General features: G+C 59.8%; 54 protein-coding genes (2 of these 54 cut by a window edge). 43 read left to right on the top strand and 11 right to left on the bottom strand.

Annotated elements, in window-relative coordinates; translation table 11 throughout:
* Window positions 1-3077, bottom strand: partial view of a methionine synthase gene (gene metH / locus LKE65_RS02325; protein WP_278740308.1) — the 5' portion only. Its footprint begins 430 nt before the window's first position; 3077 of the gene's 3507 nt are visible here — the first part of the coding sequence; its start codon is at window positions 3075-3077; its stop codon lies beyond the left edge, outside the window.
* Between metH and LKE65_RS02320 the strand changes: the two genes are divergently transcribed.
* Window positions 3076-3561 (top strand): hypothetical protein, encoded by a 486-nt coding sequence (locus LKE65_RS02320; RefSeq protein ID WP_278740307.1) that lies wholly within the window; start codon window positions 3076-3078, stop codon window positions 3559-3561. The genes metH and LKE65_RS02320 overlap by 2 nt on opposite strands.
* A gap of 62 nt (window positions 3562-3623) precedes the next feature.
* On the opposite strand, the gene LKE65_RS02315 is transcribed toward LKE65_RS02320, so the two are convergent.
* The 3 genes from LKE65_RS02315 to flgF all read right to left on the bottom strand — a co-directional run bounded on the left by LKE65_RS02315 (window position 3624) and on the right by flgF (window position 7205).
* Complete coding sequence (locus LKE65_RS02315; protein WP_086646098.1) at window positions 3624-4721, bottom strand: flagellin; 1098 nt, start codon at window positions 4719-4721, stop codon at window positions 3624-3626.
* A gap of 26 nt (window positions 4722-4747) precedes the next feature.
* The gene (flgK, locus tag LKE65_RS02310; protein WP_095349709.1) at window positions 4748-6319 is read right to left on the bottom strand and encodes a flagellar hook-associated protein FlgK; all 1572 of its coding nucleotides are present in this window, start codon (window positions 6317-6319) and stop codon (window positions 4748-4750) included.
* 142 nt (window positions 6320-6461) lie between these two features.
* Entirely contained in the window at window positions 6462-7205 is a 744-nt protein-coding gene (gene flgF, locus LKE65_RS02305; protein WP_086646177.1) for a flagellar basal-body rod protein FlgF, read from the bottom strand.
* Window positions 7206-7563: 358 nt separating this feature from the next.
* Here flgF and flgG point away from each other — a divergent pair, with 358 nt between their 5' ends.
* From flgG to LKE65_RS02195, 22 genes are all read left to right on the top strand, one after another.
* Window positions 7564-8352: a flagellar basal-body rod protein FlgG gene (gene flgG, locus LKE65_RS02300; protein ID WP_086646096.1), complete on the top strand. Its 789-nt coding sequence runs from the start codon at window positions 7564-7566 to the stop codon at window positions 8350-8352.
* A gap of 1 nt (window position 8353) precedes the next feature.
* Window positions 8354-9376, top strand: a complete 1023-nt coding sequence (gene flgA, locus LKE65_RS02295; protein WP_278740305.1) for a flagellar basal body P-ring formation chaperone FlgA — start codon at window positions 8354-8356, stop codon at window positions 9374-9376.
* A 55-nt stretch (window positions 9377-9431) separates the two neighbouring features.
* Entirely contained in the window at window positions 9432-10136 is a 705-nt protein-coding gene (gene flgH / locus LKE65_RS02290; RefSeq protein WP_233129099.1) for a flagellar basal body L-ring protein FlgH, read from the top strand.
* A 251-nt stretch (window positions 10137-10387) separates the two neighbouring features.
* Entirely contained in the window at window positions 10388-11053 is a 666-nt protein-coding gene (locus LKE65_RS02285) for a hypothetical protein (protein ID WP_278740303.1), read from the top strand.
* Window positions 11054-11236: 183 nt separating this feature from the next.
* Window positions 11237-12124: a MotE family protein gene (locus tag LKE65_RS02280; protein WP_278740302.1), complete on the top strand. Its 888-nt coding sequence runs from the start codon at window positions 11237-11239 to the stop codon at window positions 12122-12124.
* 210 nt (window positions 12125-12334) lie between these two features.
* On the top strand, window positions 12335-12649 hold the full coding sequence (locus LKE65_RS02275) for a hypothetical protein (RefSeq protein WP_233129092.1): 315 nt from the start codon (window positions 12335-12337) through the stop codon (window positions 12647-12649).
* Window positions 12650-12907: 258 nt separating this feature from the next.
* On the top strand, window positions 12908-14560 hold the full coding sequence (gene fliF, locus LKE65_RS02270; RefSeq protein WP_095349710.1) for a flagellar basal-body MS-ring/collar protein FliF: 1653 nt from the start codon (window positions 12908-12910) through the stop codon (window positions 14558-14560).
* Window positions 14561-14563: 3 nt separating this feature from the next.
* A complete protein-coding gene (gene fliG / locus LKE65_RS02265) occupies window positions 14564-15631 on the top strand; it encodes a flagellar motor switch protein FliG (protein ID WP_086646089.1) in 1068 nt (355 codons plus the stop codon).
* Window positions 15631-16386 carry a FliH/SctL family protein gene (locus LKE65_RS02260; protein ID WP_086646088.1) on the top strand — a complete coding sequence of 252 codons (756 nt, stop codon included), beginning with the start codon at window positions 15631-15633 and terminating at the stop codon, window positions 16384-16386. The genes fliG and LKE65_RS02260 overlap by 1 nt, the downstream gene beginning before the upstream one ends.
* 16 nt (window positions 16387-16402) lie before the next feature.
* Window positions 16403-16777, top strand: a complete 375-nt coding sequence (gene fliN, locus LKE65_RS02255) for a flagellar motor switch protein FliN (RefSeq protein ID WP_086646087.1) — start codon at window positions 16403-16405, stop codon at window positions 16775-16777.
* A 5-nt stretch (window positions 16778-16782) separates the two neighbouring features.
* A complete protein-coding gene (locus LKE65_RS02250) occupies window positions 16783-17172 on the top strand; it encodes a flagellar biosynthetic protein FliO (protein WP_278740298.1) in 390 nt (129 codons plus the stop codon).
* 106 nt (window positions 17173-17278) lie between these two features.
* A complete protein-coding gene (gene fliP, locus LKE65_RS02245; protein WP_086646176.1) occupies window positions 17279-17971 on the top strand; it encodes a flagellar type III secretion system pore protein FliP in 693 nt (230 codons plus the stop codon).
* A 544-nt stretch (window positions 17972-18515) separates the two neighbouring features.
* The gene (locus LKE65_RS02240; protein ID WP_086646085.1) at window positions 18516-20045 is read left to right on the top strand and encodes a methyl-accepting chemotaxis protein; all 1530 of its coding nucleotides are present in this window, start codon (window positions 18516-18518) and stop codon (window positions 20043-20045) included.
* Window positions 20046-20122: 77 nt separating this feature from the next.
* Window positions 20123-20380, top strand: a complete 258-nt coding sequence (locus tag LKE65_RS02235; protein ID WP_233129091.1) for an STAS domain-containing protein — start codon at window positions 20123-20125, stop codon at window positions 20378-20380.
* Between the two features lie 8 nt (window positions 20381-20388).
* Window positions 20389-20772 carry a response regulator gene (locus LKE65_RS02230; protein WP_086646083.1) on the top strand — a complete coding sequence of 128 codons (384 nt, stop codon included), beginning with the start codon at window positions 20389-20391 and terminating at the stop codon, window positions 20770-20772.
* Window positions 20773-20787: 15 nt separating this feature from the next.
* Window positions 20788-23046, top strand: a complete 2259-nt coding sequence (locus tag LKE65_RS02225) for a chemotaxis protein CheA (RefSeq protein ID WP_278740297.1) — start codon at window positions 20788-20790, stop codon at window positions 23044-23046.
* A gap of 47 nt (window positions 23047-23093) precedes the next feature.
* Window positions 23094-23549 (top strand): chemotaxis protein CheW, encoded by a 456-nt coding sequence (locus LKE65_RS02220; protein ID WP_086646175.1) that lies wholly within the window; start codon window positions 23094-23096, stop codon window positions 23547-23549.
* Window positions 23549-24391 carry a CheR family methyltransferase gene (locus LKE65_RS02215; RefSeq protein ID WP_086646081.1) on the top strand — a complete coding sequence of 281 codons (843 nt, stop codon included), beginning with the start codon at window positions 23549-23551 and terminating at the stop codon, window positions 24389-24391. Before LKE65_RS02220 ends, LKE65_RS02215 begins: the two co-directional genes overlap by 1 nt.
* 3 nt (window positions 24392-24394) lie before the next feature.
* A complete protein-coding gene (locus LKE65_RS02210; protein WP_086646080.1) occupies window positions 24395-25435 on the top strand; it encodes a protein-glutamate methylesterase/protein-glutamine glutaminase in 1041 nt (346 codons plus the stop codon).
* Window positions 25436-25523: 88 nt separating this feature from the next.
* Window positions 25524-25913 (top strand): response regulator, encoded by a 390-nt coding sequence (locus LKE65_RS02205; protein WP_025828767.1) that lies wholly within the window; start codon window positions 25524-25526, stop codon window positions 25911-25913.
* The gene (locus LKE65_RS02200) at window positions 25910-26470 is read left to right on the top strand and encodes a chemotaxis protein CheD (RefSeq protein ID WP_233129090.1); all 561 of its coding nucleotides are present in this window, start codon (window positions 25910-25912) and stop codon (window positions 26468-26470) included. The genes LKE65_RS02205 and LKE65_RS02200 overlap by 4 nt, the downstream gene beginning before the upstream one ends.
* A 26-nt stretch (window positions 26471-26496) precedes the next feature.
* Complete coding sequence (locus LKE65_RS02195) at window positions 26497-26883, top strand: hypothetical protein (RefSeq protein WP_278740294.1); 387 nt, start codon at window positions 26497-26499, stop codon at window positions 26881-26883.
* A gap of 59 nt (window positions 26884-26942) precedes the next feature.
* Here LKE65_RS02195 and LKE65_RS02190 read toward each other — a convergent pair whose 3' ends face one another.
* The 3 genes from LKE65_RS02190 to flhA all read right to left on the bottom strand — a co-directional run bounded on the left by LKE65_RS02190 (window position 26943) and on the right by flhA (window position 31721).
* Window positions 26943-28172: an O-antigen ligase family protein gene (locus LKE65_RS02190; protein WP_278740293.1), complete on the bottom strand. Its 1230-nt coding sequence runs from the start codon at window positions 28170-28172 to the stop codon at window positions 26943-26945.
* Window positions 28173-28629: 457 nt separating this feature from the next.
* Complete coding sequence (locus LKE65_RS02185; protein ID WP_086646077.1) at window positions 28630-29490, bottom strand: hypothetical protein; 861 nt, start codon at window positions 29488-29490, stop codon at window positions 28630-28632.
* A 35-nt stretch (window positions 29491-29525) separates the two neighbouring features.
* Window positions 29526-31721: a flagellar biosynthesis protein FlhA gene (gene flhA / locus LKE65_RS02180; protein ID WP_086646173.1), complete on the bottom strand. Its 2196-nt coding sequence runs from the start codon at window positions 31719-31721 to the stop codon at window positions 29526-29528.
* A gap of 270 nt (window positions 31722-31991) precedes the next feature.
* Between flhA and LKE65_RS02175 the strand changes: the two genes are divergently transcribed.
* From LKE65_RS02175 to LKE65_RS02155, 5 genes are all read left to right on the top strand, one after another.
* Window positions 31992-33566: a tetratricopeptide repeat protein gene (locus LKE65_RS02175; protein ID WP_143296456.1), complete on the top strand. Its 1575-nt coding sequence runs from the start codon at window positions 31992-31994 to the stop codon at window positions 33564-33566.
* 41 nt (window positions 33567-33607) lie between these two features.
* Window positions 33608-35206, top strand: a complete 1599-nt coding sequence (locus tag LKE65_RS02170) for a tetratricopeptide repeat-containing glycosyltransferase family protein (protein ID WP_278740290.1) — start codon at window positions 33608-33610, stop codon at window positions 35204-35206.
* Between the two features lie 26 nt (window positions 35207-35232).
* On the top strand, window positions 35233-35355 hold the full coding sequence (locus LKE65_RS02165) for a hypothetical protein (RefSeq protein WP_278740289.1): 123 nt from the start codon (window positions 35233-35235) through the stop codon (window positions 35353-35355).
* 113 nt (window positions 35356-35468) lie between these two features.
* On the top strand, window positions 35469-35990 hold the full coding sequence (locus tag LKE65_RS02160; protein ID WP_143221949.1) for a hypothetical protein: 522 nt from the start codon (window positions 35469-35471) through the stop codon (window positions 35988-35990).
* Window positions 35991-36336: 346 nt separating this feature from the next.
* Entirely contained in the window at window positions 36337-37455 is a 1119-nt protein-coding gene (locus LKE65_RS02155; RefSeq protein WP_165925674.1) for a hypothetical protein, read from the top strand.
* A 100-nt stretch (window positions 37456-37555) separates the two neighbouring features.
* On the opposite strand, the gene LKE65_RS02150 is transcribed toward LKE65_RS02155, so the two are convergent.
* A complete protein-coding gene (locus LKE65_RS02150; RefSeq protein ID WP_086646983.1) occupies window positions 37556-38446 on the bottom strand; it encodes a transglycosylase SLT domain-containing protein in 891 nt (296 codons plus the stop codon).
* Window positions 38447-38713: 267 nt separating this feature from the next.
* Between LKE65_RS02150 and LKE65_RS02145 the strand changes: the two genes are divergently transcribed.
* The 4 genes from LKE65_RS02145 (at window position 38714) to LKE65_RS02130 (ending at window position 40928) form a co-directional block, all read left to right on the top strand.
* Window positions 38714-38908: a hypothetical protein gene (locus LKE65_RS02145; protein WP_278740287.1), complete on the top strand. Its 195-nt coding sequence runs from the start codon at window positions 38714-38716 to the stop codon at window positions 38906-38908.
* Window positions 38909-39056: 148 nt separating this feature from the next.
* Entirely contained in the window at window positions 39057-40151 is a 1095-nt protein-coding gene (locus tag LKE65_RS02140; RefSeq protein WP_233129182.1) for a flagellar basal body P-ring protein FlgI, read from the top strand.
* 7 nt (window positions 40152-40158) lie between these two features.
* Window positions 40159-40503 carry a rod-binding protein gene (locus LKE65_RS02135; protein ID WP_086646984.1) on the top strand — a complete coding sequence of 115 codons (345 nt, stop codon included), beginning with the start codon at window positions 40159-40161 and terminating at the stop codon, window positions 40501-40503.
* Window positions 40500-40928, top strand: coding sequence for a hypothetical protein (locus LKE65_RS02130; protein WP_086646985.1), 429 nt, complete (start codon window positions 40500-40502; stop codon window positions 40926-40928). Before LKE65_RS02135 ends, LKE65_RS02130 begins: the two co-directional genes overlap by 4 nt.
* Window positions 40929-40952: 24 nt before the next feature.
* Here LKE65_RS02130 and LKE65_RS02125 read toward each other — a convergent pair whose 3' ends face one another.
* Window positions 40953-41459: a hypothetical protein gene (locus LKE65_RS02125; RefSeq protein WP_179290183.1), complete on the bottom strand. Its 507-nt coding sequence runs from the start codon at window positions 41457-41459 to the stop codon at window positions 40953-40955.
* Window positions 41460-41492: 33 nt separating this feature from the next.
* On the bottom strand, window positions 41493-42206 hold the full coding sequence (locus LKE65_RS02120) for a hypothetical protein (RefSeq protein ID WP_086646986.1): 714 nt from the start codon (window positions 42204-42206) through the stop codon (window positions 41493-41495).
* A gap of 292 nt (window positions 42207-42498) precedes the next feature.
* On the opposite strand from LKE65_RS02120, the gene LKE65_RS02115 reads away from it, so the two are divergent.
* The 11 genes from LKE65_RS02115 to LKE65_RS02065 all read left to right on the top strand — a co-directional run bounded on the left by LKE65_RS02115 (window position 42499) and on the right by LKE65_RS02065 (window position 56825).
* Window positions 42499-44646, top strand: a complete 2148-nt coding sequence (locus tag LKE65_RS02115) for a DUF1217 domain-containing protein (protein WP_086646987.1) — start codon at window positions 42499-42501, stop codon at window positions 44644-44646.
* Window positions 44647-44776: 130 nt separating this feature from the next.
* Entirely contained in the window at window positions 44777-46138 is a 1362-nt protein-coding gene (fliI, locus tag LKE65_RS02110) for a flagellar protein export ATPase FliI (protein WP_086646988.1), read from the top strand.
* Window positions 46139-46148: 10 nt separating this feature from the next.
* Entirely contained in the window at window positions 46149-46574 is a 426-nt protein-coding gene (locus LKE65_RS02105; protein WP_086646989.1) for a flagellar FliJ family protein, read from the top strand.
* Window positions 46575-46771: 197 nt separating this feature from the next.
* Window positions 46772-47536, top strand: a complete 765-nt coding sequence (locus LKE65_RS02100; protein WP_086646990.1) for a hypothetical protein — start codon at window positions 46772-46774, stop codon at window positions 47534-47536.
* Window positions 47537-47553: 17 nt separating this feature from the next.
* A complete protein-coding gene (locus LKE65_RS02095) occupies window positions 47554-48906 on the top strand; it encodes a flagellar motor protein MotB (protein WP_278740283.1) in 1353 nt (450 codons plus the stop codon).
* An 81-nt stretch (window positions 48907-48987) separates the two neighbouring features.
* The gene (motA, locus tag LKE65_RS02090; RefSeq protein ID WP_086646991.1) at window positions 48988-49875 is read left to right on the top strand and encodes a flagellar motor stator protein MotA; all 888 of its coding nucleotides are present in this window, start codon (window positions 48988-48990) and stop codon (window positions 49873-49875) included.
* 48 nt (window positions 49876-49923) lie between these two features.
* Window positions 49924-51969 carry a hypothetical protein gene (locus tag LKE65_RS02085; protein WP_278740282.1) on the top strand — a complete coding sequence of 682 codons (2046 nt, stop codon included), beginning with the start codon at window positions 49924-49926 and terminating at the stop codon, window positions 51967-51969.
* A 39-nt stretch (window positions 51970-52008) separates the two neighbouring features.
* Complete coding sequence (locus tag LKE65_RS02080) at window positions 52009-52815, top strand: flagellar hook assembly protein FlgD (RefSeq protein WP_278740280.1); 807 nt, start codon at window positions 52009-52011, stop codon at window positions 52813-52815.
* A gap of 316 nt (window positions 52816-53131) precedes the next feature.
* A complete protein-coding gene (locus tag LKE65_RS02075; RefSeq protein ID WP_278740278.1) occupies window positions 53132-54565 on the top strand; it encodes a methyl-accepting chemotaxis protein in 1434 nt (477 codons plus the stop codon).
* Window positions 54566-54873: 308 nt separating this feature from the next.
* On the top strand, window positions 54874-55269 hold the full coding sequence (locus LKE65_RS02070) for a flagellar biosynthesis regulator FlaF (RefSeq protein ID WP_095350002.1): 396 nt from the start codon (window positions 54874-54876) through the stop codon (window positions 55267-55269).
* Window positions 55270-55301: 32 nt separating this feature from the next.
* Complete coding sequence (locus LKE65_RS02065) at window positions 55302-56825, top strand: protoglobin domain-containing protein (RefSeq protein WP_165925678.1); 1524 nt, start codon at window positions 55302-55304, stop codon at window positions 56823-56825.
* Between the two features lie 68 nt (window positions 56826-56893).
* Here LKE65_RS02065 and LKE65_RS02060 read toward each other — a convergent pair whose 3' ends face one another.
* Window positions 56894-57541, bottom strand: the 3' end of a protein-coding gene (locus LKE65_RS02060; RefSeq protein ID WP_086646997.1) for a flagellar hook protein FlgE. The gene runs 672 nt beyond the window's last position; only the last 648 of its 1320 coding nucleotides appear in the window; its start codon lies off the right edge, out of view; its stop codon occupies window positions 56894-56896.

Genomic DNA, 57541 nt, shown 5'->3' with positions numbered 1-57541 from the left:
CGCACGAAGTCGGCAATGCACTCCCCATCCGCGCGGGGCTGGCGGGGCAGGGCAAAGCGGGCGGCCTCGGTTGTGCCATCGGGTTCAAACAGAACAAGGTCGTTCCCATCGCCCGCGGCTTTCCAGTAGCCGTAGCAGGCCTGTGGTTTGAGAATCTGCTCATCCGCTGCCAGCTTGAGCATGCGTTGCAGAATGGGGCGCAGCTCCTGCCGTGCCCAGACCAGAAACTCGTCTAAAGAACGCCCCTGTTTACGGAAGCCCCACTGGAACTGGTAAAGGGCGCGCTCGTTCAGGAAGGGCAGAACGGCCTCGGGGGTGGCCTGCAGCACCTTGGCACCCCAGAAGGGGGGCGTCAGGCGGGGTTCATCCGCCGTCAGGCGTGCACGGCGGGTGGCAACCTCGGCCTTGTCCACCGGGCCGTAGCCGCGTGTTTCCGCCACTTCTGGCGAACGGGCGTTTTTGCGGGTGGCCTTGCCTTCACGCCGTTTCTGAATGGCGGCCAGATACCCGTCAAACCCGCTCTGGGCGATCTGGTCCATCAGGGTCAGGCCATCAAACGCATCACGCGCATAGGCTACGCGGCCGGTGGCGCCGTAAGCGGCTACGCAGTCCTCTTCCACGTAGTTGCGGGTCAGGGCCGCCCCGCCGAGCAGCACGGGGGTATCCAGCCCCGCGCGGGCGATTTCTTCCAGATTTTCGCGCATGATCACGGTGGACTTCACCAGCAGGCCGGACATGCCAATAGCGTCCGCTTTTTCCTTGCGGGCAGCGTCGATCATGTCGGCCACAGGCACCTTGATGCCAAGGTTGACCACACGGTAGCCGTTGTTGGTCAGGATGATGTCCACAAGGTTTTTGCCAATGTCGTGCACATCGCCTTTGACGGTGGCCAGAACAATGGTGCCACGCTGCTGGCCTTCGGCACGTTCCATGTGCGGTTCAAGCCATGCCACGGCGGCCTTCATGGTTTCAGCGGACTGAAGCACGAAGGGGAGCTGCATTTTGCCCGCGCCAAACAGTTCGCCCACCACCTTCATGCCATCGAGCAGCACGGTGTTGATGATGTCCAGCGGGGCCATGGTCTGCATGGCTTCGGCAAGGTCGGCTTCCAGCCCCTTGCGGTCGCCATCCACAATGCGGTCCTTCAGGCGTTCTTCGGCGGTTTCGGCCTGCTTGCGCTTGACGGCTTCGGAGGCCTTACGGTCCGCGAACATGGCCAGCAGGGCCTGCAGGGGGTCGTAGTCCTCGGTCCGGCGGTCAAAGATCAGGTCTTCGGCAACCTTGACTTCCTCCGGGGCGATCAGGTGCAGCGGGCGGATTTTGGAGACATGCACAATAGCCGCCGTCATGCCCGCCTTGACCGCGAGATCAAGGTAAACCGAGTTCAGCACCGCGCGGGCCGCAGGGTTGAGCCCGAAGGAGATGTTGGACAGGCCCAGCACGATCTGGATATCGGGGAAGGCCTCGCGGATCATGCGAATACCCTCCAGCGTCCACTGGCCGAGCTTACGGTCGTCCTCCGCCCCGGTGGCGATGGTAAAGGTGAGCGGGTCGATCATCAGATCGGACTGGGGCAGGCCGTATTTGTTGCAGGCAAACTCCACCAGACGGCTGGCAATGCGCAGCTTGTCCTCGGGTTTGCGGGCCATGCCCACTTCATCAATGGTCAGGGCGACAACGGCGGCGCCAAACTTGCGCGCCAGCGCCATGCGGTCGGCGGCCGGGCCTTCCCCATCTTCGAAGTTGATGGAGTTGATGATCGGCTTGCCACCATGCAGCTTGAGGGCTGCCTCGATCACCGGGGTTTCGGTCGAGTCAATGACCAGTGGCGCGTTGACCGAGGAGGTGAAGCGCTTGATCACCTCATCCATTTCCTCGCGTTCGTTGCGGCCGACAAAGGCGGTGCAGACATCCAGCGCGTTGGAGCCTTCGCGCAGCTGTTCGCGGCCTACGGTTACGCAGCCATCCCAGTCATGCGCTTCCTGGAGTTCGCGCCATTTTTTGGAACCGTTGGCGTTGCAGCGCTCCCCGATGGAAAAATAGGCGTTTTCCTGCCGCAGGGGCACCTGCGAGTACAGGCTGGCAACGGAGGGCACCCACACGGCCGTACGGGCAACAGGGGCCGGGCGGTGGCGGCCCGTGGCTTCTGCCCGGCGGCGCAGCATGGCGTCCAGCGCTGCAATGTGTGGGGTGGAGGTGCCACAGCACCCGCCGGTCATGTTAATGCCGTCTTCGTGCACAAAGCGCTCGACCCATGTGGCCATGTCTTCGGGGCTGAGTGGGTAGTGTGTTTTGCCGTCCACCAGTTCGGGCAGGCCCGCATTGGGCAGGACGGAAACCAGACGGGGCCAGTTTTCGGCCAGCCAGCGCACATGTTCGGCCATTTCCTGCGGGCCGGTGGCGCAGTTCAGGCCGATCAGGTCCACATCCAGCGCGTTAATGACCGTGGCGGCGGCGGCAATGTCTGGCCCAACCAGCAAGGTGCCTGTGGTTTCTACCGTAACCTGCACAAAAATGGGGAGTGTGACGCCCGCTTCGGCCCGCGCAATCTTGACGCCATTGACGGCCGCCTTGATCTGGAGCGTGTCCTGACAGGTTTCAATCAGCACCGCATCGACCCCGCCTTCAATCAGGCCACGGGTCTGTTCGGTAAGGGCGGCTTCAAGGGTATCGTAATCAATATTGCCAAGAGAGGGCAGCTTGGTGCCCGGACCCATGGAGCCAAGCACGTAACGGTGGCGGCCATCGGCAAAGCTGTCCGCTGCTTCACGCGCCAGAATGGCGGAGGCGCGGTTAATCTCACGCGTGCGGTCTGTCAGCCCGAACTCGCCCAGTGTAATAGGGGAGGCACCAAACGTGTTGGTCTCCACCATGTCGGCTCCGGCCTCAAAATACCCACGGTGGATTTCGCGGATCAGTTCAGGGCGTGACAGGGTCAGGACTTCGGTGCAGTTTTCCTGTCCCCAGTAATCACGTTGCACATCAAGGTCGAGCATCTGGATGCGGGACCCCATCCCTCCATCACAGAGCAGAACCTGTTCACGCAGGGCATCAAGAAGCGGCAGACGAGAAGACATGACAGCACAAGACCGGAATAGTGGGGAGGGTACGCCTCAGCCGCAGGAACGGGCCAAAGCCACATCCTTATTCCAGACAGAGGCTACCCTGTCCACCGCCATGCGTGCTCCACCGCACATGCGCGGCGGGCGCATGCCGCTTTTTGTGCTGGAGGATGCTCCACAAGGGCAGGCATGGCGGGGCAAAGGGGGGGTGGTGTTTGCCGGTATGGCCCCTGAACCTGCGCAAACTCAGGGGTGGCGGTGCGTACTGGAATGGTCCGGGGCCGAAGGCGGCGCAACCCATGGCGGGCATTGCCTGTGCTGTGTGGGGCGGGGTGGGCTGGACCAGTTTTTGCTGGTGCAGGCGCAAAGCCGGGTGCGTGGTGTGGGGGAACCGCTGGAGGTTATGGTGGTGGTGTGCGCCCCCCAACTGGTGGCCGCGTATAAGACCCAGCTTGAAACCTCGGCTTTCCTGTCCGCTTTTTATGTGCTGCAGGCATAAAAAAACAGCCTGATGGTGCGCATCAGGCTGTTGCAGATATGTGTAAAAGCTGCGCTGGCGGTTTAGAGGTAGTTGGCCAGCGACATGTCCTTCATGTCCGCGATCAGCATGAACGACGCCTTCAGGCTGGTCTGCACGTTGGCGGACTGGATGGCCACCTGCCCGATATCGGTTGTGCGGGCGTTGTCGAGCTGGGTTTGCAGCGCTGTTGTCGTGTTGGTCAGCAGGGTGGAGCGTGCGGTCAGGGCGTTCTGCTGTGCCCCTACGGCTGTTTCCATGCTGATCAGCTGGTTGGTCGTGTTCACCAGCGAGGTATGGAGCTGGGTGATCATGTCGGAATAGCCAGCACTGGTGGAGGACATGCCCTGCATGCCCGAAACCAGCATCATGTCCCGCATCAGGTCCTTGATGGGCGACCCGGTGGAGGTGCTGCTTACATCGCTTGTATTGCCCTGTGTGGCCACAACCCCGTAGCTGCTGGAGGTGCTGTCCCCCGTAACAATGCTGGTCTGCTGGCTTTTGGCCTGGCTGAGCGAATCCGTGGCACTGGTGGCGCTGGAAATGGTGCTCGAAAAAATGGAGCTGTCCGCATTGATCAGCGAGGTGGCCTGTTGCAGGACAGAGTCCATGCTCGACCCCGATGCCAGAAGGCTGAGCGTATCTGCAACCTGAGTGCTGGTGGTGCCGCTGGCAACGCTGGACGGGTCCTTGACCGGCGCTTCAGTCGCGGACTGCCCGGCAAAAACATAGCCCGTACCGTTGGAGGTGTTCAGGATGGTTGCCAGCTGGCTAAGGCTGCTTGTTGCCTCGGTCGAGACAGAGTTGACCGTGGAGGTGGAGCTGGACCCGCCAATGCTCAGCAGGTTTGTGGCCATGCTCTGGGCGAGCGAGACAATCTGCTTGAGTGCGCTGGCCGTAACGGTCAGGCTGTTCTGGGCATTGGTAATGTTGGTCTGCCAGGCTTTAACCTGCGTGATCTTTGGCGTCAGCTCAAAAACATTGGAGCGCGAAGAGCCCAGACCGGCAAAGGTTTCTGCCGTAATGCCGTTGCTGGAGGTCTGCCACGCCAGAGTGGTCTGGGCGTTGGTGAGTTCCTGCACAGCGGAAGAAAGAACAAGGTTTGCAGCGCTCGCGCCATACTGCCCGATAGAAGTGCTCATAATAAAGTATCTCCCTCTCTCAAGGCTTAGTTGATGGCGTTAAGAAGAGCGCTGAACATGGTCTGGACGGAAGAAATGATCTTGGCATTGGCCGTATAGGCATTTTGCAGCGCCACGATCTTGGACATTTCGTTATTCACGTTCACGCCCGATACGTTGGTCACCTTGGTATTGATGGTGGTCTGCACGGCGGTTGCGTAGGTCAGGTTGGTGCTGGCCGTGCCAATAACCGCACCCTGGGCGGAGGTCAGGGAGGTGGCAAGGGCAACCAGCCCCTGCGTGCCGCTATATCCGGTCTGGAGTGTCCCGCTTGGCCCCAGGCCCGTGGTGGGGGCAGAGAGCGTACCGCCATCGTCCACATCATCGCTGGAGGTGCCGAAGGTGGTGCTCAGTACTTTGGTAATGGTGCTGATGCTGCCATCCGGGGCAAGCTGGGATGGGGTGGTGGCGTAGCTGTCGCTCACGCTGATGGCGGAGGACAGGCCAACAATACCGTCAGGCGTGGTTTTGGTCGTGTCGTAGGACTGCGCGGTATTCGTACCGTTGGTGAACAGGGACATACCCGCGTTGTTGAAGCGGTTGATCAGCGTTGCGGAGAACGAATCAAGCTGCGCCTGCATGGTGGGGTAGGTCGTGTCGCGCAGGGTAATGTTGGCACCCAGCGTGCCACTGGTCAGGTGGGACGTAATATCCGTGGTGGAGGTGTTGGTCGTGCCATCCGCAACCGTAATGCCCGCAATGGGGGAATTGGCCGGGTCACCTGCCTTGTAATACATGGAATCGGTAATGGTGGTGCTGGCTGTGCCACCGTTGGTTGCCGAGAGCGGCCAGGTATTGCTGGGCAGGGTCTGGGTGTTGTTGCTCAGGCCGATCTGGTCCGGGCGGGTTGGCAGCTGGGTGCCATCCTCGGTCGTGACGATCATATCGCCCTTGGACGTTTCGGTGAACTTTACCCCCAGTTCGGAGGAGAGGTCGTTCATGACCTCAAGACGGCTGTTTTCCAGGCTGGACGTGTCGGACCCAACGGCCTGCAAACCCATGATCTGCTTGGAAAGCTGACCGATCTGGGTGAGGTTCTGGTTAATGGTGGACACGGTGGAAACAATGGTGTTTTCCGCCGTCTGCCGCTGCTGGGTGTAGGTGGATGCCAGCGTGTGGATCGTGTCGGTCAGGGATGTGGCGGCCGTAATGACCGCAGTCTGTGCCGAGCTGTCCAGCGGGGTGGAGGTCAGGGAGGTGAGGGCGCTCTGCACATTGCCCAGCTCGTCCGACAGGGTCTGGGTATCGCCCGATGTGGCGGAGGTGGAGCCCTGAACGGATTCTACCGCTGCCAGCGAATTGGAGGAGGATGTCAGGGCCGAAACCTTGGCATTCTGCGTGTACAGCGAAGATTGCAAGAAGGGGCTGACATTGACCACCGTTTTGCCAATGCGCACGCCCGTACCCTGATTGCCCGCAACGGCCGAGGTCACGCTGGCCGATTCGGAGGCATAGCCGGTGGTGCTGGAGTTGGCGACGTTCTGGGAAACGACGGAGTACTGGTATTCAATCCCGTTCAGCCCGCTGGAGGCTATTGATAGAGCTGATCCTAGATCCATTGTGTTCCTCGTCCGTCCATCACGGCGTTTTTAAAAATCTGGTCACGAATAGCAGCCATTTGGCAGCAGTTAAAGAAGTCTTACGGCGCAATGGTTTTTAGAAGGTTAACGCGCTGCGCAAAACACCCCGTCAGGCAGCTGCCTAGCTGCTGGAATCCTGCGTAATCTTGTCGATCGCGTTGGTCCGGCGGGTGGATTCGGTCTGCACAAGCTGGAAGTTCAGGTCGTAATCGCGCTGGATTTCCACCATGCGGGTGGTTTCCGTAATGGCGTTGACATTGCTGCTTTCCAGCATGCCCTGCCGGATTTCCTTGTGGGGCAGAACCCGCGTGCGGGTGGTGGGCTTGAGCAGGTAGCTGCCCTCGGGCTGGAGGGTGTTCAGGTTGTCCACCGTCATCAGGTCCAGCGTGCCAATGGCTCCATCCTGCGTGGAGATTGTCCCGTCGGAGGCAACGGAGAGAACATCGTCCTCACGCGGGATAACAATGGGGCGCTGGAAACGGTTGAGGATCGGGTTGCCGTTAATATCCACAATTGTCCCGTCAGAGCGGCGCTGGAACTGGCCGTTGCGCGTCAGCCGCACGCCCTGCGTGGTCTGCACGGCAAAAAACCCTTCCCCGTTAATGGCAAAATCGGTGGGGTTGCCGGTCTGGCGCAACTGGCCCTGCCCGTGGTCCTGATAGGTGGCGCGGTCCTGCGTGTAAGCTTCCGTGCGTTCACCGGGGATGCCGTGAATGTCTTTTTGCTTGACGATATAATCCGAAAACAGCTCGCGGGAGGACTTGAAGCCCGTTGTATTGGCGTTGGCCAGATTGTTGGACGTGACTTCAAGGTCATGCGTTAGCGCATTGATGCGGGACAAGGCGATGTAGGTCGTGTTGTCCATGGCTTCTGACTCCGGCGGGTGATTTGGGTGGTTTGGGCAGCTTACGCACGGCAGGCCCCGAATCATGCGGGGCATAATATGGTTTTCCGTGCAGGAAATCTATTGGATTGACCATAATACAGCAACAGAGGATGTGTGGCATATACAACAAAACGTGGCTTAATGTATAAGTGGTAAGGAATTGGCCAGACAAAACCTCTTGCAATGGCCATGCTGTCGTCTTACCTCTTGCTGGCAATACATGGTGTGGCAGCTAGCGGCTGTGCGTATGGCCATGTAAGTTCCCGCCCATGCTCCCATCATCGTGCTGTTGCTGGGGTGAGCGTGGTGCAAGGCACACCCGGAGGCTTGTCATCCTATGATGCGTTCCCTTGATATCGCCGGTACGGGCATGCAGGCCCAGACGACGAACGTCGAGACAATTTCCCACAACATCGCCAACATGACGACCACTGGCTACAAGCGGCGTCGGGCGGAGTTCCAGGATCTTATCTATCAGGATCTGCGCCGCGCGGGGACCATGAGCTCGGATACGGGTGACCTTGTGCCATCCGGCGCGCAGGTTGGTCTGGGCGTGCGTACCGCAGGCATTTACCGCATTAACGAGCAGGGTACTCTGGAACAGACCGGCAATGCGCTGGATATGGCCATTGAAGGGCGCGGCTACTTCCGCGTTACCCTGCCATCGGGCGAATACGCCTATACGCGAGACGGCACGTTCTCCCTCTCCAACGACGGGACGATCGTAACGGCAGACGGTTACCCGCTCAGCCCCGATATTTCGCTGCCAAACAACGCTGAAAACATTACCGTCGATCAGAGCGGGCAGGTGCAGTACACCCTGTCCGGGCAGACCACGGCGCAGGTTGCCGGGCAGATCCAGCTCGTCACCTTCCAGAACGAAAACGGCCTGGCCGCCATGGGGCAGAACCTGTTTACCTCCACCACCTCTTCGGGTGACCCCATTACGGGCACACCGCAGAGCACGGGCTTTGGGGACATCCGGCAGGGCTTTGTGGAAGAATCGGCCGTGAACGTCGTGACCGAAATTACCGACCTCATTACTGCGCAGCGTGCGTATGAAATGAACAGTAAGGTCATCACCGCTTCTGATGAAATGCTTCAGACACTTACGAATCTGAAATAACATGTCCCTGCGGGCAGCCATACTGCCGCTGCTGGCTGCGGTTTTTGCGGTTCTGCCGCCCGTAGCCTGCCTTGCCGCAACCCTGCGCACGGCAACCACGGTTACATCGGATACGGTGCGGCTGTCGGACCTGTTCATGGACCTCGAACCCGGGCAGGACCGCGTTCTTGGGCCAGCCCCTCTGCCGGGCAGCAGTTTTGTTGTGGGCGGGCGGCAGCTTCTGGCCATAGCCGACCAGTATGGCGTGGACTGGATGGACCAGTCCGCAACGGCGCAGACCACCGTTACACGCGCTGGCCGCGTGCTGGACCGTGATTTTTTTATCCATATGATCAAGCAGAACCTGCCTGATCTGGGCGAAGGCCCTGTAACGGTTGAGCTGGGGGATTTTCACCCCATGACCGTTGCGGCGGATGACCCCAAACCTGTTGTCATGTCCGATCTGGACTGGGACCAGAAGAGTGGTCGTTTTTCCGCCACCGTGTACCGCACTCACCCGCTGGGCGATATTACGCAGGATTCGTTTTTGCTGACCGGGGTGGTCCATGCGGCCCAGCGTGTGCTGGTTTACACCCATGCGCTCTCGGCTGGTACGGTGCTGGCCGCAGCCGACGTGCGGGTGGACGACTCCTACACGGGGCGGAGTGGCTCCAAGGCCTATACGGCGGATGCGGATGTTGCGGGCATGACCCTCCTGCACAGCGTTATGGTGGACGAACCGGTGCTGGAGCGGGACCTGCGGCGGACGATTGTCATGCACAAGGGGGACCCCATCATGCTCTCCTATATTGCGCCGGGCCTGCGGCTGTCGGCCACGGGGCGCGCGCTGGAAGATGGGGGCGTGGGCCAGTATGTGCATGCGCTCAACCTCGCCAGCAAAATGATTCTGACAGGGCGGGTGATCAACGGGTCAGAAATGGAGGTGGACACCACATCGGGCGCCGTGCCATCGGATGGGAACGCCCTGCGTCGCCTCAGTTCGTCCTCCCGCTCCGGTGGGCAGGGCGGCATATACCCCCGGTAGTAGCTGAATGACTTGGAGAGACTTATTGACCCAACACCGTCTGTCTGGCGCCATTATGGTCGGATTGCTGGGCCTTGCCTCCTGCTCCGGGCTGGCGGATACGAGCGAGCTGGGGCACCCCCCGCGCATGACCCGTACATCGGACCCCACGCAAACGCCTGATTACCGGCCGGTCACCATGCCCATGCCGCCCTTGCAGGCACCGCCAACCGAGGTGGGTAGCCTGTGGCGGCCGGGTAGCCGTGCCTTCTTCAAGGATCAGCGTGCTTCTCAGGTAGGGGACCTGTTGACCATTAAGGTCGAGATTGCGGATAACGCGGATGTCACGAATGACACGTCCGCCTCGTCCAGCGGGTCGGAAGATTTTGGTATTCCCAGCCTGTTCGGGCTCAAGGGCAAGGCCCTGTCGCACCTGACCCAGTCCGATGCGCTGAACACGAGCAGCGCAAGTGCTAACGCCGGTACCGGCACCATCCGCCGGACAGAAGCGGTCACCCTTACACTGGCCGGCACCATTACGCAGGTGCTGCCTAACGGTAACTTTGTGGTGGTGGCCCGCCAGGAAGTGCGCATTAACGGGGAGTTGCGCCAGCTTATGGTCAGCGGTGTTGTGCGCCCGCAGGACATTCTGGAAGACAACACCGTAACCCACGACCGCATTGCGGAAGCCCGTATTTCCTACGGTGGGCGTGGCCAGCTGACCAAGCAGCAGACGCCGCGTTACGGCCAGCAGATTCTGGACAATGTCCTGCCGTTCTAATCGGGCGGACACCGCGTTTATGTTGCGTTGGGATGAAGGTTCCAAAAAGGTGGGGCATTCCCCAACGCATAACTTGACATAAGGGTTCAATTCACCCCATTCAACAAGTTGTGCAATGCCTGTTTTCTGTGTGTTGCATGGCCATCAATGCCGGGGCGGGGTGCTGCGGCCAGAAGGAACCTGGCGGTAGCCGGATCGCGCATGGATGGCGATGCTGGCACTATCGGCAGGTAACACCACGGGAGATAAGCATGAATAACGGTGACAACGCATTCGGCACCCTGGCCGAGCCTAACCAGACCATACTTGTACAGGGGCTGAATGTTGCCAGCCTGAAGTGTGAAACCGACGCCCCCATTGCTATTGGTGGCACGGTACGCAGCGCGCATCTGCAGGCCCCGATTGTGGATGTTCTGGAAAGCGGTGTGGTCTCGGGCGAACTGGTGGCCGAGGAAGTGGTTATTCGTGGCACGGCGGAAAACGTGGTTGTCCGCGCCAAGCGCTTTTTTGCAACCGGCACCGCCAAGATTCAGAACTGCACGCTGTTCCTTGAAGGCGTGAGCGGGTGCAGCATCCAGCAGGGTGCGGAACTGACGGGTGACTTCAAGATCACCACGGCAGCCCTTGGCGCAGCCCCGGCTGCTCCGGCAGCGCCTGTAACACCTGCTGCCGCCCCTGCAAGCTTTACCCCGGCCGCTGCTGCTCCCGCATCTGCCAAGCCTGTCAAGGTTGAGGTCAAACCCTCCCTGGCTGCTGCCGTGTCTTCCAAGTCCACCACCACGGAATCCTCCAAGTCTGCACCGGCCAGCACGGATAACGGTTCGGTCTGGGGGGATGTGGATCAGGTCATCCGCTCCACGGCGGAAACGGAAGATGGCCATGCGTCCCTGATGGGTATGTCCGATACGCAGCCGTAAGTCTGTGTCTGGTCTGGGGTCAGGCTTGTGGGTGGGGTGTGTGGCTGGCTGCACTCCCCTTTATGTGGCCGGTTCTGCCGCCATGCCCGACCGCCAGAGTGTTTTTATGAAGAGATGTCGTAGGTTGTGATGCTGATACCCCGTTTGTCGTTCGGGAAACTTGTGCATATTTCATCAAGCCTGATGACTCTTCTTCTGGCGATGAATATCCACACCATCGCCGGACACATGAAGGATGATAGTGCGGAGACGGCTGCGCAGCCTCTGGTTTCTGTCGCGCAGGCGGCAGCGGCCGAGAACATGCCTTCCGTCAACGATTCCAGCAGCAAGACCAAAAGCGACAAGGACGCGCTGGAGGGCTGGGTTTCCGTGCTGGACGCCAACGAGGCGGCGGAAATGTCCCCCGATGTGGGGGATGCGGCAGGTGGCGGCAAAAAAAAGGTGTCTGTTGCGGCAGATGACTGCGCCAAGGGTATTTCCTGCGCACAGGTCAAAACCGGAACGGCGGGGCTTGGCCCCGACCCCGATCCGGAGGTCAGCAAGGCTGAGGCCGATCTGGTCAAGGATATTCTGGCCCGCCAGTCCACCATTGAGGGTGAGCAGCAGCAGCTTGACCAGCAGAAGCATGTGCTGAACGCCGCCCGCGCCGTGCTGGACCAGAAAATGAACACGCTGGATGCCTCCATGGCCACGCTGGAGCAGAAGCAGGCCGCCCACCGTGAGGTGATGGACGCCGAGACAGACCGGCTGGTCAAGATTTACGAGGACATGCCCCCCAAGGAGGCAGCGGCGGTCTTCAATATCATGGACATCCACGTGCTTATTGCCGTGGCCAGCAAAATGAACACCCGCAAGGTGTCAGCCATTATGGGCAACATGTCGCCCGAACGTGTGAACCTTATCTCCCAGTTCATGGCAGGGGTCCGGAGCTTCCGGGCACCGTCCGATGGGGGAGATGGCGGGGACCGGGTCGCGCAGAACGTAGGCACGGCAACATGGTGGGCCAAGCCCAGTGTTAGTGCCACCCCTGCGGTAGGTAACCGTGCGGGAGGGGCGCAGTCTTCCCAGTAGCCACTGGCCTATTCGGGTTTTTTGGCGCAAGGGCGGCTCTTATCTCGCATTTGCATGGGAAATGGCTTAAAATAACACGTCATCTGGCAGCCATGGCCCGCTTGCCGGGCTTGGCGGCATCAGGCACCCAGATCGACCAGGTCGGACGCAGGGTGCGCGTGTGGGCTTGAAGGACGGGAACAAAAAGGCATGATGATCAGGCGCGGAATAATGGTGGCCCTGGTTCTGGCGGTTGCGGGGTGTTCACCCGACCATATTGCCAGCAAAATAACGGGACGTGAGTGCAGCGCCGGTTATATTCAGGAAGGGGAGGACTGGTGTGCTCCCCCCGAGCGTCCGCCTGCGCCGCAGCCGTACTGCACACAAAGCTGGAATGGTGTGGACTGCTGGGCCCGCCCGGACCTGATGCCCAATGTGGCGCGTGAGGTGGCAGAAGGCCCAACAGGGCTGACGCAGGACCAGAACGCACAGCGGTTGAACATGTCGATCAAAAAAATTCCGCCGACAAACGCGTATTATCCATAAAACGGGGTTCGTTTGGTGCACCGGACCGGGTTACAATACAAGCTGGAGTGGGTCTGGTGTTGCAAGGCTGTTCTTTTACTGTGGCACAACGTGCCCATGATGTGTTTATGGCTATACAGCAGCCAGTTTGCCTTGACGGGCATGATAAGGCGATGGCAAGGCCATGGTTTGGCGGAGCGCGGAGTGTTTGGATGCTGAAACGTCTGGAGAGTTGTGTGGTTCCCCATTTTTCCATCGTGACAGCGTAGCCATTCCCGCATGAAAAATTTTCTTACAAGTCTCAAGGCTCTGGGCCGCACGCAGCAGATCGCACTTGGTGTTGCGGGGGCTGCCCTGCTGGGTGCTCTGGCCTATTTTTCTTTTTATGCCGGAGCCGGGGCCAGCGCCCTGCTGTATGGTGAACTGGACCTGACCGAAGCGGCCGAAATGGCCGATGACCTCGCCAAGGCCCATATCTCCTTTACCACCAGCCAGGATGGCACCCGCATTTTTGTGGCCAAGGACAAGGTCGCCAGTGCGCGCCTGCTGCTGGCCAAGGATGGCCTGCCCAGCGGTGGTGCCGTCGGGTATGAGCTGTTTGACAAAAGCGGCACCCTGACCAGCACCCAGTTCGAGCAGTCGATCAACGAGACCCGCGCCATGGAAGGCGAGCTGGAACGCTCCATCCGCCTGCTGCATGGGGTGCGGAATGTGCGTGTGCATCTGGTTCTGCCGCACCGGGACCTGTTCTCGACCGAGACAAATCCCTCGCAGGCCAGTGTGGTGCTGGATATTGGCCGTGCTGGCCGTATGGCGCCCGATGGTATTCAGGCAATCCAGAACCTTGTTGCCGCCGCCGTGCCGGGCCTGCGCCCGCAGAATATTTCCATCGTGGATACGCGCGGTGATGTGCTGGTCAAACCGGGTGACCCGGACAGCCTGGCCGGGCAGGAATCGCAGATGGAAAAAATCCGTCATGCGGAAGAGCAGCGCCTTGCTCAGGCGGTGGAGGACATGCTGGTGCCCACACTGGGTGCAGGCCATGTGCGCGCCCGTGCCGCCGTGACCATGTCCACCGAGGAAGTGCACGAAACGGAGGAAAGCTACGACCCCAACCAGCAGGTTTTGCGGTCGCAGCAGACAAGCTCGGACAAGAGCGTTAACACCGAATCCAGCCCCAGCACCACGGTGGGCAACAACCTGCCCAACGCCAATGCCAATCAGGACAACAAAACCGGCTCGACCAACGACCGCGAGGAAGAAACCAATAACTACGAAATTGGTAAGCGCGTGCGGGTTGTTAGCCAGTCGCGCCCCCGCATTGCACGGGTGAGCATGGCGGTGCTGGTCGATGGCACCATGACCAAGGACAAAAGCGGCAAGGAAGTCTGGACCCCGCTGGACGACTCCGAGCTGGAGCGGATTACCACCCTCGCCCAGACCGCCGTAGGCTTTGACAAGGCCCGTGGGGACGAAGTGCGCGTTGTGTCCATGCGGTTCATGCCCGATGGCGGGTTTGATTTTGCTGGCGGCAGCATCGACTACTTCAGCCGCGAAATGCTCATTTACATGGCGGAGTGGGTTATTCCCATCCTGCTGGTACTGGGTGCCCTGTTTATTGGCCTGCGCCCCATGCTGCGCCGCACCGGGCTGGTTACCCTTATTTCCAAGGAACTGCACGGGCAGGAAAAACTGCTCGAAGGTGTGGAGGGTGGCTCCATTGTTATGGGTGCTAACGGCCAGATGCTCCATGCCAGCAGTGGCCTGCCTGTGGGCGAAGATGGCCATGGGGTCGATCTGGATGGTGTTCAGGGCAAGCTGCGGCAGGAAGCACTGGATAGGGTGGCCGATCGCTTTGAAAACAACCTTGATGAAACCATACTGATTATCCGGAGCTGGCTGTCCGCCCCGGATCCGAAGAAGGGAGCCTAGGCCATGTCCGAGACCGCAGCAGCCCCCGAGGCACGGCCGCCGGAAGCCCCTTCTCCCGTTGTGCATGATGAAACCAGACACCTGACCGGCAAGCAGCGTGTTGCCATTCTTCTGCTTGCTGCGGGGCGTGAGCGCGCGGTTAAGGTGCTCAAGCAGTTGCAGGAAGATGAAGTCCGCGATGTATCGGTCGCCATGGCCGGGCTGGGGCTGATCAGCGCTTCCGTGGTGGAGGAAGTGTGCGCGCAGTTCACCAAGAACTTCGAATCTTCCGAAGGGCTGGTGGGCACGTACGAAACCACAGAGGAACTGCTGCGCAAGGCGCTGTCGGGCGAACAGGTCGACAAGATCATGGAAGAAATCCGTGGTCCGGCCGGGCGCACCATGTGGGACAAGCTGGGCAATGTGCAGGAGATGGTTCTGGCCAACTACCTGCGCAACGAATACCCGCAGACCGCCGCTGTTATTCTCAGCCGCCTGCAACCCGCTCACGCGGCGCGTGTGCTGACCCTGCTGCCAGAAGACTACGCAACCGAAGTGATGATGCGTGTGCTGCACATGGAAACGGTGCAGCGCGAGGTGCTGGACAGCGTGGAGGCCACCTTGCGGTCCGAGTTTATTTCCTCCCTTGGGCGTTCGTCCAAGCGCGACAGTTACGAACTGCTGGCCGAAGTGTTCAACAACTTCGACCGCAAGACCGAAACGCGCCTTATGGCGTCCATGGACAAGCGCAACCACGCCGATATGGAAAAGGTCAAGGCGCTTATGTTCACCTTCGAGGACATCAAGCGTCTGCCGCACGAAGCCCTCATGCGTATTGTGGCGCAGGTGGACCGCGAAAAACTGCCGCTCGCCCTCAAAGGCGCGTCCGAAACCGTGCGCAAGATGTTCCTGCAATGCATGTCCAAGCGTGCAGGCAGCATTCTGCTCGAAGAAATTTCCGCCCTTGGCCCTGTGCGCGTGAAGGATGCTGATGCGGCACAGGTTGATATTGTGACCATCATCAAGAACATGGCCAATGCGGGTGAAATCGACCTGACCGAAAACGGCGGTAACGACGAGATCATTCCATAATGCTGGAGCGGGCACTCTTCCGGTCTGGTCTGTGCCGTATGGCGGATGGTGCCTCCTCTGGTGGGGTGCCGGATGCGCCTGTGCGCACATACCCACGGGTGATGGATCTGGAGGATTTTGGCCTCCCGGAAGTGGAACCCACCCCCGAAAAAGACCCGGAGGAGGAAGCTCCTCCCGAGCCACCTCCACCCGACCCCAACCTGCTCAGCATCACGCGTGACGAGCTGGCTGCCGTGCAGCAGCAGGCGCGGGATGAGGGCTACGCAGCCGGCGCTGCCGAAAAAGATGCGGAGCTACAGGCCTTTTACACCGGGTGCCTGGCCGAGCTGACCAATGCCTTCAAGGCGGAAAACGCCCGGCGGGATCAGGCATTGGCCAAGGCATCGCAGGTTTTTGTGGCAACGGTAATAGACATTGTACGGAGCCTGACGGCGCTGGACGGCACCGTACTGCAAGGCATGCAGCGCGACCTGCTGGCCGATGCCGCGAGCTTTGCCCGCGAGTGCGAGGGCGACGTAACCGTGCAGTGCAGCCCGGCCGATATACAGCGCCTGCAAGCTGCCTTACAGAATGAGGGCGGTGTGCAGGTCGAATCCATGTCCGACCTTACGCCGGGCATCATACGGATTTCCACGGCAGCCAATACCATTGTCATTGACCCAGTGCAGTGGCGCAAAAACATGGCTGAAAAAATAGTTGCCAGTGTAACGGCCCTTGCGCGCCAGCGCATGCAGCACAACACTGGGCAGGCATAAGCAGGCGGAGACAACCATGACAACAGAGAACACCGATATCGGGCTTGAGGATTTCGCCACCAGCGCGCCAGCGCCGGATGCCTCCGCCACGGCTGCCCCCGGTGCAGCCCCTGCTGCTGATGGCAAGGATGTGGACGACGTCCAGAAGGAAGCCGTTTACGATATTCCGGTCAAGATAACGGCCGTTATTGGTACGGCCACCATGCCGGTCAACCAGTTGCTGCGCCTTGGGCGTGGGGCCGTGGTCGAGCTGGACCGCAAGCTGGGCGAGGCTGTGGACATTTACGCCAACAACCGCCTGATCGCCCGTGGCGAAGTGGTGGTGGTGGACGATAACCATATTGGCGTGACCATGACGGAAATCCTGTCCTCCTCCGCGACCAACGGTTAAAATCCTTGCCTGCACCCGGTACAGCCGCCGCAAGCATTGCCCAGCCCGCTGCCGGGTTGGGGGCAGGGGCGTTTGTTGTGCCGGTTTTGACCTGCATTGTGGCGTTTGTACTTGTTATCGGGCTTATTTTTCTGGCCCGTTACGGGCTCAAGTTCATGGAGCCGTATCTGCTTAAAGGGCGGCAGACGCCCAATCTGGCGGTTATGGAAAGTGTGGCCGTGGACCAGCGCAGGCGGGTAAGCGTTATCCGTTACGGGCAGAAAAAAGGGCTGGTCCTGACCGGCGGCGGTAATGACGTGTTTATGGGCTGGGTAGATGATGGCAATGCCGTGCCCTCCCCCGCTCCCCCTTTGCCCGGCGGGCAGCCTGCGCCCGGTCCGGCCCCCCATATCTGATGCACAAGCGGAGCCCCAAGCCTTGACAGTTCCTGCCTTTACAAGATGTGGCGTGTGGTTTGCGAGCCTTGCGCTATGTACTCTGGCGGTAGGCGTGCTGGCTGGCATGCCGGTTGTGGCCCATGCCCAGTCCATAGCGCTGGATCTGGGCAAGGGTGGGGACCCGGGTACGACCAGTCGCATTATCCAGTTGACCGCCCTGCTGACGGTGCTTTCGCTTGCGCCCAGCCTGCTGGTTATGGTTACGGCGTTTACCCGTATTATTGTGGTGCTCTCGCTGCTGCGCGGGGCTATTGGCTCGCAGGGGACACCGCCCAACACGGTGCTGATCGGGCTTGCCCTGTTCCTCACCTTTTTTGTCATGCAGCCCACGTTCCAGCAGTCATGGGATCAGGGGATTGCCCCCATGATGGACGGACAGGTGGAGGAGATGGAAGGGCTGAAGGCGGCAGCAGAGCCTTTTCGCACGTTCATGCTCTCCCATGTCCGGTCGGCTGATCTGGCTACGTTTGAGCGTCTGGCCAACGTAACCCCCGCTGCAAACGTGGCAGATACGCCGTGGCGTGTGCTGATGCCCGCTTTTATGGTGGGTGAACTCAGCCGCGGGTTCGAGATGGGGTTCCTGCTGTACCTGCCGTTTCTGGTGATTGATATTGTCACATCCAGTGTGCTGATGAGCCTTGGGATGATGATGTTGCCACCTGCAACCATATCCCTGCCATTCAAGCTGATTTTCTTTGTGCTGGTTGACGGCTGGCAGATGGTGGCCGGGGGGCTTGTCCGCAGTTTTGGCGGCTGAGCAGGGGTGCTGCTCTGCCCCTGTGTTCCGGCACGGGTGGAGTCTGCCGGTTTTGTTTCCCCATAATAATAAATAGTCGCAAGTAGAGCGTTTGAGCCTTTAATATTGCAAGGTTTTTAGAAACCGCAATGCGGTTACAGGCTTGCTCATTGTCAAGAAAAAGCTATCATTTCTCGCAGGGCAGGCACCTGTTCCGTCCGGCTTTATGGCCGGAACGGGGGTGGTGGCCGCTATGGTATTGTTTTTAGGTATTTTATCTATCAGGAGCGCAAAGCCGATTGTCTGCGGATCATACGATCTTCTGTAAAGACATCTAGTCACGAACGCGGTATGAAGGCCCTTGCTTGTCTGGTCCGTGTGTCTGGATGAGAACAGATTATCTGCTTTTTATCTCAAGGGGCGTCCACTGGCGTTTCCTGGTTTTTGTAAATGTGCAAGGGGGCCATTAAGGCCACGGCTGGCTGGCGTTTTTTCCATGTGCGGGAAGAATGGTCAGGAGTTGCCGCGCAAGGTGCCCCAATAATATGAAGGAAGTTGCACTGATATGCTGCAATGGCTGAACAAGGACGCTCCGTTCCGCGAGAAGATTCGGGTTGTTATGCTGTGTCTGGAAGCATACTTCATGTTCCAGATCATTGTGGAGACAGTTGGCTTTTTCTGGCACGCGCCAGCGCATTACACGTATATCATCAACATGGCGGCTCTTGTTTTCGGGCAGCTGGTTGTTCTGCAGATCTGGCGGTGGTTCACAAGCCTGATCACCGAGCCGGTTGAAAAACTGGCCACGATGGGCGAAGAACTCGGCGACGGTGTCGCCCACAACAACATTCCCTTCCTCAAAAACAAAGACTGCGTTGGCCGCCTTGCCCGCATTATGGCGCGCTTCTCCCGTATGGTGGAAGAGCAGGCCACAGCCCGCCAGCGGCAGGAAAAAATGGCGTCCGAAATTCAGGGCGCCCTGACCGGCAGCCAGGAACGCGACAAGCACACCCATCTGGTTATCGAACGTCTGGGTCAGGCACTGGCCGACATGGCGCAAGGTGACCTGCGCGCACGCATTGAAGACCCGATTTTTGATGGCGAGTTCGCTCCCCTGCGTGATGCGTTCAACCATTCCGCTTCCCGCCTGAATGAAGCGCTGAGTGCCGTTGCCTCCAACTCGGACCTGATCTCCACCGGTGCGGCAGAAATTTCCACCGCGTCGGACGATCTTGCCAAACGGACAGAAAAGCAGGCCGCCAACCTTGGGCAGGCCGCCTCCTCCGTGCGGACCATTACCGAAGGTGTGCAGAGCAACGCCAAAGCCTGTGCCGATGCCAATGCCGAAAGCCAGCAAGCGCTGGAAAAGGTCAAGGCCGCAACAACGGTCATGACCGAAACCACCAAGGCCATGGACGGGATCAAAAGCTCCTCCGATGCGATTGGTGAAATTATTTCGGTCATAGACGGCATTGCCTTCCAGACCAACGTGCTGGCCCTCAACGCAGGCGTGGAAGCCGCCCGTGCGGGTGAAGCCGGGCGCGGGTTTGCCGTGGTTGCGCAGGAAGTGCGCTCGCTGGCCGAACAGTCCGCCACATCCGCCAGCGAGATCAAACGCCTGATCTCCGTTGCTGCCGAGCAGGTGGCCAAGGGTGTGGATCTGGTGCAGCAGACCGGGCGTTACCTGAGCGACTTTGCCGGCAGCACCCAGAACATTGCCATCCGTGTTGAGGAAATTTCCTCCTCCACACAGGATCAGGCCCAGCGCCTGTCCGAAGTAACCGCCTCCATTGGCGGCATGGATCAGGTGACCCAGCAGAACGCCGCCATGGTGGAAGAAACCACGGCAGCCAGCCACAACCTGACCGCCGAAACCCGGACACTGGCAGCAACCCTCAGCCGCTTTAAAATGGATACGTCCGGTGTGCGCGCAAGCCGCCCGTCCCGTCCGGCCCTTGCCGCACCGCGCTCTGCCGCCCCCCGGCCCAAACCCGCGAGCCCGGCCCGTGTGGCGGCTCCGGCGCCCCAGGCCCCGGCTGCCCCCGCGCTGTCCATGCCCACCACATCTTCCGATGCAGGCTGGGAAGAATTTTAATGGCCATTATTCCAGCATGTCAGGGGCCGCTCGGCCCCTGCCTGTGCGGCTGACAAGGGAGCGGACCGTTGGCTAGTGTGACCTTACCTGAACGTCTGGACACCTCTGCGGCGTTTGCCCTGAAGAGTGAGATCGAACAGGCTGTTAAAAATGCGGGAGGCGAGCAGGTTTCTCTGGATGCCTCTGGCGTGACGTACCTCGGAGGTCTGTGCTTGCAGGTTCTCCTCGCCAGCAGATGCCCCCTTGTGGCGCCTTCGGAGCCAGTCGTGGAGGCGTACGGCCTTTTTGGCGTAAGTGCGTATCTGACTGAGCCGCTGGCGCCATTGAAGGAGTAATGAGGACTATGGTGGAAAAAGTGGGCATTCGTGTCCTGACTGTTGATGACTCGCGCACCATGCAGGGTATGCTCCGCAAAGCCCTGGAAGGGGCGGGGTACGACGTTATTCAGGGTGGGGATGGCGTGGAAGGGCTGGAAGTCCTTCAGGCTGCTGACCCCACGCCCAATGCGATCATTACGGATATTAACATGCCCCGTATGGATGGCTTTGAGTTTATCGAGGCAGTCCGGGCGCTGGAGCAGTACAAACATCTGCCAATGATCGTTCTGACAACGGAAAGCGATCCCGAGAAAAAAGCCCGTGCCCGTGCCGTTGGCGCGACAGGGTGGATTGTCAAACCGTTCAGCACAGACAGCCTTGTGGCGGCTATCCGCCGGGTGACCGCCTGAAGGAGAGAGACCAGCATGAGTGGTGACATGGACGATATCCTTCTGGTTTTTTTCCAGGAGTGTGAAGAGCAGCTTCAGGAACTGGAGCGTGGTCTGTCGGCCCTTTCGGATGGTGAATCCGGGAAGGAGACAATCAACGCCGTTTTTCGTGCCGTGCATTCGGTCAAGGGTGGGGCCGCGTCGTTCGGTCTGGAAAACCTTGTCCGCTTTGCGCATGTGTTCGAAAGTTCCCTTGACGGCCTGCGCTCCGGCCGTGTTGCCCCAACGCCAGAGATCGTCAAAACCTTTCTCAAGGCCATGGACGTTCTGAGCGATCTGGTTGCCGAGGCCCAGGGTGGCGCCACGGTTGATACTGCCCGCATAGACGAAAGCCGCGCTGAACTTCAGGCCATTATTGGCGAAGGCAGCGGCACTGCAGGGCAGAAGGAAGAAGAAACCGTCCCGGCTGATTTTACGCCGGTTCCGGTGGATTTTGAGCCGGTCATGGCCGATTTTGACTTCGGCGATTTTGGCTTTGAGGAAGAAGCTCCGGCAGAAGCGGCATCGCTTGTCGTGACCTTCAGCCCCCATACCGCCATGTATGACCGTGGGGATGACGCGCGTAACCTGCTGATCGGTCTGGCCGATGTGGCCGTGGCCCACGGTGGGGCAAGCACGGTCACCTGCGAAACCGCAGCCCTGCCTGCGCTGGACGCTCTGGAAACCGAAAAATCCTACCTGTCATGGCGTGTGGTTCTGCCCGCCGCCGTGCCGGAGGAAAGCGTGCACACGGTCTTCGACTGGGTGAGCGATGTGTGTGATGTTACCATCACGCGCGACGGTGGCCCCGGCCCCAGCGGCGGGGAACAGCCCGCCGAGGAACAGGCCGCTCCGGCCGAGCCCGAACAGCCCGCCCCCGTGGCAGAAGCCCCCGCACCGGCCCCCGTGGCGGCCAGCCCTGCGCCTGCGCCCAGTACGGTTGCGGAAAAAATTATGGCGGAAATGCCGCCCGCGCCAACCCCCGCCGCTACGGCGCCTATTGCCGCTGGCAATGCTGCGGCCACACGCCGCCCGGTAGAACAGGCGACCATCCGCGTGGACCTGCACCGCGTGGACGACCTGATGGATCTTGTGGGCGAACTGGTGATTGCACAGGCCGCTCTGGAATCCATTGGCCAGCGTGAAGACGATGCCCAGCAGGAAATGATCAAGCGCATCGCCAGCATGAAGGCCCTGACGCGAGATATTCAGGACGCCGTTATGGCCGTGCGGGCCCAGCCTGTGCGCAGCGTGTTCCAGCGCATGCAGCGCGTTGTGCGCGAGGCCTGCTCCATGACCAGCAAGGACGTGGTGCTGACGCTGGAGGGTGAGGACACGGAAGTGGACCGCACTCTGGTTGAAAAACTGTCCGACCCGCTGACCCACATGCTGCGTAACGCCGTGGACCACGGGATTGAAAGTGCCGAGGCCCGGATTGCCGCTGGCAAATCCCCCACGGGGCAGATCCTGCTTTCCGCCGGGCACCGCTCTGGCCGTATTCTCATCACCATCAAGGATGACGGGGGCGGGATCAACCGCGAGCGCGTTCTGGCCACTGCGGTCAAGCGCGGTATTATTGCTCCCGATGCCGTGCTGACGGATGATGAGATCAATAACCTGATCTTTGCTCCAGGCTTTTCCACCGCCGCGACCGTGTCCGACCTTTCGGGCCGTGGGGTGGGGATGGACGTGGTCAAGCAGGCCATTCTGGGCCTTGGCGGGCGTGTGACAATCAGCAGCGTGGAAGGGCAGGGTACAACCTTCTGCCTGAGCCTGCCGCTTACACTGGCCGTGCTTGATGGCATGCTGATTGTAGCGGCCGGGTCCACCATGGTTGTTCCCGTGTCCTCCGTGGTGGAAACCATGATGGTCAACCACAAGGACATTTACATGCTGCCCGATGGCGCCAATGTGGTGTCTATCCGCGGGGCATGTATGCCGCTTATTCCGCTTGCCTCCGAGCTGGGGCTTGGCGGCGGCGGCACGGCCAGCCTGTCCGAGGAGGACGTGATCCTGGTTGTGGAAAACGAGTCCGGCGCACGCGCGGCCCTGATTGTGGAGGATATTCGCGATCAGGCACAGGTGGTGATCAAGAGCATCGAGAAGAACTACCGGCAGATGGCCGGTGTTTCCGCTGCCACCATTCTGGGCGATGGGAGCGTCTCCCTTATTCTGGATGTTCCCGCACTGGTTGCGAATGCTCTGGGGCGGATTGACACACGACCGTCGGATGTTCGCACAGGGCTTGCGGCATAAAACCCAACACCACATCAGCCGATCTGTATTTGAGTAGGAAAATGGATATGACGGACGAAGCCGGCGCGGACGCCAAACTTGTCAAGATGATCGTGTTTGCGGTGGGTGATCAGGAATATTGTATTCCTATCCTGAGCGTGCGCGAAATTCGTGGGTTTGAAAAAACAACAGCCCTGCCGTTTGCCCCGCATTATGTGTGCGGTGCAATCAACCTGCGCGGCATTATCCTGACCGTGATCGACCTTGCGGTGTACCTGAACGTGGAACCGCAGCCCGACAATCCGCGCCGCGTGGTGATTATTGTGGAATCCCGCAATGGCACCGTGTGTGGCCTGCTGGTGGACCGGGTGATCGACATGGCTGACGTTAATCTGGCCGATATTCAGGCCGTGGCGGAGGAAGATAGCAGCCTGAGCGGTCTGGTCATGATTGCGGACCGCATGATTGGCGTGCTCCGGCTGGAAGTTGTGGTCGGCCAGCTGGTAGGCGGGATGACGTCCTGATGGTTGACGCGCGTTCTACTGCCGAACCGGAGTATACGGACGCCGACTTCCAGATGGTGCGGCGGATCGCCAAGCAGGAAGCCGGGATTTTTATACCCGATTCCAAAAGTACGCTGGTGTATTCACGCGTTTCCCGCCGTGTGCGCGAAAGCGGGATGGAGAGCTTCCACGCTTACCTTAACTATGTGCAAAGCCCCTCTGGCCGGGCGGAAATGGAAAAGCTGGTCTGTGCGTTAACAACCAACGTCACCAGCTTTTTCCGCGAGCGGCCGCATTTTGTGCATATGGAGCAGAATGTCATGCCAGCACTTGCAGCCAAGCTGCGTAGTGGCGGGCGTGGGCGCATATGGTCTGCCGCATGTTCCACTGGCCCGGAGCCGTGGAGCATTGCCATGTCTGTTCTGTCGGCTTTTCCAGAGGCCGCATCGTATGACATGCGTATTCTGGCAACGGACATCAATTCCAACGTGGTGGCGCAGGCCGCTGCGGGAACCTACGTTGCCAGCGAGACGGATGGGATTTCCACGACCCAGAAAAACCAGTTCATGCAGGCCGATGACCGGGGAAACCTGACCTTTGTTGGCAATATCCGCTCGCTTCCGGTGTTCAAGGTGCTCAACCTGAATGCCGACTGGCCGATGCGGGGGCAGTTTTCGGTTATTTTCTGCCGGAACGTCGTGATTTATTTTGATGAACCCACGCGGGAGCGCCTGTGGGGCCGTCTGGCCGACAAGCTGGAAAGCGGTGGGTTCCTGTATGTTGGTCATTCCGAAAAAGTGGCCAATCCCCGCCAGTGCGGCCTGGAGCAGGTGGCTCCGACCATTTACCGGAAAGCAAGCTGATTAATGGCCCAGCCAGTAAAAGTTCTGATTGTTGATGATTCACGCACGATCCGCGCGCTGATCAAGCGTTCCTTTGCACAGAACCCTGATATTGAAGTCTGTGGTGAAGCGGCAAACCCGCTGGAAGCCCGCGACCTGATTATTAAAGACCAGCCGGACGTGATTACCCTGGACGTGGAAATGCCGGGGATGAATGGCCTGCAATTTCTGGAAAAAATCATGCGGATGCGCCCCATCCCCGTTGTCATGGTGTCCAGCCTGACAGCCAAGGGAGCGGATACGGCCATTACGGCGCTCCAGATGGGGGCGTTTGACTGCTACCCCAAACACAACGTGGCTCCGGGGGAAGATGCGTTTGCAGGCCTTGGGCGGCTGGTTGTGCTGGCGGCCCGCTCTCAGCCGGTTTCACGCATTCAGCGGCGCACACCTTCGGCCCCGGTCAGCCACGCGCAGACCACGTGGGGCAACTCGGTGGATCTTGTGGCCATTGGCTCATCCACCGGTGGGGTAGAAGCGCTGGAAGAAGTGCTTTCGGGGTTCCCGCAAAAGAGCCCGCCGGTTGTTATCTGCCAGCATATGCCCCCGCTGTTTACGGCCAGCTTTGCAAACCGGCTTAACCAGTCCATGCCCGCGCTCTCCATTGCCGAGGCGCAGGATGGAGAGGTGCTGCAACCCGGCATGGTCCGGATTGCCCCCGGCGGGGACCGGCACCTTGTGATTGATAACAGCGGCGGCAAATACATAACGCGGCTGATCAGCGGTGCACCCGTTAGCGGGCATTGCCCGTCGGTGGATGTGCTGTTCAAGTCTGTTGCCAAACATGCCGGGCGCAATGCGCTGGGGATCATCCTGACCGGTATGGGGCGGGATGGGGCCGAAGGGCTGCTGAACATGCGGCAGGCCGGGGCCTATACAATCGCGCAGGACAAAACGTCCGCAGTTGTTTATGGAATGCCACGGGTTGCGGCGGAAATTGGCGCGGCCTGTCAGGTTGTGCCATTGCGCCAGATCAGCTCTGCCGCCATGGCCATTCACGCGCGCTAACTTCAAAAAGGGCGGCACTTAACCGCCCTGTTTATCCGCTGCCGGTCTTTGATGGCTGGAATTGAGACTAGGAATAAGGGGGAGACAAATGCCTGCCGCTTCACAAATCAAGGCCCTGATCGTAGATGACCAGGCCTCTATCCGTCAGGTTCTGGCTAACAGCATGGCCGAAATCGGCTTTACCAACATTGCCCAGCGCAAGGATGGTAAGGAAGCTTTGGAATATCTGGACCAGAACCCCACGCATCTGGTGATTTCCGACTTTAACATGCCGGTTATGGATGGCCTGGCCCTGCTGCGCGCCGTGCGGAGCAACCCGAAAATCCAGAAAGTGGCGTTCATCATCCTGACCGGCGAGGCCAGCAAGGATCTGGTGCAGGAAGCGGTCAAGGCTGGTGTTAACAACTTCCTTGCCAAACCTTACACCGTAGCCAAGCTGCGTGAGGTTCTGGAAAAGGTGTTCGGGCCTATCAAGTGAACGACCACTCCGTAGTTAAAACGGTTATTCAGGGAGAAGTAGAAATTTCTGGCGATCCGTCAGTGGTTTTTGCAACACTGCTTGGCTCCTGTGTTTCGGTCTGCATGTTTGACCCGCTTGCACGTGTTGGTGGCATTAATCATTTTTTGCTGCCAGAGGGGGGAGCGAGTGAATCCGGCACCGCCATGCGGTTTGGCGTGAACTCCATGGAAATGCTGGTCAACGGTCTGCTCAAGGCCGGGGGGCAGCGTAGCCGGCTGGTGTGCAAGGTTTTTGGCGGTGCGGCCGTAGTGCCTAGTCTGGGCCGCATCGGGCAGGAAAATATTCGTTTTGTAACCCATTATCTGGTGGATGAAGGTATCCGCTGCGTGTCCCAGAGCTTGGGCGGCACATTGGCCCGGCGTATTCGGTTCTGGCCAACAACGGGCCGTGCACAGCAAAATCTGGTGCAGGACGTACAGGGTATTGGCAAGCAGGAAGTGGCCTACAGCCGGCGTGAGGCTGAAGCAGAGCGGAAATGGGCTAGAGAAGCCAGTTCCGAGGTCGAGCTGTTTTAAAAGCCGGGCCGGAGAGGATGAAGAACATGGATGTGGTGCCCCCTTTGCCCCATGGTGCAGCCGGGACCGAACGCAGTATGCGCGATGTGATGGACCATCTGGTAGAATTGCTGGATGAGACTTATCAGGATTTTACGGGTGTGCAGCGCGTGGTAGGCGAAAACATGGCCGCCGCCCCGCTGAGTGATGCGGATGTGCAGGCCCTGCAACGGCTGGATTCCGCCACACAAACGGTAGAAGCCGTCTCCACCGTGCTCAAAAATCTGGTGGCCTCTTACGGGCAGATCGAAACACAGCCGCTGGATGTTGGTGTTCTGAGCCAGGGCGTTAAGCTCTGCCATGTTATTCAGGTGCTCCGCCACGGTGTGCAGGCGGAAACGGACAGCCATTCGGGCGAAGTGGACCTGTTTTAACGCCCATACGGCCCGTGCTGGCGTAAGCCTTGCTTACGCCACGTAGCGGGTTGTGCGGTTTATGCCCCGGCTTGTGGGGTGTGTGCACGGCCAAGGAGCCGCGCACGGGCCAGCCCCCACCCAACCATTAAAAAGACCCACCCTGCCGTGCGTTCCGTAAACAGGGAACTGGTCGAAGCAAGCGGCCAGAACAGCATGCACACCGTAATAAAAAGCATGGCCTGCATAAGGTCCCGGCTTGCAAGGGTTGCCAGCAGCAGTTTTTTCAACCACAGCAGCACCACACATACAAACAGGAACAGCCCGGAAAGCCCCGCCGTGGTGGCGATTTCCAGATAGGTGTTGTGTGGATGAATGGTGCACCCCGCGCCTATGTCCTGCCCGGCAACCATGTGAGCAAATTGCGGGATACCGTATACATAGGTTGTCTCGCCGCAATGGGCCCGAAAACCGTTATACCCCAGCCCCAGCAACGGGTGCGCATGAACCATATTGAGCGCACGAATATAAAGCTGGCCGTAGGGGGACTGCGAAAAATGCCCGAGCTGCTCAAAAAAGCGCAGAACCAGCTTGTCGTAGGACGGAGGGGAGATAAACGGCAGAAGGGCCAGTGCCACAAAACCGGATAGTGTTGCCAGCAGCACCATGACCCGTGTGGTTTTAATGAGCATGGCGCACAGGAAAAATCCAAAAAACACCAGCAGTGCAGGCATTCTTTGCCCGATCATGACCATGGTCAGCAGCAAAAAGGACATAAGGGCAAGCCCTGCCAGCTTCTGGGCCAGTTCCTTTTTCTGCACCATGCGCATGGGGTAGATCATCAAGCCGGGAAACATGATGATGGCGAGCGGTGGCCCGGCCCGTGGCTTAAAAAACGGCCCTGTAAGAGCACCATCCTGCCAGCGCGGGTAGCCCCACGGGTTCACCCCGACCAGATACTGCTCCCAGCACAAGCAGATAATCCATACCCCGGCCAGTGTTACGCACAGGCCCAGTAATTGCTGTTTTTGCGTGCTGTCCAGCAGCCATTCTTCCAGTGCTTTGGCAAAAACAAAATAACGCAGGAGCGCTATGGCCTCCAGAACGGCATGTGTGGACCCGTTGATTGCGGAGGAGGCAACAATAACCCCCCACAGGCCCAGAGCGTAAGGGAACCACCCACGCAGGAGGCAGCGGTAATGTTTTTCAAAAATGCAGTATAGCAAAAAGCTTATTGCAATAAACAGGATACTCAGATCCGCTATGGCGCGGCCGCGTAATTGAAAAAAGGGAAGTAAAACGCAGAGCACCAGAGAGATTTTTTTTAAATAAAGATCACAGGACGTAAGGATTTTTTTTAAGGTCATGCCGGGGCTCTCCAATTGCGCCGGATATTAAAAGACTCTGTGCGCAAAAGCCATTCTTAAACCACCTGCATGGAGCGCCGGTGTATGGGGGAGCAGGTATGGTGGCCTGATGATGAAAGATTGTAAAAGAGGCTGGAACGATCAGGATTTTTCCAGGAAGGTTCCTCCGCCCATGCAGTTATTGTGCCTGCGTGCCTGCGTGCCTGCGTGCCTGCGTGCCTGCGTGCGGCGTAAGGGGGATGGGCTGCGGGTGTGCGGAAAAACCTGTTGTGGGTGGCTACGGTTTTGCCTGCAAAGTGGGTCGGAGTTGCACAGGCAGGGGAGACGGAGCGCGGGGAGGCCGCACAATATGCAGTGGCCTGTGCCCGGTGGTTCTGCCCCGTGGTCTGCCCTCCGGTGTTCAGGAGGGCAGGGTGAGTAGGCGGTTTGCCAGAATGGGCGCGTTAAGGGGCACCAGCCCCCCCACAATGCTGGAGGAGCAGCTGCCGTAGGTCAGGGTTAAGCCACAGGCGGCTGCGGCAATAATGCCTCCCACCCGGCCAGCCTGATCCATTTTGCTGGCAACCATGGTGGTGGCACCCTGCTGGGCAAAGGCGTAGCCAATATCGGCCGATTCCTCGGCATCCAGCCCGGCAGGCAATACCAGGCTGAGCGTTGCGCCAACACGTTCGACCATCTGCATCATTCTGCCCATGCTGACGGGGGAATAGACGCAAATGCCCGGAAGATCGACCAGAATAGGCTGCCCCGGTTCCTTGTGGAGCACGGCATCGGCCAGTATTTCGGGCGAGTTACCCTGAATGATGGGAATATTATACGGCTGGAGCAGGGCCGAGAGCTTGGCAAAGCTGCCCGCTGTATGGTCGCACGCAATAATCAGCGGCGGCGGGCGGTCCTTGTGCTCTTCGGCCAGAATGTAGCGTGCGGCCAGCTTGGCCAGCACCAGTGTTTTGCCCGACCCCGATGCCCCGCCAAAGGCAAGGGGGGTCTGTGTGGCATCGGGCAGGGTACCAAAGGAGAGCACATTGCTCAGCCCGTCGGCCAGTGTTTTGCCGGCAAGAGCCTGAATGAGTGGCTGCGGCACGGAATGCCAGCGCAGAATGTCCTCTACCGTCAGGTGGCTGACCGGCAGGGCCACGCCATTGGTCGCGGTTGTGCTGTCATCCGTGGCCTGTTCCGGCACGGCTGATTCCTCCCGCGTGTTTCCCTGACGGCGCTCCGCAACCTTCTGGCTTGCGGTGTCGGAGGGACTATCCTGCATATTCTACTCCCATGGTGCGGTCTTCTGGCGGACTGTCACGATATGGTCGCAACCGTCTTGATCCGGGCACGTGGGTATATCTCAGCTTGTGACAGAACGGAAATGGAAGGACGTACCCGTTCGACAATGGCGTGCATGGAATCTCTTACAGGGGAGGCGACAACAATAACCGGAATTTCGCCGTTTGTGGAAAGGGCGTTAAATGTATCGCGCAGTTTTCCCACAAAAACATTGAGCATGGAAGGCGGCATGGCCAGCTTACGGTCTTCTGCCGGGCCGGTAATATGCGCCATAAAATCCGATTCCCATTTGGGGGAAAGGGTTACAATGGGAATATACCCCCCCGGCCCGACCAGCGCGTTGCAGATCTGGCGGGACAGGCGCATGCGCACATGGTTGGCCAGCGGACCAATGCCGCGCAGGCCCATGCCGCAGGCTTCCTGAATGCTTTCCAGAATGGTGGGCAGGTCACGGATGGAAACACGCTCGGCCAGCAGGGCCTGCAACACGCGCTGCACGGTGCTGAGCGGCACCTGCGAGGGAATAAGGTCGTTGACCAGCTTCTGCTGTTCACGCGGCATGTCGTCCAGCAGGGCCTGTGTGGCCACATAGGTCAGCAGGTCTGGCAGGTTGCTGCGCACCATCTCGCTCAGATGGGTGACAATCACGCTGGCCGGGTCCACCACGGTGCAGTTCATGGCCATGGCTTTGGTCTTTTGCGCAGGGTCTATCCACACTGCGGGCAGGCCAAAGGCGGGTTCGGTTGTTTTTTCGCCCGCCACGGGGGGCGCGCCACCAGATGGGGTCATGGCCAGCAGCTTGTGGGGCCGGACCTCGCCCGAGGCGATCTCGATCTCCTTGAGCTTGATGACGTATTTTTCCGATGGCAGGTGGATGTTGTCCTGAATGCGCACAGGCGGGGTGACAAAGCCCATTTCGGTCGCAACCGAGCGGCGCAGCGCCTTGATCTGCTCGGCAAGCTGGGGGGTGTCGCCCCCTGTCAGGGGCAGCAGGCCAAAGCCCAGCTCAAGGCGGAGCAGGTCGAGCTTGAGAATGTCGGAAATGGGGGTGGCGGCAGCCTGTGGGGCAATTTCGGTTACGTCCCCATCGCTGTCGGCGGCGGGGGCGCGGCTGCGCAGCCAGGCACCCGTGCCAGCCGCCACCGCAATGGCCAGAAAGGGGAAGGCGGGCAGGCCGGGCATAAGGGCAAACAGGGCAGACAGCGCGGCCGCCACACCAAGCGGCTTGGCGTTGCCACTGAGCTGGCGGGCCAGAATAACGTCCGCCGTGCCATCCGTGCCGCCTTTGGTCACCACAATACCGGCGGCGGTGGAGACCAGCAGCGCCGGAATCTGGGAGACAAGGCCGTCACCCACGGTCAGCATGGTAAAGGTGCTTGCGGCTTCGCTCAGCGGCATGCCGTGGCGGAGCACGCCAATGGTCAGCCCCCCCACAATGTTGATGGCGGTGATGATGATGCTGGCAATGGCATCCCCGCGCACAAACTTGGCGGCACCATCCATGGAGCCGTAAAACGCGCTTTCTTCCTCCAGCTCCTTGCGCTTGGCACGGGCGGAGCGCTCGTTGATTGCGCCGGAGGCCAGATCCGCGTCAATGGCCATCTGCTTGCCGGGAATGGAGTCGAGGAAGAAGCGGGCCGCCACTTCCGCAATACGCCCGGACCCTTTGGTAATGACCATGAAGTTCACGACCAGCAGGATACAGAAGATGATTCCCCCGATCACCACATCCCCGCCCATAAGGAACCCGCCAAAGGCCGCCACAACATGGCCTGCGGCATAGGGGCCTTCGCTGCCATGGCTGAGGATCAGGCGCGTGGTCGCAATTTCCAGCGAGAGGCGCAAAAGGGTGGTGAGCAGCAAAAGGGTAGGGAAGGAGGTAAAATCCAGCGGGCGTTCAAGGAACAGCGCCACCATCAGCACCAGCACCGAGGAGGTGATGGAGATGGACAACCCCATATCCAGAATAAAGGTGGGCAGCGGCAGGATAAGGATGGACAGCAAAAGCACCACGCCCAGTGCCAGCCCGATATCGGTCCCCGGAACGGCGGCACGCCAGGGCAGGGCTTTCCACCCGCCATTGCGCAGGGTGCCTGCCGCATGGGTCAGCAGGCGCGAGCCCGATGCAAACCTCAGGCGCGCGGCTGCGGTCTTGTCCGCCAGTTTACCTGCGGCGGCTTTTTTGACCGAGTTGCCATCGGCAGTATCCAAGAACCACGTTTCCTTTTGTGTTTCGGGCAGCACGGCCTGCGGCGGGGTGTGTAACGGTCCATCCTGCTGCGCACCTGAACCGGACAGCGCCCTGCAAAGCCATGCCTGTGCCCTGCCATTACAGTTATCATCAAGTGTAATTCAAGGCCAGAAAATGGTTCTGCCCGTACGGCCCCTTCCACCATGGGTATTGCGGCGGGTTGGGTATGGTTAAGTCGGGGCGGTATGGTAAGATCACCGACCATGACCACAGGATGCAGATAAGGCGACATGAAAGCGACTTGGGAACCTGAAAAAGCCAATATGCAAAAGCTGGTGGCCCGCAAAGACGCCGTTTTGCAAAATCCCACGCCCATGAGTGTCGGCCAGCTCTGCGAGGAGCTGTGCCGGGCCGAACTGGCGGGGGAGGCGGTTAAACTGTCGCTGGAAATGGTGCGGCGTGAGCCCGATAACGTGGCTTATCTGCTGGTTGCCGCCTTTGTGCTGAGCACCCATGTTTTCCGTTACGATATTGCCGTGGCGCTGCTGCGCAAGGCCATGCTGCTTGAGCCTGATAACCCCGCCATCAAGATCATGCTCGCGCAGGCGCTTATTGTGAACGGGGACCTCGCGGGTGGCACGGCGCTGTTTTCGGACATCATCAAGCTCTATCCCAGCCAGCGCGTGGCAGCCACGGTGCAGATTGCGCAGGTTTTCCTGCGCATGGGCTACCCGATGGAAGCGTTGAACATCCTTTTGTTTGCCGTGCAGCAGGAGCCGGGGCAACCCGCACTGTATAATGCCGTGGGGTGTGCGCTGGGCTGCCTCAACCGCGCGGGGGAAGCCCTGCCATGGTACGAGCAGGCCCTGCGTCTGGCCCCGCATGATGAGGGCATCCAGCTTGGTGCGGCCATTGCCACGCTCAAGGCAGGCCATTACGCCAAGGGGTGGGAGCTGTTTGCCCAGCGCGCTCATAAGCTGACATCGGTTACAAAATGGTTTGCCCAGTTCCCCCGCCTGCAACCCGATAACGATGTGGCGGGCAAAACGGTTGTGCTGTTTCAGGAACAGGGGCTGGGTGATACGCTCCAGTTCATCCGCTTTGCCCCGGCTCTGGTCGCGCGCGGCGCGCGGGTGACTGTGGCTGTGGGGAGCGCCCTTGTGCGGCTGATCAGCCAGTCCTACCCGGACCTGATCGTGCGTGACGCGGTGCAGTTCGGGCTGGATGAGCGGTATGATTACGCCTTGCCCATCCCTAACCTGCCCTATGTTACCCGGATGCAGAGCACGGCGGATATTCCCGATACAATGCCCTACCTGCGCGCGGACCCGCAGGACGTGGCGCGCTTTGCCGCCCTGCTGCCAGCCGCCGGGCCGCGTATTGGTCTGGTCTGGTCGGGGGACAGGCGGACATCCGCGCAGGATGTCATGGCCAACCAGCTCCGCTCCAGCACGCTGCCCGTTATGGCAGGCGCCCTGACCCCGGTGAATGCAACGCTGGTCAGCCTCCAGCTTGGCAGCCCGCGGGAGGATATGGCGGAATGGCATGGCCAGCCAGTCTGTGACCTGATGGACAGCGTAACGGACATGGCCGATACCGCCGCGATCATAGCCAGTCTGGACCTTGTAATTTCGGTTGATACGTCTGTCCTGCATCTGGCGGGCGCACTGGGCAAGCCGGTGTGGCTGCTCAGCCGGTGGGATGCCTGCTGGCGGTGGCTGGATAGTGGGGAAACCACGGCATGGTACCCCACCATGCGTATTTTCCGCCCGCAGGAGCGCTCCTTTGCTCCCGTACTGCGCCAGATGGGTGAGGCCCTGCAAACATGGGTGGCCACATGGCACGCCACCCACCCCACGCCCTAGACGCACTGGCGACACCCGTGGAGAAAACAAAGGACCAGCCAATGGAACAGCCAGCACAAGCCCCCGCCATAAGGTTGCCCAAAGGCATGACCGTGGAAGGGCTGTGGGAGGCCAGACAAGCCCTGTTGCAGAACCCCACCCCCGAAGGGCTGAAAAGTCTGGCAACGCTGATCTTTGATGTGCAGCAGTATGTTGCGGGCGAACGCCTTGTGCTGGACGTTATTGCCGCGCATCAGGACAACCTGCCCCTGCTGCTGGCCGCAGCCGATGTGCTGGCCACCTACACCATGCGCTACGATATTATTGTGGCCATTCTGGGCAAGGTGCTGATTGCCCTGCCCCATATGGCCCAGCTCAAGGTCTTTTTAGCCACGGCGCTGGTCACCAAAGGGGATGTTGCCGCTGGCCTGCGCATTTTTGCCGAGATCATGCAGCAGCACCCAGAACTGCATCAGGATGCGTGCGAGCATCTGGTGGTGGCCCTGCTGGATGCGGGCTACGCGCAGGAAGGGTTTATGGTGCTGGACGCGTGGTTCAGGGATAAAAAACCGGTCACGACCGCGCTGCTCAACAATATGGGCTGTGTGCTGCAACGCCTGAACCGGTCGGAAGAAGCGCTGGGCTGGTACAGAAAAGCGCTGGAAGCCGACCCCCATAATGCCAGCACGGGCATGGGGTATGCGGTGGCCCTGTTTAAAACCGGGCATTTTAAAGAAGGCGCACCCTATTACTTTGCCCGCGCCGGGCTGGTGCAGGATACGGTCAGTTGGTACCTGTCCCTGCCACGCCTGCAAAAAGGGGAACCCCTGCAGGGCAGAAACCTGATTTTCTATCAGGAGCAGGGGCTGGGCGATACGCTCCAGTTCATCCGTTACCTGCCCATGGTTGTGGCGCAGGGGGCGCGGGTTACGCTGGTGGTGCCCACAACACTTACCCGCCTGCTCAGCCTTGCCTTCCCGCAGGTCCGGGTAGTGACGGAGCAGGCTTTTGCTCCGCAGGGTGGGTATGATGCCATTCTGCCCATTCCCGACCTGCCCTTTGTCATGGGGCTGGAAACACTGGCCGATATTCCCGCGCAGGTGCCTTATCTGGGCACTGTGCCGGTCGATTGTGCGCGTCTGGCGGAACTGCTGCCTGCGCGGCGGCCCCGTATTGGCCTTGTGTGGTCCGGAGGGCGGCGGACAAAAGCCATGGATGTGCTAACCGACCAGCGCCGCTCCACAACAGCGGGGCAGATGCTGGCCGCCATTACCCCGGTGGACGCCACACTGGTCAACCTCCAGCTTGGCCCCCGCCGGGAAGACCTTGCTACCTGGCACGGCCAGCCGGTGTGCGACATTATGGACCATGCGCACGACATGGCCGACACCGCCGCCCTTATTGAAAATCTGGACCTTGTGATTTCGGTCGATACATCGGTCGTGCATCTGGCGGGCGCACTGGGCAAACCGGTGTGGCTGCTCAGCCGGTGGGATGGATGCTGGCGGTGGGGAGATACGGGGGAAACCTCCCCCTGGTACCCCACCATGCGTATTTTTCGCGCGCAGGAGCGCACGCTTGGCCCGGTGCTGGAGCAGATGGGGGCGGCCCTGCGCACATGGGCTGCAACATGGCAGCCGGGCAAGGGCGCGCTGGACTAGGTCGGTCATCTCAGGTTTGGTTTTGTATGAGGCCGTTTGAGTGTGGCACTCTGGCGCGCAACGGATCGGCCCTTATCCACAGCGCGCTGGCTGGTGCAGGCATGCGCTGGATGCGTGCAGACTGCCCGTTAAGGGCCTGCGTGTTGTAAGGTGTTTTGCGGGTTGCCTCTCTGACACGTCAAACCGTAAGAGCTAGACAACATAGCATGTTGCTGCTACTGGCCGAGGCTATTATCAATACAAAATATTGATTGGAATTAAAATGCCATTTAGAAAAACGCTTTATTTTTTCACGGCCTATTGTGCTGCGTTAGTCTTTTCTTATTTAATATTAATGAGATGTGAAAGTTATTTGTTTGGCTTGAGCATCTTTTTTGTATCCACTGTTTTGTCTGCCCTGATTCCGATCGGGATGGTTTATTTTGTCAAAAAATATTCTTTTATTAAATCATCATTTGAAAATTTTCTTGTGGCCGTGATCGGCTTTTTTGTCCTGTTTACGTTTTCGGTTTTTGGGCCGGTCTTTATCGACAGGTCCATTTCCTACCATCTGGTGTTTTACGCCGTAGAGAATGGCGCAATTCAGGAAGATGTTTTTCAGAAACAGTTTGCAGATTCTGTTTTCCAAAAGCGGATCCATGATGCGCAGATGGCGAAATTTCTCGAAAAAACGCCAGAAGGCACGTATGTCCCGACAAAAAAAGCATTCATTTTTTCTGGTATCATGAAGCTTATTGGAAAGCTGTCTGGATCAATGGATAATTACGATAAAACAAAGGTATAATATTGTGCGGAATTATATGGAAAGAAATGTAACTGTTTTAACATTTCTGTATTTTTTATTATTGTGTGTATTTTATAGATTCCATTATTATGTTCCGGATTTTGAGTTGTATTCCGGGTTCCAGCATAATTTTGGGCATTTTAGCAAAGACGGGTTTTCGACCTTATTTGTCAAAATCTCATCGCTTATTGCGCATTACCCAGCCAGCTCATTTATTATAGCCAGCATGCTCTTTATGGCATCCGGGTTTTTTGCAGTTAACTCTCTGGCATTCAAATATATTGGTAAAAACGTTAATTCCGTAATTGTCTGTATATTCGTATCATCCTGCGGGATCTGGTACTACTTGAGCGGCAAGGTATATTATGATTTTCCGTTTACTGTATTTTCTCTCGCCATTACCATTTACATTCTGCTCAAAGCATATTTTTCAGAGACCCATAAGCCCGTTCTTTTTTATCTTTTTGGCATGGCCTGCGGCTTTATGCTGTCCTGGAAGCCGTATAACATCTTTATCCTTTCAGGGCTTTTTTCATTCATTCTCTGCGATGCAAAACTAAGAACGCTTTTGCTGAACATTCTGCTCAGCCCGCTGAAACTGCTTAAAGCGACTATTCTGTTTGCGTTGGGATATGTGCTGGGGAATTACTCATTCCTCTATTCGGTAGAAAAAACGGTTCTGGGTATTTCTGCCTACCCGGCGCAATCAGACTTCATGACCTTCCTGTTCGATCGGGATGGCAAGATCTGGGATCACGTGAACTCCTTGGGGTATAACTACTCAAATATTAATGTTATATCCCTGTTTATTGTTGCGATATTGGTTCCTGTAGTTACAAAAAGATACTTATGCTTATTTTTGAATATTGTTAATTTTGTACTGTTCTACAATTATATTTTCAGGTTTTCTCCCGGCTATCCATGGCACGGGTTCTGCTATTCCCTGTGTGTTATATTGGGTCTGATTTCTGCGTGCCAGAAGTCCGAGCTCCTTAACGCGATGCGGAAGAAAATTCTGACCTGCCTTTTGGTCGGGGCGGCGGCGGCGCAGGTGGCTGTTACATTTTTGTATTACATTCCACAGCAGGCGTACTGGATTGAGCAGGACGATGAGACATACAATGCACTGCGCCAGAAAAGCTTTGAAATTTATGGGAATGTGCAAACCGTTGCCGAAAACCTGCATGGCAAGGTTTTTGTGTCGTGCGATTTTAATAGGTTCATCACGTATAGGAACGGCAGAAAAAACAAACTTATTCCGGCATATCAGTCTGATAACCCACAGGCATGGGAAAAGCTGGAAAGAGAAAAGTTCAATTCAGGGGATGACACTTATATCATACGGATAGTGCCATCCAGTATGCTCTATTTGGCAAATATATATGCGATAGATATGAGCGGATACAGCCAGATTTCCCAAACTGAGTATCCCGGTTACAGTTTTTATATCTACAAGAAAAATTAAGCAGCCGGAGCATGGGGGTTGTGGCGGTTGATGACCAACCGTCCAACGGTTATCTGGCCTGTTGGAACGCCACACAGGGTTGCCTGTGTGGCGTTTTGGCTTATTCGCTGCCTTGCGCCACTATACGCTGGGCGCTGGCCCGCGCGACGGGGGCCGCCCTGTAGGAGGCAAGGGAGCGCCCGCGCATACCACCGCCCCGGCTGTTCCCCACTGGCCCGGGCTCCACAAAGTTCCGCATGCCCTGAAAGGGGTGAAACACCTTGGGGTGGGAGATCTGGGGCATGCCATCCGGGCCTGTGCCGGTGCTGGCCTCTGCCACCATCATTGGGCCGTGGCGGGTTGTGGGGGTTACAGGGTGCGGGAATACCTGCGGCATAAGGGGCGATTTTTGTGCAAGCTGCGGGCCTTCCCGCCCGTCTTGCGGCACGGCCCATGCCTCCAGCACCTTCCACTGGTAGGGGGTGCCTATGCCGGGGGTCTGGGAGTGGTAGGCCGCTGCTGCCCGTGGCCAGCTACCCGTCTTGTCATACATCTGGAGCAGAAAGCCGCCCGCGAACATGGCGTTGCGTAGCGGATCAAATGCCTGATCGAGCGAGGCAAAGGCATCGGGGTGCTGTTGCAGGTTGACCTGCATGCACCCCACGTCAATGGACATGATGCCCTGCTGGCGGAAGCTCTGTACAGCCGCTACGGCCTCGGCCTGACTGTTGTAGTGGTGGCCTATGCCTGCTGCGTTAATGGTCCACGGCCAGGCGGAAACCGTACCGTCGGATTCGACCTTGCCACTCTCCACCCGCCCCATGGCGGATAAAAACCCGTCGGGAATATGCAGGTTGTGTTCGGCCTGTGCCGTGGCCTCCGTGCATAACCCGGCCTCGGCAGAGCGGGCGTGGGCCTGCGGGGTGTGTGCGGCCATGTGGGCAGTGCCCGCCAAGGTTACAACACCAAGGAGCCAGCGGGCAGGCCGGGTGCGGGGGAAGGGTGGCGTCATGCGCAGTCTGGCGGGGCTCGGGGCGGGGGTTACCCGCACAACGGGGCCCTTGGCTCCTTGGCTGGTGGTGGTTCCTTGGCAGTCATGTAAGGACTCTACTGGGCGATGCACAAGTAATACTGGCCTTGCCTGACCGATTTTTCACCCGGCTGTAGTCCTGCGGTACGGATTATGCAAGGATTCATGGCCCGGAACACCCTTGCCCCTGCCGGCTCTGTTCCCCCAATAGTTCTGCCTCCCCTGTTTGTTGGGTGCCGGAGTCACGCCATGATTTTGCAGGATCCTGAGCTTGGGGCATGGCGGGGCGCATGGCGCTTGGGCAGGCCCGGAGTGGGGGTGTGGGCAAAAAAGGCTTTTGGGCATGCACCGTGGCGGGTTACATGGGCATTGAATGTGCTGGCCCGCGCGCCTATTCTTATGGCACAAGCTGACGTGATGAGCCTGCACCGTGTGCCGGGCTGACCAACCAGGGGTAAACAGGTATATGAGGAACCGCCTCAAGGCGAGCAACGGGCAGGCCGGTACGGTCGGCCAGCATGGTGGCAGGGCGGCCTATTCCTTGAACCGTATGGCCTGCCGTTCTGGCGCGCCACGGTGGGTCAGGGCCGTTATGGCCGCGTTTTTCATGCTTTCCCTGTTTGTCCCGCTTTCTCCCGCCCATGCCGTTACGGTGCGGGTGAAGGATATTGTGGATTACGAAGGCGTGCGGGACAACCAGCTGGTCGGCTACGGTCTGGTGGTGGGCCTGCATGGTACGGGCGACCGTCTGACCAACATCATCTTCACGCGTGAGACGTTGATCAGCATGCTCAACCGCCTTGGCGTGAACATCCGTGACCGCGAAATCCAGTTGCAGACGCATGACGTGGCCGCCGTTATGGTCACGGCCACCCTGCCGCCGTTCTCGCACGGGGGCGGGCGGATAGACGTGACCGTTTCCGCCGTGGGTGACGCGCAGGACCTGACCGGCGGCACCCTGCTGGTAACCCCCCTACAGGCTGCCGATGGCGAGGTCTATGCCGTGGCGCAGGGCTCCCTTGTTACCAACGCCTTTACGGCGGGTGGGCAGGCCGCCACGGTCACGCGCAACATTCCCACCAGCGGGCATATTGCCAATGGCGGGGTGGTCGAGCGTGAAGTGCCGGTCAAGCTGGGTGAGACAGGGGTTATCCACCTCTCGCTCCACAACCCCAACTTTACCACCGCAACCCGCGTGGCCGAGGTTATCAACCGCAGCATTGGCGCACATATGGCGCAGGTGGATGACCCGCGCACCATTGCCGTGGACCTGACCGGGCGCAACGCATCGCTGACCCTGTTCCGTATCGGTGACCTCCAGATCGAGCCGGATACCATGGCCAAGGTTGTGGTGGACGAGGCCAGTGGCACCATTGTTATGGGGGATAGCGTGCGGATCAGCACCGTGGCTATTGCGCAGGGCAACCTGACCATTCAGGTGACCGAAACACCCGAGGTGGTCCAGCCAGCACCCTTTTCTAACGGTGTAACAGCCGTTGTGCCGCGGACACAGGCCAATGTAAGCACGGATAGCTCGCACAGGCTGGGCATCCTGCGCGAAGGGCCAACACTGGCCAGCCTTGTGGCCGGCATGAACGCACTGGGCATGGGCCCGCGCGACATGATTGGTATTTTGCAGGCCATCAAGGCCGATGGCGCCCTACAGGCCGATCTGGAAGTAAGGTAGGCAGAGCATGAGCACGCTAGCCAATGTGAGCGCGGCCCAGATTGCCAGCGCACAGAATACCGCCTCCACCCAGTCCGGGCTGAAGGCGGAGGCACTGGAAAAAACCCGCAAGGCCGCCATCGAGTTCGAGGGCATGACCATAGGCGAAATGCTCCAGCCGATGTTTGATACGGTGGACACCGCCAACGGCCTGTTTGGCGGTGGGGCGGCGGAGTCCCAGTTCCGGTCGTTGCAGGTGCTGGAAATGGGTAAGCAGATTGCCAATAATGGCGGCATCGGTCTGGCCGACAGTGTTTACCGCCAGATGCTGGCCATGCAGGAAAAAGCCCAGCAGGAAGCAGGTAAATCATGACCGATACGCCGCAGGATCTGCAAAGCCGCCTGTTACAGGCATTCGGGGCGGTAAGCGCCCTGCTTGAGCAGGAAAATACCCTGCTTAAAACCGGCCAGTGGCAGGATGTGGAAACACTGCTGCCGCGCAAGCGCACGTTAATGGAAACGCTGCGCAAACTGCTGCCGCCGGGCCAGACCAAACCCCTGACAGCCGAACAGCGCAGCGCGAGCGTAAGCCCGGAGATGGAAGCCGCCGCCAAGCAGTTCAATGCTCTGGTCCGCGCCAATGAGGAACTGCTGCAAAGCGCCATTGCCGCTCAGGGTACCCTGATCAAGCTTGTGCTGGATGATGCAGCACAGGAACAGCGCACGGGCTACGGGGCATCTGGCGGCTATACGGTGGATAGCCACGCCGGGGCACTGGCCCTGCGGAGTGACGTGTAAAAAACCTGTGGCGGGGCTACTGGCTTACCAGTAGCCGCCCATAACCTTGCGGGGCTGGTCCCCGGCAGGGTCGGCGCCTGCGTACCAGGCGCTCCAATCCCACAAAAAGGTATCCCGGCGGTTTTCCGCCGTCATGGCGGCCAGCTCATCCACAACGGAGGGGGCCTGCTTCTTTTGGTTCCGCAGTTCTGCGGCGGTCATGTTGTGCAGGGTCCGGAATGCGGTTTCCGAGCCCATATATACACAGCCACACCCTATGGGGTCCGCGTAAAGGTAAATCGGACCATCGGGGGAGGGGCGGTAGGTCAACTGCCCCGGTGGCAGCAGGTTCATCATGGCGTAACGCGCGGTTGTATCGGCCTGATGGGCAATAAACCCTGCCTCGGACAGGGTTCTCCCTTTTTCCAGATACGGGGCAGCGGGGGGGGTGCACCCCGCAAGTGCCGTGCAGAACAGCCCGGTTGCCGCCTGCGCCAGCCATTTTGCAGGGCGGGGTGTGGCCTTGGCCGGTAGGGAGCTGCCTGTGTGCATCTGGCGGGTTCCGTGCTGTGTTTTTTTAAAGGTTTAAAGGGAGGGCGCAGCCGCGTCTGTCATGCACAGGGGGGGCACGCAGACAAAGGCCTTCATGGTGGAGTAGTGCAGGCTCATCAGCTGCTGGAGGGTCTGCGCGGCCATGCTGCCGTCTGCCGGGTTGGCAGCGGGTACGGTGGTGCTGGTCAGGGGCAGGCATGCCTTGATCATTTTTTCGGCCCCGGTGGGGGAAATGGCATAGCCGCACACGCTCTGGGTCGCCAGCAGCGGGAAGGCGAGGGAAGTTACTTCCATTTCGCTCAGCGCGCCTGCGCCACGGGCGGAGTAAGGGGGCTGTATTGCTCCGTTGAACAGGGCCAGCTCGGGCAGAACATCAAACTGGAGCGTGGAGCCGGGGGTGTTGCCCCAGAGAACAAAGTCCCAGTCCTGCGGCAGGCTGGCCAGAATACGCGTGCTTTCGGCCTCAAAATTGGCGCACAGCACGGCGTTGCTTTCAAACACGTGGGCGGCGGTCTGGTGCTGGGCCACGTTCCCCCACAGGGCAACGTGGGAGAGGGCCTGCGCAAACGCTGCGTGCGAGAACAGACATTCGGCAGAGATCAGGTTCATCTGCCGCATGGCCTGTGCGTCCAGCGTGTGCTCGTCCACGCCCACGGAGCGCACAAGGTCGGGAACATGGGCGTTCAGCCGCACAAAGCGTTCGCTCTGGTCCGGGGTTGCGTCGCTGCTGATGAAAAACTTGAACATCGAGGATTCCTGCTGGTGGCGAGAGCAAAAAATGCGATCACTAACGGGGCGCAATGGGTAGCTGGCTCCACCATGTCCAACACAACCGCCACGACGAGACCATAATCTGGTGCCTACAAGGATACGGCAGAGTAAGGCGCATGGAAAGCCTTGAGAGGTGCTTCAAACCCGGCCGAGCATATTCCTGTGGCTTTGTCGGGGGCAAAACCGTATGATAAACGCCAATATATGTTTTTTGGGTCTTGCACGGCAGGGTCCGGCATTGGTGTGCAGCACGTAAAGGATTGGATTAATGAGCGTTAGCGGTATCTCACCGGTAAGCCAGTATCTGACGGCCCTGAAAAATGAAGATGCCGCCGCCTCCACCTATGCCAAAACGGATGTGACCACCAAGCAGGCTTCCGCCGGGTTTGAGCAGGCCGCTGCCTCCATTACCACCGTTGCCGGGCTGATGAAGAATTACTCGGCCCTGAACGTGGTGCTGGGCGCGTATGGCATGGGTTCGTATTCCTCGGCCACGGCGCTGGTCAAAAAGCTGCTGACACAGGACCCGTCCTCCTCCACATCGCTGGCCAAATCGTCCAGCAATGCCACGTGGCTGGCCTTTGCCGATGCGTTCAAGACCTGGGGGCAGGGCGGAGGGAGCGTGCAGACCTCCCCGCTCACATCCTCCACCATTACGTCCATTGTTAACGAATACCAGTCCGATACCGATAAATCTCTTCAGAGCGATCTGAAGGCTTTTACAAGCGCAGCCCCCAGCATTACCACCGCGTCTGCCCTGCTGGCCAATACAAGCGTGCTCAATGTTGTGCTGAGCGCCTATGGCATGGATTCGCTGGAAGGGGATACCTCGGTCCTGACCGCACTGCTCACGCAGGACCCGTCCTCCTCCACATCGCTGGCGCAGACATCGGGCAATACGGCGTGGAAGCTGTTTGCCAATGCATTTCAGGACATGGGCAAAAACGGCGGTACGGCCACATCCTCGCCGTTTACCAGCACCACCATGACCACCATTACGCAGGGCTACACCATTGCGGTTGATTCGGCGGTGGATGACAACATCAACGCGTTCAAGGCCGAGGCAGCGACCATGACCTCCGCCTCCGACCTGCTGAACAACCAGACCGTGCTCTCCATGGTCATGTCCACCTACGGGCTGGATTCCAGCACGGATAACAGCAGTATCCTGACCGCGCTGCTCACGCAGGACCCCACCTCCTCCACATCGCTGGCGCAGGCTTCGGGCAGCACGGCATGGCAGGATTTTGCCACGGCCTTCAAAAGCATGGGGCAGAACAACGGCACGGCTACGTCCACACCGTTTACGGCCGCGACCATCAGCTCCATTGCCACCAAATATACGGATGCCATCAACAGCGGCACCACAAGCGCGATTGCATCCTTCAAAAGCGATGCGGCGGGCATTACCTCGGTCAGCAGCCTGCTGAGCAACAGCAGTGCGTTGCAGGTTGTGCTGGGGGCGTATGGTCTGGGCTCCCTTGCCTCCGACCCGGCCGTGGTCAAAACCCTGCTGACGCAGGACCCGGATTCCTCCACATCCCTGGCCCAGACATCGGGCAATACGGCGTGGCAGACCTTTGCGCAGGCGTTCAAGGCATGGGGGCAGAACAACGGTCAGGGCGCCATTATGTCCACGTCTTTTGTGGCGTCCCTGAGTGCCAGCTTCCAGAGCAACACCAATACGCTGGTGCAATCGGGCATTACGAACTTTGAAAACGCGGCTGGCTCCATTACCACCGCATCGGCCCTGCTGAGCAACACCGCCGTGCTGAGTGTGGTTTCCGGCGCGTTCGGGATTGATGCTTCAAGCAATGAAGCCACGCTGATGAACTCCCTGCTCACGCAGGACCCCACCTCCTCCACATCGCTGGCCAGTGCGTCGGGCAATGCCTCGTGGCAGAGCTTTGCAACGGACTTCAAGGTATGGGGTGCTAACGGGGGCAGTGTCAGTGCAACACCGTTCACGTCCGAAAAGATCCAGAGCATCGTGGAAAGCTACCAGATGCGGCAGTACGAAAGCAGCAAGGATCTGAGTGATAACGGCGTGGGGAATGCCCTGTACTTTACCCGCACCATGAGCAGCATTACCTCCCTGTCGCAGCTGATGTCGGACCCGACCCTGCTCAAGGTGGCAGAAACCGTATCGGGCTACGACCCGGACCAGTTTGGTGCGCTGGACTATGACCAGCAGGTGCGCCTGCTGTCCAAGAAGGTGGACTTCAGCAAGCTGTCCACCCCCAAGCAGATCCAGCAGTATGCGGAGCAGTATCTGGCCATGTTGCAGATCAACCCGCAAACGCCAGATACCCCCGCGTCCATGCTCGACCTGTTTGGCGGGAGCAGTGATGATGACATCCTCTCCCTGTTCGGTGGGGATGATTCCTCGGGCGACCTTTATTCCAGCCTGTTCTAGGCGCGCTGGTCTGCCCGTTATCCTTTGGGGCAGGGCCGTATAACACTGCATCTGTTTGGTTGGTAACGTGAGTCTGGACCCGCAACCCTCCTCGCCTGTCGAGGCATCTGTATCCGCTCTTTCCGGTGTGATGGAGGCGGTACGCGGTGCCATTGCCAGCCCCCGGCATGATGTGCCGGTCGGGCTGCTGGAAGGGCGGGTCACCGGGCTTTCGGGGCTGTCTGTCTCTTTGAGCGGGTTGCGGGATTTTACCGGCGTAGGCGACCGCGTGACCATTTACGGGCTGGATGGGCGACAGACGCAGGCCGAAATTGTGGCCTTTGCGCAGGATATTGCCATTGCCATGCCCTTTGGCTCGCTGGAGGGCATTGGTTCGGGCTGCCGGGCAACCTTTTTACTGTATGATCAGGAGCAGCGCCGCCGCAGGGCGGGGGGTACGCTCATGGTCAATGCTGGCTGGCAGGGCCGGGTTGTGGACCCCATGGGCCGCCCGATGGATGGCAAAGGTCCGTTGCCATCCGAGGGTACGGCCCAGCGGCTCCATGCCGCCCCGCCCGAGGCCGCCATGCGTGCGCGCCTTGGCCCGCGCATAGACCTTGGGGTGCGTGCGCTCAACCTGTTTACCACCTGCCGCGAGGGCCAGCGCCTTGGCCTGTTTGCAGGCTCGGGCGTGGGTAAATCCACCCTTATGGGCATGCTCGCGCGGGATACGGCGTGCGATGTGGCCGTTATTGCGCTGGTAGGGGAACGTGGGCGCGAAGTGCGCGAGTTTGTGGAGGATGATCTGGGGCCGGAGGGGCTGGCCAAGTCCGTTGTGGTAGTTGCCACGTCCGACACATCCCCCCTTATGCGGCGCGAGGCAGCCTATGCCGCCATGGCCGTGGCCGAGCACTTCCGCGATCAGGGTAAATCGGTGCTGATGCTGATGGATAGCGTAACCCGCTTTTGTCAGGCCCTGCGTGAGATTGGCCTGTCCTCGGGCGAGCCACCGGCCACGCGCGGTTATCCGCCCAGTGTTTTTGCCGAACTGCCCCGCCTGCTGGAACGCGCAGGTCCGGGGCTTATGGACGAGCACGGCCATGCAGGGCAGATGACCGCCATGTTCTCCGTGCTGGTGGAAGGGGACGACCAGAACGAACCCGTGGCCGATGCCGTGCGCGGTATTCTGGACGGGCACGTGGTGCTGGAGCGCCGTATTGCGGAATCTGGCCGTTACCCTGCGGTTAACGTGCTGCGCTCGCTCTCGCGCACCGTGCCGGGATGCCTGACGGAGGAGGAGAACCAGCTTGTGCTGCAAGCCCGCTCCTGCCTGTCCACCTGGGATGAAATGCAGGATATGGTGCGCCTGGGTGCGTACCGCCCCGGCAACGACCAGCGTGTGGACGAAGCCATTCGCGTAGCCCCGGCGGTGGAGGAAATGCTGAAGCAGCGCAAGGGCGAGCGCGCGACCCTGCCCGAAAGTTTTGATGCCCTGCGGGGCGCATTATCGTAGCTGATCCCGCATGAGCAGCGCGCGAATCCGCTCCCTGCACGCGCTTATCCGCGTGCGCAAGAAGGAGGTGGACGAGGCCCGCGCAGGCATGGCCCGTGCGCTGGCGGCCGAAAGTGCGGCTCTGGCCGACCTGGAACGGCAGTTGACCCAGATTGAAGTGGAGCGGGATGAGGCCGAGGGCGATGCCGGGCGTGAGTCCTTCCGCCTGTGGCTGCCCATAGCGCAGGAAAACGTGGCACGGGCCGAGCAGGTTGTGCTCAGGACACGTAACGATTCCATGCGGGTGCGTGAGGAGCTGATTCAGGCCAACGCTGCATTCAAGGCCGCGCAGACCCTGCTGGAGAAGCGGGAGGAGGAAGAGCGCGTTCTGCTGGCCCGGCGCGAACAGGCGGAGCTGGACGATCTGGCCCGGCGTGCCCGCCCGTTTTTTCTGTAAGTTCGGGCAAGGTCCATTGTTTGGCGGCCATAAACGCCAAAGCCATGAAAAAACGATGGCAATTGGCTCTTTTCTTATGTTTGATCCTTGAGAAAGCGGAGTGCGCCCGCTATCGCTTACAGATCATAAGGGGCTGACAGTGATCGTGTACCATGCGACCCGTTTCTCCCCACACTCGTGAGTGATTAGGAAAACGTATGCAACAGACAGAGCTGCAACCCGCAAAGATTTTTATTGCGACCCCGTGCTTTGGCGGGATGGTTACGCAGGAGTATATGGAATCCATCATTGCTTGCGCCGGTGTGCTTCAGGTTCCCATGACCCTGTCCCTGCTGGGGGACGATGCCATGATCAGCCGTGCACGCAATACCCTGATGCACAAGTTCCTCACTCTGTCTGACGCAACACACCTTCTGTTCATTGATGCCGATATTGGTTTCCCGGCCGAAGCACCAGCCCGTCTGCTGGCGGCTGGCAAGGATGTCGTGGCCGGGGCCTACCCGATTCGTCAGTATTTCTGGGACAAGACCACGCAGGAAAACATGCTCCATGGCGAACCGCAGGATACCGCATCCCTGCGCTATGTGGGCGAGACCGAGGCCATGCACCAGCAGATTGAAAAAGGCCCGATGGTTAAAACGCATTACGCGGGTACGGGTTTCATGCTGATCAGCCGTGGTGCGCTTGAGCGGATGGTCAAGGCCTACCCCGAGACAGCCTACACCCGCATAGACGCCGCCAACGGCGAAACAGGCAGCACCGCCTACGCCCTGTTTGATGGCAGCATCGACCCCGAAACCGGAACCTACCAGAGCGAGGACTTCACCTTCTGCCGCCGCTGGCGCGAAATTGGGGGCGAAGTCTGGCTGGATACATCCATCAATCTGACACATGCAGGCCGCGCCGCGTTCCACGGCAAGCCGGGCTGCCGTGTTGGCATGGTTCACCACAAGGGCGCCTAAGGTCGCAATAGCACCACATGCCAGATAACAAAAAACGGCCCGTTATTATCAAACGTGTGTCCGATTCCGGCGAGCATGGCCACCACGGTGGCGCATGGAAGATTGCGTACGCCGACTTCATGACGGCCATGATGGCCTTCTTTCTGGTCATGTGGCTGCTGAATGCGACAACAGAGGAGCAGCGTAAGGGTATTGCGCAGTTCTTTAACCCCATGGCGGAAAAAGACACCCGCCTTGGCTCCTCCAACGGTATGCTCGAAACATCGCCTTCTCCCCTGACCGCAGGGACCACCTTGCGCAAGGTCAAGGATGGGGATGCCCCGGAGGATGACGGTGGCGAGCAGCCCGGTGCCAGGGATGCCCCCCGTCGCTCGGAAGAAGGCGGCTCCCCCGATAATATTACCCGTGGGCTCAAGGCGCATCTGACCCCCGCATCCCCCGCCATTATTCCCGTTGGCGGGCCGGAAAGTGGGGGCGGTAAAAGCATAGGCACCGTTGGCGTGGACAACCCTGTGGCTGCTGCGGCCGAGCAGTCCAAGATCGACAACATGGTGCAGGGGCTTGAACAGTCCGTGGCGCAGAACCCCGATACGCAGGAAGCGGCCAAGAACATGACCGTCTCCTTCGGGCGGGATGATATCCGCATTGAACTGCGCGACGCCAACAACACCCCCATGTTCGATACGGCTTCCGCCACCCCCAATGCCGCCGGGCGCAAGATGCTGGAGCAGATTGGCGCGTGGCTGGCCCCCATGCCGGAGCAGCTCTCCATTGTGGGGTACACGGATGCGGATCAGTACCGCACCACCAAGCATGGTACGGGTATGTCCAACTGGACCCTGTCCGCCCAGCGGGCCGATGGCGCGCGGGAGGTGTTGGTCAAGGCAGGGTACCCCGACCGTAATATTCTAAGCGTATCCGGCCGTGCAGACCGGGACCTGGCTTTGCCGGCAGACCCCGGCTCCGCCGCCAACCGGCGCGTGGTGCTTATTCTGCACCGCCGCTTTGTTAACCCGGGGGCCGATGGCGGGGCGATTGTACCGCTACCCGCTGGTGGTGCCGCGCCCGCAGCGCAGCCCCCCGCCGGGCAGGCTGACCAGCCTGCAACCCCGCCAGCGGCCCCGGCAGGGAATGCGCCCTCCGCCCCGGCTGGCGGGCAGGCTCCCGCTACGGCCCCCGCAGCACAGGCCCCGGCAACTCCGGCGCCGGCGGCAGCACCAGCCCCCGCCACGCCCGCCGTGCGGCGCAACCGGGGTGTGCGGGTGCGTAGCGTAACACGGCCCAGAGCGCCGCAGGGCCAGCCGGCCCAGCCGCCAGTGGACCAGCCTTTTCAACCCTCGCAGGATACGTGGACACCCGCGCCGCAGTAACCCGCCCGTAACACGATGATGACCGTGCCGCAGGCAATGTGTGCCCGCCTGGTGCAAGTAGATGGAAGTGGAGACCGTTAAATGCTGTTCATCGGGGGGCTCATTTTTGCGCTGCTCTGCGTATTTGGTTCGTTTGTGGCATCCGGGGGGGCGCTTGCACCCCTTATCATGTCCATGCCGTTCGAACTGCTGACCATTCTTGGGGCCGCGGTGGGTATTTTTGTCATGTCCAACTCCAAGGACGTGCTCAAGGAGTTCCCGCATTACCTGCGCCGGACCATCAAGGGGCCACGTTACAACAAGGCGGCCTATACGGAGTTGCTGGTCACGCTGTTCCGCTTCATGCGGCTGGCGCAGGCCAAGGGCAACATGGCGCTTGAAGAACATATTGAAAACCCGAACGACAGCAGCATTTTTGCCCTCTCCCCCAATGTGCGGGACGATGTGCCAACCCGTGCGCTGATCTGCGATTACCTGCGTCTGGTCAGCCTGAACATGGATGACGCCTACCAGCTTGATGAAGTCATGGCGCGTGAGCTCAAAAAGAACCTGAGCGAAGAGCTGCATACTTCCGAGAGCCTGCAAAGCATTGCAGACGCCCTGCCAGCCCTTGGCATTGTGGCCGCCGTGCTCGGGGTTATCAAAACCATGGCCTCGATCAGCAAGCCGCCGGTCATTCTGGGTGAGATGATTGCAGGTGCTCTTGTCGGGACCTTTCTCGGGGTGCTTTTGTCTTATGGCGTTGTGGCCCCACTTTCGTCTAGGATGCGCGATGTGGTCACGCAGGACGCACGGTACCAGGACCTGATCCGCACGGTATTTGTGGCGCATCTGCAAGGCAACCCGCCGCAGATCTGCGCGGAAATCGGGCGTAAGGACATACCCCATGCGTTTATGCCAACCTTTGCCGAGCTGGATTCTGCCTTGTCCGAGGCCAGCAACCCCGGCGCCGCCGCAGCGGCGGCCTGAGCGTAAGGGAATGTTGGCGGCGCATCCGCTGGCGGGAGGGAGCAAGTAATGGGTATTAAATCTACAAGTGGGTCCAACCTGAGCGAAAACGCACAGGAAGCACCGCTCTCCTCCCTGCTGGCCGCCATTGCGTCGCGCAGCACCACGGGTGTTGCCTCCAGCCCCTCCGGGCAGAATAGCGGTTTTGCGGCGGTGCTCAAAAGCATGTCCGCCCCGGCCACGACCACGCAGGCGCGCGCGACCACCACACAGCCCGACAACAGCAGCACGCAGCAGGCGGACCCGGAGCAGACCGACACCACAGCAGACAACACCGCCAGCCAGAGCAGCGCCACGCCCGCCCAGTCCGGCGCGCATACGGCGGCGGATGCAAAACACACCACAGCCAGTGCAAAGGCTGGTAAGGCCAGCGCCAGCAAGGCCGCAGCAACCACCCAGACCGCCCAGACCCAGAGCACCAAAGCCCAGAAAAGCCAGTCCGGCAGCAATGATGCCGATACAACGGCTGCGGCAGACGGCACGGCCGATACCGCCAGTGCCACCACAGCGGATGCCGGGCAAAGCGGGCAGAGCACAACGGTCTCGAGCATGGCAGAAATGCTGCTGCAAATGGCCATGCAGGGTGCCGCCACCGCGCAGGATACAGCCCAGAGCGTTGCCGGAGCACAGGCCGGGGCCGACACCACAACAGGAACCGACGCCACGCAGGGGGATGCCGCACAGGTTGCCACCACACTGGCCGCATCCATACAGGCCAGCACCGGGCAGGATACCGGCGCACTCGCCCCGGCAAGCGTGTTGCAGGGGGCGGTTCAGGCCGCGGCAGATGCGTTTGGGGGGCTGGGCCTGTCCACCGTTGCCGGGCAGAGCGGTTCTGTCTCCCTGACTGCGGGGCTGAGCGGCCTGCCTATGGGGCTTGCCTCTGCCGTGGCGCAGCCGAGCACCAGTGTTGCCGGTGCCGGGTTTGCCAGCCTGTCCGCCCTGGGCAGCGCGCAGGCCGTACCAGTAGCACAGGCCACGTTGGCCCAGAGCGTTACCGCCAGTGCCGCTGCAAGCGGAGTTATGGGCGCAGGCAGTAATGGTGTGCATGCCAATGCGGCGTCCCTTACCGCGGCTACGGGTGCGGCCAGTCAGGCTACCAGCGCGCAGGGCACAGCCACCGGAGCAGCTACGGATACCGCCCAGCAGGTGGCGTTAACGCTCCAGCAGGTTGCCGCAGCGGTGAGCAACGTGAGCGTAACCCAGACCGCAGGGCAGAGCACACAGGCGCAGGATAGTGTTGCCGGACTTTCCCTTACGGCTGATGCAACCAGTGGTCTGGCCTCTGGGGCCACGACAGCCATGGTGGCACTGGGCAGCACGGTGCAGGAGGCCACGGGCCAGAACCAATCCGGTTTTTCCGACCAGTCCGGCACAGGGGCTGAGGCAGAAGGGCAGGCCCTGCTGGCTGATGGTGCCGCCGCCACCAGCACGCTGGCGCAGGAGGCCGCACAGGGGGCTTCCAGCTTTGCCTCCACGCTGGGTTCGGCGCTGGATAGCGGGCGTACCGCACAGGCCACCCCCGCGCAGGCTACAGCCACCCCCACCACCACCACGGCGGCGGAAGATGGTACGGCCACTGGCCTGTTCTCCCTCGCCAGTGCGGATACGGGTGTGTCCATGACGGTCATGACCGCCGATTCCACCCCCGTTCATGTTCGTGTGCAGGGGAGTGATGGCGTGACCACCGGCGTTGTGCTGCAAAGCGAGGATGCCGCCACCGCGCACCATCTGGCCAACACCCGGCACGAGCTTGTTGCAGCATTGGATGCGGCGGGTGTAAACGTAGGGCAGATCAAGATTGATGTTGTGAGTGCGAGCGACACCAGCAACAATGCCAGCCAGCAGGATAATGGCAGTGCCGCAGGCGGCGCTTTTGGTGGGGCGGATACCAGCGCGGGGCAGGGTGGCAACCAGTCTTCGGGCGGGAATGCCTGGACCAGTAGCGCCCTGCCAGCCACGCAGGGTCTGGCGGCGGAGCAGGCGCAGGTGGGTGGGGCAGCTGCCACCACCACGCGCACATATGATGGACGTGGGGTTAACATTACCGCCTGACCCGGGCGCTTTACAGGCAGACAGGAAGGAAGCGGGCACATGTCCACGACATCACTGACAACCAACGAGTACAACCTGCTTTCGGCCGCGGAATCGACGGCAAAAAGCTCGGCGGCCACGTCTGGCTCGTCGTCCTCATCCTCGTCTTCCACGTCGAGCACGGCTGCGCTGTCTTCGCTTGCCAATAACTACACCACGTTCCTGACCCTGCTGACCACGCAGCTCCAGCATCAGGACCCCAGCAGCCCCATGAGCTCGGACTCGTTTACCAGCGAGCTGGTGCAGTTTGCCGGGGTGGAACAGCAGGTGCAGACCAACTCCAAGCTTTCCTCGCTCATTTCCCTGAACGAGAGCGGGCAGCTGAGTGCGGATAGCGCCCTTGTGGGTTCGCAGGCAACGGCCAACAGCACCACCCTGCCGTTGCAGAACAGCTCGGCCACCCTCAACTACAAAGGCAGCTCGGGGCAGACCGTGGCCATTGCCGTGTCCAATTCGGCAGGGACCATTGTCAAGGACGATCTGGTTACCGCCAGCAGCGGCACCAATACCTGGACATGGGACGGCACGGACAACAACGGCAACAAGCTGTCCGACGGCGCTTACAGCGTTGCGGTCAAGACCATGGATTCCTCGGGCAATACGTCCGATGTGTCCTTTACCGTTACGGGTACCATTACCGGTATCCAGACCGGCACCAACGATATGGAAGTGCAGATGGGTGGGGCGACAATCCCCATGAGCCAGCTTGTCAACGTGTCCAGCACGTCCAAGTCTTCTTCTTCCTCATCGTCCTCGTCCTCTTCCTCGTCCGATACGGACACGGATACGTCCTCAACCGGGTCGTAAGGCATGCAGGGGTGTGGCAGTGCCACACCCCTTTTTTTCTCCCCCACTGCGCCAGAGCGGATGATGCCGGGGAGTATATGTTTTTTTAAAAGCCCGAAAATTGGCCAGCCCAAGCGTTAAGGTGGGCGGTTTTCTACACATGTTAGAATAAATCTGACATATGTCTTAACATTAAATTGACGAACCGGGGGTAAAACCGGCTATGCCTTGCGCTGATAACTGGCATTAAGGCGGAAAAATTATGTTGGCCTGGTTTACCGAAAAAGCGCCCTTGAGGCGGAAAATTTCCATCGTCATGGCCTGTTTGCAAGCCTACATGATTTTACAGATCCTGATGCAGCTTGTCAGTTCCGAACTGGATCTGCCGCTGGCTGTGCAACGTTATCTGGGGTTGGGTGGTTTTGCTGTCAGTTCCCTTATGGTGTTTCTGGCCCGCTGGGTGCTTATCAGCCGCGCCGCCGTGCCGTTTGAGACCATTACAGCCTTGACCGAGCGCATTGCCGCAGGCAAGCTGGATGAAAAAATCCCGTATGTTGACTGGTCGGACTGTGCCGGGCGGCTTGCCAAGGCGCTGACCACCTTCCGCAGCGCGTTGATCAAGCAGCTTGACCTGCAGAAAATCGCACAGGAAAGTGCCGCCGAACAGCAGCGCCTGAGCGAGCTGGCCCAACAGCGTGCCGTAGACCAGAACGGCATGATTGTGGAACTGGGCAAGGGGCTGCGCATACTGGCCGACCGTAATCTGGCCTTCCAGTTTACATCCCCCTTTGCCTCGGAGTTTGACGCTCTGCGGCGCGACTTTAACGAGGCCGTGTCCTCCCTGTCCGAAGCTATGGGCGAAGTGGCCGCGGCCTCTGCCCTTATTCAGGGCGGGTCGATGGAAATTGCCGAAGCCTCGCAGGATTTTGCCCAGCGGACCGAGCGGCAGGCCGCGGCCATGGGCCAGATGGCGGCCTCTGTGACCAACGTTAAAAACGGTGTGGATGATCAGGCCGAAGCCGCGCAGGAAGCGCGCGATGCGGCACAGAGTGCCCATGCCGCCGTGCAGCGTTCCACCAAGGTCATGCTGTCGGCCATGTCCGCCATTCAGGAAATTGCAACCTCGTCGGCCAAAATGTCCGCTATTATCGGGATTATTGACGACATTGCCTTCCAGACCAATCTGCTGGCCCTTAACGCAGGGGTGGAAGCTGCCCGTGCGGGTGATGCAGGGCGTGGGTTTGCCGTGGTTGCGACCGAAATCCGGGCGCTGGCACAGCGTTCCTCCACTTCCTCGCGCGATATTCGCAGCCTGATCGAGATTTCCACCCGGCAGGTGACCGAGGGCGTGCGCCTTGTGGAACAGACCGACAAGGAACTCAGGCTGGTGGCCGGGCAGGTGGAAGCCATTACCAGCCATGTGGGCAATATTGCCAGTGTGGCCCGCGAGCAGGTGGGTAGTCTGGGCGAGGTCAACACCGCCGCAACCCATATTGACGCCACAACCCAGCAGAACGCCGCCATGGTGGAACAGACCGCAGCGGCTGCCCACAACCTCAAGACCGAGGCTGCTAATCTGGTCAATGTGGTGGGCCACTTTACCCTGCCCGGTTCTGGCCCCGCACTGGCCGGGCCGGATGGGGGGGCGGCTCGCCCGGCACTGGCCAACCCGGCCAGCACGCCCCGCCGCCCGGCAGCCCTTGGCGCAGGCAAGCCTGCTGCCCCGCGCCAGCTGGAAAGCAGCATGGCCGGTGGCTGGTCAGACTTCTAGGTTCCCTGACCTGCCCTTTATGGACGGGGATGAGCGTAAAGCAGAGGCCGGGTGCATGTGCGCCCGGCCTTTTTGCTGTGTGCTTCAGGCATGCTCACGCGAGTGTGTTGGAAACTGGTGCTTGAATAGGCAGGGAATCGATAAAAAATATAGGAAATTTTTATAAATACCTGCCAACACTAGGCGTGTGGGTTCCGTTAGGTTGCTCTGGTCACGCTCTAACGCCGGGTGTAGAATGAATGACACACACACGTTGCTGGTTTTTGCCCCTGCGGGCCGGAAACAGCCGATAAAAATATGGTGCAATCATGATCCATCCCGCAATGCGCGCCTACCAGAATGTGGCAGGGTATTCCCTGACGGACCGACAGGCCGATGCGACCTGCTTCAGACTGCTGATAGAAGAGTTGGAAACGGCATCCGCCAGTTCTGACCCCTCTGTTCGGCTGAAGGCCCTGACCAAGAACCAGCGTTTGTGGTCCATGATCATGAAGGCGAATTCGCTGGATGCAGGGGCCACCAATTATGAAGACAGGGAACTGTTTGTAAGGCTTGCCTCTCAGGCGCAGCGTTATGGCATCCGTGCCATTCTTGATACCAATCTGTCCCTCGCTCCCTTGGTCGGGATTGCAGAAACCGTTCTGGAAGGCTTGGAAACATCCGCAGGTTCCGGACAGGAGTTCGATACCGACGCCATGCTCTGAACGGTCGAGGGGCCAAAAAAGGTGGCTCGACTATGGAAAATTCGGACGCGCGGGCTGGCCATTGGCAGCCTGCCTCAATAGCGGACAGACTGTCTTTTATGGGCATAGAGCGGCGCGAGCGGGATACGCTGGCCAGTATGCGCCCCGATATGGCCGAGATTCTGGACGAGAGTCTGTCCGAATTTTATCAACGTGTGCATGATGTACCAGAACTGGCCCGGTTCTTCCCGACCGAGGCCACGACGTCCAAGGCCCGCTCCCTGCAACAGATGCACTGGGAGACCATTCTATCGGGCAAGTTCGGGCCGGATTATGTAAGTGATGTCACCCGGATCGGCCACGCCCATGCCCGCATAGGGCTGGAACCACGGTGGTATATTGATGGCTACGCCGTGCTGCTGGATGCCATCTGCCGCCGCCTGATTAAGCAGGGGGTGCGTGGCGGGCGGCGTTTCTCCCTTGGCCGTGCGGCGGTTGAGGCTGAAATGGGCGAAAAGCTGGGCCAGCAGATCGGGGCTATTCTCAAGGCCGCGTTCCTGGACATGGATCTGGTGATTTCCACCTACCTTGCACGGCTGGAGGAGGAACGGCAGAAAGCCGCATCCGAACGCTCGGCACTGGAGCAGATTGCCCAGGCGCTGGAGCGCGTGGCCGAAGGGGATTTGAGCGCTACACTGGCGCGGGATGTGGCAGAGCGCTCCCCTGTGCTGGCAGCGGCCTTTGCCAAGCTCAAAACCGGCCTGAATGATGTTGTTTCCGATATTCGTGAGGTTTCTACGCAGGTGGAGGATGCAGCCTCCTCCATCAGTCAGAGCAATGCCCGTATCCTTAGCCAGAACGAAGCGCAGGTTGGCTCCATCCACCGGCTGACCAACGCCACCGCTACGCTGGAAGCCTCGCTGGATGATGTATCGGGGCAGACGGTGGCCGCCGAACAGGCGGCGCGTAAATGTGTGGATGCCGCAGCGCGTGGCAACACCAACATGAATGATGTACGCGCCACCATGGCGGATATTCAAACCGCATGGAAAACCATATCCGATCTGGTTGGTTCCATTCAGAACATTGCGGCCCAGACCAACTTTCTGGCCCTTAATGCCAATGTGGAGGCCACGCGGGCCGGGGCCATGGGGCGTGGTTTTTCGGTAGTGGCCATGGCCATCCGGGACCTGTCGGTTAAAACATCCCACGCCGCCCGCCAGATTGCGGCCAGCGCGCAAAAGAACGAGGCCGTGATCCGTAGCGGAGCGGAGGCGGTTAATCAGATGGTGGAGGACCTGTCCGATATAGGGGCAGGCATTGCAGTGGTGAACAACGCCATTTCCAAGATTAACAAGGAAATGGGCGGTCAGCAGCAAAGCGTTAAGGGCACACACCGCGAGGCCGCTGCCCTGCGTGACCTGACGGAAAAAACATCGGCCATGAGCGAAAATGCCTCTGCCGACTGCCAGGACCTGAGCCAGCGCTCGGCCAGAATGGTGGATCTGGTGAGCAACTTTGTGCTCTCCGATTACGGGCAGGGTTACGCGGATGACTACCCGATAGCCGCTGAATAGGCGGGCATAAAAAAACCGGCCTGCTTTGGGGCAGGCCGGTGCAAAAGCGCTTTGGGTTAAAAAGCGGCTTACTGCTTCATGGCAATGGTGGCCTGCAGCAGCTGGTCTGCCGTGGTCACGATTTTGGTGTTGGCGGTGTAAGCTTCCTGCGCAACGATCAGGGCAGACAGGTCGCTTGTCAGGTCGGTGGTGGAGGATTCCACATAGCCGACTGTCAGGGAGCCTGTAGCGTTTTCACCCACCAGCCCGGTTTTGGCGCTGCCTGATGCGGCGGTGGCTGTGTAAGCCTGACCATCCTGCGCCAGCAGGCCGTTGACGTTGGCAAAGTTGCTGAGTGCGACCTTGCCGATCAGCTGGGTGTCCCCGTTGTCGAACGTTGCCATCACAGAGCCATCGCTTTCAATGCTGGCGCTCTGGTAAGTACCGGAGGTCACGCTGTCGCTAACGGCTTTGGGTGTTGTGGAAGAGGTGCTGAGGGACATGCCGCTTGTGCCACCAATGGTGCCGATGTTGACGTTCACGTTCTGCGTGTTGCCATCGGGGTAGGTGATGGAGATCGGCAGGTTGGCGGCAGCCCCGTTCAGGGTGGAGGTCACGTTGTTGCCGGAGCTGTCGGTCACGGATTTCAGCGAACCATCGGTGTTGAAGTCCACCGTGTAGGCCGTTGTCGGTGTGACAGACATACCCGTGGTGCTGGACGAGGCCTGCACAGTCCA

Source organism: Acetobacter fabarum (assembly GCF_022483405.1).
GTDB lineage: Bacteria > Pseudomonadota > Alphaproteobacteria > Acetobacterales > Acetobacteraceae > Acetobacter > Acetobacter fabarum.
Note: the sequence above shows the minus strand (reverse complement) of the source record. Positions and strands in the feature narration are given on the sequence as shown.

Coding starts and splice junctions, on each gene's coding strand:
- LKE65_RS02320 (WP_278740307.1), top strand. CDS start 3,076: ATGACAGCACAAGACCGGAATAGTGGGGAGGGTACGCCTCAGCCGCAG.
- LKE65_RS02315 (WP_086646098.1), bottom strand. CDS start 4,721: ATGAGCACTTCTATCGGGCAGTATGGCGCGAGCGCTGCAAACCTTGTT.
- flgK (WP_095349709.1), bottom strand. CDS start 6,319: ATGGATCTAGGATCAGCTCTATCAATAGCCTCCAGCGGGCTGAACGGG.
- flgF (WP_086646177.1), bottom strand. CDS start 7,205: ATGGACAACACGACCTACATCGCCTTGTCCCGCATCAATGCGCTAACG.
- flgG (WP_086646096.1), top strand. CDS start 7,564: ATGATGCGTTCCCTTGATATCGCCGGTACGGGCATGCAGGCCCAGACG.
- flgA (WP_278740305.1), top strand. CDS start 8,354: ATGTCCCTGCGGGCAGCCATACTGCCGCTGCTGGCTGCGGTTTTTGCG.
- flgH (WP_233129099.1), top strand. CDS start 9,432: ATGGTCGGATTGCTGGGCCTTGCCTCCTGCTCCGGGCTGGCGGATACG.
- LKE65_RS02285 (WP_278740303.1), top strand. CDS start 10,388: ATGAATAACGGTGACAACGCATTCGGCACCCTGGCCGAGCCTAACCAG.
- LKE65_RS02280 (WP_278740302.1), top strand. CDS start 11,237: ATGACTCTTCTTCTGGCGATGAATATCCACACCATCGCCGGACACATG.
- LKE65_RS02275 (WP_233129092.1), top strand. CDS start 12,335: ATGGTGGCCCTGGTTCTGGCGGTTGCGGGGTGTTCACCCGACCATATT.
- fliF (WP_095349710.1), top strand. CDS start 12,908: ATGAAAAATTTTCTTACAAGTCTCAAGGCTCTGGGCCGCACGCAGCAG.
- fliG (WP_086646089.1), top strand. CDS start 14,564: ATGTCCGAGACCGCAGCAGCCCCCGAGGCACGGCCGCCGGAAGCCCCT.
- LKE65_RS02260 (WP_086646088.1), top strand. CDS start 15,631: ATGCTGGAGCGGGCACTCTTCCGGTCTGGTCTGTGCCGTATGGCGGAT.
- fliN (WP_086646087.1), top strand. CDS start 16,403: ATGACAACAGAGAACACCGATATCGGGCTTGAGGATTTCGCCACCAGC.
- fliP (WP_086646176.1), top strand. CDS start 17,279: ATGCCGGTTGTGGCCCATGCCCAGTCCATAGCGCTGGATCTGGGCAAG.
- LKE65_RS02240 (WP_086646085.1), top strand. CDS start 18,516: ATGCTGCAATGGCTGAACAAGGACGCTCCGTTCCGCGAGAAGATTCGG.
- LKE65_RS02230 (WP_086646083.1), top strand. CDS start 20,389: ATGGTGGAAAAAGTGGGCATTCGTGTCCTGACTGTTGATGACTCGCGC.
- LKE65_RS02225 (WP_278740297.1), top strand. CDS start 20,788: ATGAGTGGTGACATGGACGATATCCTTCTGGTTTTTTTCCAGGAGTGT.
- LKE65_RS02220 (WP_086646175.1), top strand. CDS start 23,094: ATGACGGACGAAGCCGGCGCGGACGCCAAACTTGTCAAGATGATCGTG.
- LKE65_RS02215 (WP_086646081.1), top strand. CDS start 23,549: ATGGTTGACGCGCGTTCTACTGCCGAACCGGAGTATACGGACGCCGAC.
- LKE65_RS02210 (WP_086646080.1), top strand. CDS start 24,395: ATGGCCCAGCCAGTAAAAGTTCTGATTGTTGATGATTCACGCACGATC.
- LKE65_RS02205 (WP_025828767.1), top strand. CDS start 25,524: ATGCCTGCCGCTTCACAAATCAAGGCCCTGATCGTAGATGACCAGGCC.
- LKE65_RS02195 (WP_278740294.1), top strand. CDS start 26,497: ATGGATGTGGTGCCCCCTTTGCCCCATGGTGCAGCCGGGACCGAACGC.
- LKE65_RS02185 (WP_086646077.1), bottom strand. CDS start 29,490: ATGCAGGATAGTCCCTCCGACACCGCAAGCCAGAAGGTTGCGGAGCGC.
- LKE65_RS02175 (WP_143296456.1), top strand. CDS start 31,992: ATGAAAGCGACTTGGGAACCTGAAAAAGCCAATATGCAAAAGCTGGTG.
- LKE65_RS02170 (WP_278740290.1), top strand. CDS start 33,608: ATGGAACAGCCAGCACAAGCCCCCGCCATAAGGTTGCCCAAAGGCATG.
- LKE65_RS02165 (WP_278740289.1), top strand. CDS start 35,233: ATGAGGCCGTTTGAGTGTGGCACTCTGGCGCGCAACGGATCGGCCCTT.
- LKE65_RS02160 (WP_143221949.1), top strand. CDS start 35,469: ATGCCATTTAGAAAAACGCTTTATTTTTTCACGGCCTATTGTGCTGCG.
- LKE65_RS02150 (WP_086646983.1), bottom strand. CDS start 38,446: ATGACGCCACCCTTCCCCCGCACCCGGCCTGCCCGCTGGCTCCTTGGT.
- LKE65_RS02145 (WP_278740287.1), top strand. CDS start 38,714: ATGATTTTGCAGGATCCTGAGCTTGGGGCATGGCGGGGCGCATGGCGC.
- LKE65_RS02140 (WP_233129182.1), top strand. CDS start 39,057: ATGGCCGCGTTTTTCATGCTTTCCCTGTTTGTCCCGCTTTCTCCCGCC.
- LKE65_RS02135 (WP_086646984.1), top strand. CDS start 40,159: ATGAGCACGCTAGCCAATGTGAGCGCGGCCCAGATTGCCAGCGCACAG.
- LKE65_RS02130 (WP_086646985.1), top strand. CDS start 40,500: ATGACCGATACGCCGCAGGATCTGCAAAGCCGCCTGTTACAGGCATTC.
- LKE65_RS02125 (WP_179290183.1), bottom strand. CDS start 41,459: ATGCACACAGGCAGCTCCCTACCGGCCAAGGCCACACCCCGCCCTGCA.
- LKE65_RS02120 (WP_086646986.1), bottom strand. CDS start 42,206: ATGTTCAAGTTTTTCATCAGCAGCGACGCAACCCCGGACCAGAGCGAA.
- LKE65_RS02115 (WP_086646987.1), top strand. CDS start 42,499: ATGAGCGTTAGCGGTATCTCACCGGTAAGCCAGTATCTGACGGCCCTG.
- fliI (WP_086646988.1), top strand. CDS start 44,777: ATGGAGGCGGTACGCGGTGCCATTGCCAGCCCCCGGCATGATGTGCCG.
- LKE65_RS02105 (WP_086646989.1), top strand. CDS start 46,149: ATGAGCAGCGCGCGAATCCGCTCCCTGCACGCGCTTATCCGCGTGCGC.
- LKE65_RS02100 (WP_086646990.1), top strand. CDS start 46,772: ATGCAACAGACAGAGCTGCAACCCGCAAAGATTTTTATTGCGACCCCG.
- LKE65_RS02095 (WP_278740283.1), top strand. CDS start 47,554: ATGCCAGATAACAAAAAACGGCCCGTTATTATCAAACGTGTGTCCGAT.
- motA (WP_086646991.1), top strand. CDS start 48,988: ATGCTGTTCATCGGGGGGCTCATTTTTGCGCTGCTCTGCGTATTTGGT.
- LKE65_RS02085 (WP_278740282.1), top strand. CDS start 49,924: ATGGGTATTAAATCTACAAGTGGGTCCAACCTGAGCGAAAACGCACAG.
- LKE65_RS02080 (WP_278740280.1), top strand. CDS start 52,009: ATGTCCACGACATCACTGACAACCAACGAGTACAACCTGCTTTCGGCC.
- LKE65_RS02075 (WP_278740278.1), top strand. CDS start 53,132: ATGATTTTACAGATCCTGATGCAGCTTGTCAGTTCCGAACTGGATCTG.
- LKE65_RS02070 (WP_095350002.1), top strand. CDS start 54,874: ATGATCCATCCCGCAATGCGCGCCTACCAGAATGTGGCAGGGTATTCC.
- LKE65_RS02065 (WP_165925678.1), top strand. CDS start 55,302: ATGGAAAATTCGGACGCGCGGGCTGGCCATTGGCAGCCTGCCTCAATA.